Here is a 57,671-nt window from a genome sequence, read left to right as displayed (position 1 = left end):
CTTTAAAGTTTTTTAGACCGTCATTTAGGCTAGAAATAGATTCTAAGTCTAAGTGGTTGGTTGGATCATCTAGTACTAAAACGTTTGATTTGAGAAGCATAAGTTTTGACAGCATGACACGAACCTTTTCACCACCTGACAAGACGTTGACAGACTTGTTAACCTCATCACTAGAGAAAAGCATACGACCTAGAAATCCTCGAAGGAAGGTGTTGTCATCTTCTTCTTTACTTGCAAATTGACGGAGCCAGTCAAGAATAGATTCACTGTTGGAAAAATCTTTGCTATTGTCTTTTGGTAAATAAGATTGACTAGTTGTAATACCCCACTTGACAGTTCCTTCATAGTCAATATCTTCCATAATAGCTCGAATCAAAGCGGTTGTTTGAATGTCATTTTGTCCAATCAAGGCTGTCTTGTCACCCGGACGCAAGATAAAGCTGATGTTGTCAAGGATGACTTCACCGTCAATCTTGACAGAAAGGTTTTCGACTGTCAAGAGGTCATTTCCGATTTCGCGTTCGGCTTTGAAGTTAATAAATGGATATTTACGGCTTGATGGGACAATTTCTTCCAGTTCAATTTTGTCAAGCATTTTTTTACGAGAAGTTGCTTGCTTAGATTTTGAAGCATTAGCAGAGAAGCGAGCAACAAATTCTTGCAGTTGCTTGATTTTTTCTTCAGCTTTAGCATTACGATCTGCTAAGAGTTTAGCAGCTAACTCACTAGATTCTTTCCAGAAATCATAGTTACCAACATAGAGTTTGATTTTACCGAAGTCCAAATCAGCCATGTGTGTACATACTTTATTGAGGAAGTGACGGTCGTGAGATACAACGATAACGGTGTTTTCAAAATCAATCAAAAAATCTTCTAGCCAAGAGATGGATTGAATATCAAGACCGTTTGTTGGTTCGTCTAGTAATAGAACATCTGGTTTACCAAATAGAGCTTTTGCAAGGAGAACTTTCACTTTATCTCCGTTTGATAATTCGCTCATATTTTGATAGTGGAGATTTTCTGGGATATTCAAGTTCTGGAGGAGTTGAGAGGCTTCACTTTCGGCCTCCCAACCACCTAACTCAGCAAATTCAGCTTCTAATTCAGCTGCTCGGACACCGTCTTCATCAGAAAAATCAGGTTTCATGTAAATGGCATCTTTTTCTTTCATAATGTTATAAAGATGCTCATTTCCCATGATAACTACATCAATCACTCGTTCTTCTTCATAATCAAAGTGATTTTGCCGAAGGACTGAGAGACGTTCGTCTGGTCCGAGTGAAATATTTCCAGTAGTTGGTTCGATATCTCCAGCTAGGATTTTTAAAAACGTTGATTTTCCTGCACCATTAGCACCAATTAAACCATAAGTATTTCCTTTTGTAAATTTGATATTCACATCATCAAATAATTTTCGATCACTAAAGCGTAGTGATACATCTGATACTGTAAGCAATATTTTTCTCCTAATTCTGTAATTAGTTTCATTTTACTAGAAAATTTGACTTTTTTCAAATGATTCAGGGATAAAATATGACATTTTAGAATATTGATAAGTAAGAGAAATTTCAAAAATTTATAATGAATTTAGAATATTTTTAGGAGGAGAAAATGAAAATTTTATTGGTAAATGGTTATCAAAAACATGAGTTTTGTAAAGGAGAATTAAATTTTAGTTTGTATAATATTATGTTGGATAAATTACGTCACAATCATGATGTGCAATTATCGTCAGTTGAGGACTATAATGTAATAGACGAGAGAAATAAGTTTTTGTGGGCAGATTTGATTATTTTTCAATTTCCTATTTATTGGTTTAATGTACCTGGGAAGTTGAAATTATATATGGATGAAGTCTTTGAATATAGTCAATTTTATTCATTTGCAGATACTTATGGACAAGGTGGTTTAATGAAAAATAAAGAATATATCTTATCCACAACTTGGAATGCCCCAGAAGAAGTTTTTAATAATCCGGCTGCATTTTTTGATGGAAAAAATGTAGATGATGTTTTGATTTCATTCCATAAGACCATGGAATTTTGTGGTTTAAAGAAAAGAAAAACACTATCTTTTCATAATGTTGTGAAAAATCCTCAATTTAAATTTTATAAACAGACAATAGAAGATTATTTTTTAAAAGAGTTGTAAATAGTGTAAAGGGGGGCGTAGAGTGTTAGTTGTTTTTAATTTTAAAAATCAGATGTCAATCAAGCAACAATTAGAATTGTTAGAGAAGTTCAATCAACCAATGAGCAAACAACATCAATTGATTATTGCTCCTATCATACCGGATTATAATGTATATCATTTTGACATTGCAGTTCAAAATTTGTCAATTAAAGGAAGAAATGTAGGTGATTTATCGCCTCAACATTTAAAACATTACAATATAGATTATGCTTTTGTAGGTCATTTAGAAAGGCAAAAGTATTTAAATGAAACAACAAGAATGATTCGCTCAAAGATTGACAATGCTTTACAGAAAGATATTATTCCTATTATTTGTGTAGGAAATCATGAAAATCCTATTTTTGAATGCGCAACATATTTAGATGATCTAAATCTTCAGGATAAACATATTATTGTAGCTTACGAAATATTGAGTGCAACATTAAAAGGAAAAAAAGATTATTCCTTTACAGAAGTTGAAGAAAGTTTTCAAGATTTAAAAGATTATTTGGACAATTTAAGTGTAAAGTTTGGGTTTACATATCAGTTGATTTTTGGTGGTGGTGTAAACCGTGAAGATATTGAACAGATTTTAACTATTGGATTTGATGGGATTCTTATTGGAGATAGAATTGAAAGTTTGGTTGAAACCTACCAATACTTACTAAAAGATACTCTTGTATTGATGTAGAAAGACAAGGAGAAGAAAAAATGAAATCAATTTTAGTAACAGGTGGAGCTGGATATATTGGCTCTCATACTGTAAAGGCACTTTTAGATGCTGATTATTATGTGCATGTTTTGGATAATCTAGCATCAGGTGTCAGGGATGCGGTGGATGTAAGAGCACACTTTAAAGAACTGGATGTTTATGATGAGTCTGCATTAAAAGCTTATTTACAATCTCATAAAATTGATGCTGTATTGCACTGTGCAGGGGAAATCGTTGTTAGTGAAAGTATTGAAAATCCTAGTAAATATTTTGCAGCAAATGTAGCTGGTATGAATCGTGTGTTAAAAGTATTATCAGAAGTAGGAATTGATAAAATTATATTTTCTTCTACAGCTTCAGTTTATGGCAATAATTGTATGGATAAACCTGCAAATGAAGATACGCTATTAAATCCAGTAAATCCTTATGCAGAGACAAAACTGATGGGAGAACGCATGATTTATTGGATGGCCAACCGCTATAGTTGGAAATATGTCATTTTTCGTTATTTTAATGTTGCTGGTGCTGCTATGGATACTTCAAATGGTTTGAGGGTTAAAAATCCGACACATATTATCCCTAATATTAATAAAACGGCTCTTGGACAAAATGATGCTTTAAAAATTTATGGCGATGATTATGAAACGCGAGATGGCTCATGCATTCGTGATTATATTCATGTTTTAGATTTAGCGCAGGCACATGTAAAGGGATTTGATTATTTGTTTACAGATTCGTCAACTTCACAGATTTTCAATTTAGGAACAGAACAAGGTTATACTGTCAAGGAAATTTACAATACTGTAGAGCAAATTTTACAGCAAAAAATTCCTCATGAAATTGTGGCACGTCGTTCTGGTGATCCAGCAAGTGTGTTAGCAAATGCCTCTAAAGCAAAAGAATTTTTAAATTGGCAAGCAACTTATTCTTTGAAAGATATTATATTATCTGATTATAAATGGCGTGTGAAAGCTGGTAATTCAATTGTCAAATAATTTTAAGAAGTATAGAAATAGTTTCTACACATTTTTCTTGAAAATGGTATAATATTATCAAGAAAATTCAAGGAGAATGTGATGTCAAAACCTATTATTTTAACAGGAGATCGTCCAACAGGAAAATTACATATTGGTCATTATGTAGGAAGTTTGCGAAATCGTGTTTTATTACAAGATGAAGGAAAATATGAATTATTTGTATTTTTAGCTGATCAGCAAGCCTTGACAGATCATGCTAAGGATCCTAATACAATTGTAGAGTCAATTGGAAATGTAGCATTAGACTATTTAGCTGCTGGATTAGATCCTGAAAAGACAACCATTTTTATTCAAAGTCAAATTCCTGAGTTGTCAGAATTGTCAATGTATTATATGAATTTGGTGTCATTAGCGCGTTTGGAACGTAACCCAACTGTCAAGTCAGAAATTGCTCAAAAGGGATTCGGTGAAAGCATTCCAACTGGTTTTTTAGTTTATCCAATTGCACAAGCAGCAGATATTACTGCCTTTAAAGCGAATTATATTCCAGTAGGAAATGATCAAAAACCAATGATTGAACAAACTCGTGAAATTGTACGTTCTTTTAACTATACTTATAATTGTGATGTCTTAGTAGAACCTGAGGGCATTTATCCTCAAAATGAAGCAGCAGGACGTTTGCCGGGGCTTGACGGAAATGCAAAAATGTCTAAATCTTTAAATAATGGTATTTATTTATCTGATGATATGGATACTCTACAAAAGAAAGTGATGAGCATGTATACTGATCCTGACCATATCAAGATTGAAGATCCTGGTAAAATAGAAGGCAATATGGTTTTCCATTATTTAGATGTGTTTGGTCGTCCAGAAGATGCGCGAGAAATTACAGCCATGAAGGAACACTATCAACGAGGCGGACTGGGAGATGTGAAAACAAAACGCTATTTATTAGAAATTTTAGAGCGCGAGTTAGGACCGATTCGTGAACGTCGTGTTGAATTTTCGAAAGATATGGGAGCAGTCTACACTATGCTACAAAAAGGTAGCGAAAAAGCACGTCAAGTAGCTAGTCAGACTCTTTCTGATGTAAAATCTGCTATGGGAATTAATTATTTCAAATAAATTAAGAAAGACTGTCACTAAAAGTGATGGTTTTTTAGATAATAGTGATTGACAAATACAGATAGAATGGTATCATATTAACAATAAATACGAGCTGTGCTCAATCAATAAAGAAAAGAGGAATTGTGGATGTCTAACTGGGACACTAAATTTTTGAAAAAAGGTTTTACTTTTGATGATGTATTACTCATTCCTGCAGAGAGTCATGTTTTGCCAAATGATGCGAATTTACAAACAAAATTGGCTAAAAATTTGACACTCAATATTCCAATTATCACCGCAGCAATGGATACTGTTACAGAAAGTAAAATGGCCATTGCTATTGCTCGTGCTGGAGGTCTTGGTGTTATTCACAAAAATATGTCTATTGAGCAACAAGCAGATGAAGTTCGGAAAGTTAAACGATCAGAAAATGGGGTTATCATTGATCCATTCTTCTTGACTCCGACTCATACGGTATCAGATGCAGAAGAATTGATGGAACGTTATCGTATCAGTGGTGTTCCTGTTGTTGAAACGCTTGAAAATCGCAAATTAGTTGGGATTATTACAAATCGTGATATGCGATTTATTACGGATTATAATCAACCTATCTCAGCGCATATGACGAGTAAAAATCTAGTAACTGCTCCTGTTGGGACAGACCTTAAAACGGCAGAGCGGATACTTCATGAGCATCGTATTGAAAAATTGCCATTGGTTGATGACTACGGTCGTTTATCTGGTCTGATTACAATTAAAGATATTGAAAAAGTAATTGAATTTCCAAATGCAGCTAAAGATGAATATGGTCGTCTTTTGGTTGCTGGTGCAGTAGGAGTTACTTCTGATACATTTGAGCGTGCAGAAGCTTTATTTGAAGCAGGTGCAGATGCTATTGTCATTGATACAGCACATGGACATTCAGCGGGAGTACTTCGGAAGATTGCTGAGATTCGTGAACATTTTCCAGAACGAACGTTGATTGCAGGAAATATTGCTACTGCAGAAGGTGCACGTGCGTTATACGATGCTGGAGTTGATGTTGTGAAAGTCGGAATCGGTCCAGGGTCAATTTGTACCACTCGTGTCATTGCTGGAGTTGGTGTACCTCAAGTGACGGCAATTTATGATGCTGCACAAGTTGCGCGTGAATACGGGAAAACAATTATTGCAGACGGAGGTATTCAGTATTCAGGAGATATTGTGAAGGCACTGGCTGCGGGAGGAAATGCGGTCATGCTCGGTTCAATGTTTGCTGGTACAGATGAGGCGCCAGGTGAAACGGAAATTTTCCAGGGTCGTAAGTTTAAAACTTATCGCGGAATGGGTTCGATTGCAGCTATGAAGAAAGGGTCAAGCGATCGTTATTTCCAAGGTTCTGTTAATGAAGCAAATAAATTGGTACCGGAAGGAATTGAAGGTCGTGTAGCTTATAAAGGTGCAGCAGCAGATATCGTTTTCCAAATGATTGGGGGAGTTCGTTCTGGTATGGGATATTGTGGAGCAGCCAATCTCCAAGAGCTACATGACAAAGCTCAATTTATTGAAATGAGTGGAGCTGGTTTGAAAGAAAGCCACCCTCATGATGTTCAAATTACGAATGAAGCTCCAAACTATTCTGTACAATAAGATCTATTATAAAAGCTCTGCAGTAGATAATGCAGAGCTTTTATAATTAACATACTTTACAAACGTGTAAAGCGTGTTAATATCTAGTTTATACCTTGTCTTCAGTTAAATGTCCTTCATGAATTGAGAAAATTTTAATATTAGAAGGCATGTTTTGTAGATGTTCTAGAGTTGTTGTTGTCATAAATGTTTGGATATTTTGAGAAATAGTTTCAAGTAAATTAAGTTGACGACTATTGTCAAGTTCACTCATAACATCGTCAAGTAGAAGAATTGGTTTTTCTTTAGTAACAGTTTCCATGAGCTCAATTTCTGCCAGTTTGAGAGATAAAACCACGCTTCGATGTTGTCCTTGACTACCAAAATTGGCATTCATGTCATTGATATAAAAAGCAATATCATCTCGATGGGGACCAACTCCAGTATTTTTTTTAAATAAATCTCTACTACGGCTTTGCTTTAATGCAATTTGGAAAGATTCTTTTAACTTATTGGAATCTGAAAGTGGAACAGAAGAGCAGTACTTAATGGTTAAGTTTTCTAAATGACCTGAGAGTTCCAAATGTTTTTGTTGACCAAAGTGCTCTAGTTTCTTGAGAAATTCTATCCGATGCTGCATAACACGACAACCAAACTCCACTAGTTGATCATCTAAAACTGCTAAAAAAGTCTCATCTATTGTTTTTGCTGTTTTTAAATAAGTATTTCTTTGTTTTAAGACATGGTGGTAATGTGATAAATCAGATAAATAGATTGGTTTAATTTGCCCCAACTCTATATCAACAAATTTGCGTCTAAGGGCTGGAGCTCCTTTAATCAATTGTAAATCTTCTGGAGCAAACAAAACAATATTCATATTTCCAATGTAATCTGATAATTTGCTTTGTTTTAGATGATTAACCTTTGTAATTCTTCCTTTTGGTGTCAAGTCAATCTCTAAAGAAATCTTTCCAGTTTGCTTGACAAGTTGTCCAGATACTTTTAAGGTGTCTTTAGAAAAATAAATTAAATCTTTATCTGAACGAGTTCGATGACTCCGTGTCAATGCAAGAAAATAGATAGCTTCTAAAATATTTGTTTTTCCTTGAGCATTTTGACCTAGAAAAATGTTGAGTCCAGGATGAAAGTCTATTTCAGTTAGCTCGTAATTGCGAAAATGTTGAATTTGTAAGTTTTTTAACCACATATTTAAATACCTGGGAAGCGGATAGGAGCTTTTTTATTAGATTTATTGGCTTTTTGATTTGCTGTTGCTGGTTTACTTTTTTTGATACTTTTGTTCATTTCTTTTACAAGAGCGCCGACTCGTCTTTTTTCTAAAAGCTCTTTTTCGTGCTCAATTCTTTCCTCCTCATTTGGTGCAGTCAATAGTATTTCTAATTTTTGATTTGGAAGAGTGATGATATCGCTAATACGAATTTTCTTTTTGCGACGAGTTTCGAGATCTCCATTAAAATAAACTTGATTTTCTTGAAGAAAACTTTTAATAGCACCACCACTTTGAATGATTCCAACTTCTTTTAATAATGCTTGTAAAGTAATATATTCATCAAATAATTTGTATTTCATAATTCACCTCAATCTTTGTCATTATATCATAATTGGGTGAAAAGATAATATTAAAATTATTCAAACGTATCATGAAGAAAACGTTTTAAGATGAAAGAATAATACTTGAATGAGAAATTAAGCACTGTTTCGTGATATAATAGAGGTCAATAAAAAAAAGAAGATGAGGGACGATATGGAGCTGGTTTCTGGAGTAGATCTCCATTTTATAACATCCAAAAAATTTAAAACCAATCGAATAAAAATAAAATTTTCAGCTCCAATGTCTATGGATACGATAGCGGGACGCGTACTGGCTGCAAATATGCTCGAAACAGCTAACGAAATTTATCCCACGTCACAGATCTTTCGTGAGCGATTAGCAAATCTTTATGGTGCGAACTTTTCAACAAGACTATCACGAAGAGGACTCATTCATTATGTAGATTTAGATGTCTCCTTTGTTAGTGATGCATTTTTAAGTCGTAAAAATACATTAACAGGAGAGATACTTAATTTTTTAAAAGATAGCTTGTTAAAACCTTTAGTAGATGGAAGGGCTTTTAATCGAACTGTTTTTGAAGTTGAAAAGAAGAATGTACTTAACGATTTAAAAGCTGAAATTGAGGATCACTTTTATCACGCTCATCAAGAACTGAATAAATTATTTTATACAAAGCAAGACATGCAAATTCCTCATTTTGCCACATTAGATTTGGTTGAAAAAGAAACTCCAAAAAGTAGCTTTGCAGTTTTTCAAGACATGCTTCAAAATGATAAGATTGACATATTTTTTATAGGTGATTTTAATGAGATTGAAGTCTATGAACATTTAAAGATGTTTGGTTTACACCCTCGTCAACCTGAGTTACACTTGCATTATCATCAAGAATTTTCGAATGTTTTAAAAGAGGGATTGAAACAAAATGATGCTCATCAATCCATTATTGAATTAGGATATCATTTTTCAGTTCAATATGGAGATAGGAATCATATCCCTCTTGTTGTATTGAATGGACTTTTAGGTGGTTTTGCTCATTCAAAATTATTTGTTAATATTCGTGAGAAAGAAAGTTTAGCTTACACGATTTCAAGTAGTATTGATATTTTTTCGGGTATGATGCGTATTTATGCTGGAATTGATAGGAAAAATCGAACAAAAACAGTGAGTTTAATTTATCGACAAATTGCAGATTTAAAAAACGGACATTTTACTGATGAGGCGTTAAATCAGACCAAAAAAATGCTACGAAATGCGATGCTCCTTTCTTTAGATAGGCAAAATACGTTGATAGAACAAGCTTATATGGCATCTGTTTTGCAGAAAACATTTATGCCAATTGCTGTTTGGTTAAATGCTTTAGAAGCAGTCAGCCGAGAAGATATCATTGTTGCTGCAACACAACTCAGGCTACAAGCGATTTATTTTATGGAAGGAAAATAATGCAAACTTTAAAAATGGAGAGGAAGGATTATCCAGCAGTTGGAGAAGCAGTCTATCAGACTACTTTACGAAATGGTCTAAAAGTATTTCTTTTACCCAAACGAGATTTTAATGAAACTTATGGGATTATGACAGCAAATTTTGGCTCAATTGATACTTCTTTTATTCCACGTGGTTCTAATCAAGCTGTTCAATACCCTGCAGGAGTTGCACATTTTTTGGAACATAAATTATTTGAGGATGAAAATGGTCAAGATTTTTTACAACAGTTTGTTGAATTAGGCGCTGAGAGCAATGCCTTTACAAGTTTTACTAAGACCAGTTATCTTTTTTCGGCGACGGACAATGTTTTAGAAAATGTGAGATTGTTGCAAAGTTTACTAGAAAATGCTTATTTCACAGAAGAATCCGTTCAACGTGAACAGGGAATTATCCAGCAAGAAATTGATATGTACAAAGACAATCCAGATTATTGCCTGTTTTTTCACACTTTAGCAAATCTTTATCCAGACACTCCATTGGCAGAAGATATCGCAGGAAGCATTGAATCAGTTACAGAAATAACCGTTGAGGATTTGGATGAAAACTTTGAAACCTTTTATCATCCATCTAATATGAGTTTACTGCTGATTGGTAATTTTGACTTAGAAAAGACCATTGCTGTTATTCAGGAACAACATGAATCTTTGAAGGGAATTGATGAAGAAAGTTTGATTAGACGTTTTCCCCTTGCGTTAAATCCTGTTATTTCTACTGGGAGTGTTCGAATGGAAGTGGCAAGTTCTAAACTTGCAATCGGATTACGTGGGAGTCAATCGTTAGCGGGAACCGATTTATTTCGTTATAAGACTGCTTTAAAACTACTATTTGCAATGATGCTTGGTTGGACATCTAAAAGATTTCAAACGCTTTATGAGGCTGGAAAAATAGACAACTCATTATCGTTAGAAGTTGAAGTAGAAAAAGATTTTCACTTTGTGATGTTAACAATGGATACTAGTGAGCCAGTTGATCTGTCTCACCAATTTCGTTCTGCGATTCGTGATTTTGAAAAAGACCCTGATGTAACAGAAGAGCATCTTGATATTATAAAAAGTGAAATGTTTGGTGATTTTTTACATGGACTGAATTCATTAGAATATATTGCCACTCAATACGAAACCTTTTCAGAAGGGGATAATCTATTTGATTTACCAAAAATATTACAGACAATCAGTTTAGTTGATGTGATTGAAATAGGACATCATTTTATTGATTCTTGTGAAATGATTGATTTCACTATTTTTCCAAAATGATTTCATATTTTGGTGAAATTTGGTAAAATAGTGTTTAATAGAAAGAAGGCTAGTGTGTATGAGAAAGAAAACAATCGGTGAAGTCCTGAGGTTAGCTCGTATTAATCAAGGAATGAGCTTGGAAGATTTACAAAAGAAAACAGATATTCAGTTAGAGCTACTGGAAGCTATGGAAGCTGATGATTTTGATCGTCTTCCCAGTCCCTTTTATGCTCGTTCTTTTCTAAGAAAATATGCTTGGGCTGTTGATTTAGATGAGCGAATTATTCTTGATGCTTATGAAGAAGGAAGCATGATTACTTATGATGAAGTGGATGTTGATGAGGAAGAGAATTTTAGAAGTCGAAGAACAAAAAAACAACGAACTTCTTTTTTACCATTATTTTATCTGACGATTCTTGCATTAGCTATTTTATCTTTTGTTAGTTATTATGTTTGGACATACGTTCACCATAACTCATTAACAACCACTCCTTCATCAAGTTATAGTGTTGTAAACAAACAGACAACCACTTCTTCTAGTTCGACTAGTGAGGCAACTTCTAGTGAATCTTCTAGCAGTTCCAAAACAAATTTGATTGTATCAGGAAATGGTAACAACTTGACAGCAACCTTGACAGGTGCAACTGGCCCTGTCAATTTAAAACTATCTGTTAGTGATACAACTAGTTGGGTAAGTGTTACAGGTACAGACTTAGAAGGTGGTGCAACATTAAGTCCTGAGAATCAAAGTGTGTCAACTACAATCTCTCCAGGGACCGCTTCAACAATTACTCTTGGTGTGGTTCAAGGTGTGACCATTACAATTGATAATCAACAGATTGATACGTCAGGCTTGACAAGTTTGACAGGTACAATTACACTTATAATAAATAGTTAAGGAAAAGAAAATGAAAAAAGAAAATATTCCCAATGCTTTAACTCTTTTGCGGATTGCTTTAATTCCAATTTTTATTTTAGTACTATCCTTGGGCCACTCTGTTGGAATACATGTCTTTGCAGCGATTATTTTTGCAGTAGCCAGCATTACAGATTATTTGGATGGATATTTGGCTCGTAAATGGAAGGTTGTAACAAATTTTGGGAAATTTGCTGATCCGATGGCAGATAAGTTATTGGTCATGTCAGCTTTTATTATGTTGATTGAAATGAATATGGCACCTGCTTGGGTTGTTGCAGTTATCATTTGTCGGGAGTTAGCTGTGACAGGTTTGCGGCTATTGTTGGTTGAAACTGGAGGAACAGTTTTAGCAGCAGCGATGCCTGGGAAAATAAAAACATTTACGCAGATGTTTTCCATTATTTTTCTGTTATTGCACTGGACACTGCTAGGACAAGTTTTGCTATATATTGCATTGATTTTTACGATTTATTCAGGTTATGATTACTTCAAAGGAAGTGCTTATCTCTTTAAAGACACATTTAGATAATATGAAAAATATCATTGAAGTTCAGCATTTAAAGTATAAATACGATAATCATGTAGATAGTTATATCCTTAAAGATGTGACGTTTCACGTGAAACAAGGAGAGTGGCTGTCTATTGTGGGGCATAATGGCAGTGGCAAGTCTACGACGATTCGTTTAATAGATGGCTTGTTGGAAGCAGAAAGTGGCGAGATTATCATTGATGGAGATAAATTAACTTTTGAAAATATCTGGGAAAAACGGCGGCATATTGGGATGGTTTTTCAAAATCCAGATAATCAATTTGTAGGGGCGACTGTTGAGGATGATGTTGCCTTTGGTTTGGAAAATCAAGGGATGGATTACCAAACGATGTTTGACAGAGTTCAAGAAGCATTAGACATTGTTGGAATGCAAGATTTTAAAGAACGTGAACCTGCAAGGCTTTCTGGTGGACAAAAGCAGCGCGTGGCTATTGCTGGTGTGGTTGCTTTGCGTCCTGACATCATTATTTTAGATGAAGCAACTAGTATGTTGGATCCGGAAGGGCGTTTAGAGTTGATCCAGACAGTTAAAAAGATTAAAGATCGACATGGAATGACTGTTATCTCTATCACGCATGATTTGGATGAGGTAGCTCTTAGTGACCGAGTTTTGGTGATGAAGGAAGGTCAGGTGGAATCAACCAGCACACCAAGTGAGCTTTTCTCACGAGCGGATTTAGAAGATTTAGGTTTAGATGAACCTTTTACAAATCAAGTAAAAGAAACTTTGCTGAATTCAGGCTTTCAATTGCCAGAGCGCTATTTAACAGAAAAAGAATTGCAGGATTATTTATGGGAATCACTTTAGAAAATGTAAGTTATACTTATCAAGCAGGCACTCCTTTTGAGAGTCCTGCCCTTTTTGAAGTCAATTTAGAAATAAAAGATGGCTCATATACTGCTTTGGTTGGTCATACGGGTAGTGGAAAATCAACTATTTTACAATTGCTGAATGGGCTTCTAGTGCCAACTGAAGGAAGTGTCGTGATTGATGATGTCAAAATTACTTCGACATCTATAAACAAGGATGTTAAACAAGTACGTAAAAAGGTAGGCCTAGTTTTTCAGTTTGCTGAAAGTCAGATTTTTGATGAGACCGTTTTAAAAGATGTTGCTTTTGGTCCACAAAATTTTGGAGTATCAAAGGAAGACGCTGAACGTGTAGCACGTGAAAAGTTAACTCTTGTTGGAATTTCAGAAGAATTATTTGAACGTAGCCCATTTGAACTGTCTGGTGGACAAATGCGTCGAGTAGCCATAGCTGGTATTCTAGCCATGGAACCAAATATTCTTGTATTGGATGAGCCAACAGCGGGTTTAGATCCTGCTGGACGAAAAGAATTGATGAGTTTATTTAAACGATTACATGAAACAGGAATGACCATTGTTTTGGTAACGCATTTGATGGATGATGTCGCTAATTTTGCAGATACGGTCTATGTGATGGAAAAAGGAAGGTTAGTCAAAAGCGGAGAGCCTCGGCAAGTTTTTCAAGCTGTAGCATTTATGGAAAGTATTCAACTAGGAGTTCCCAAAATTACAAAATTTGCACAAGAATTAAAAAATAGAGGGCTAACTCTTCCGTATTTACCTATCACCATAAAAGAATTTAAGGAGTTACTACATGGATAGTATGATTTTAGGGCGATATGTTTCTGGAAATTCAATCATTCATCGACTAGATCCTCGCAGCAAACTTTTGTCAATGTTTCTCTTTATTTTAATTATCTTTTTGGCAAATAATATTGTAACCAATGGACTATTATTCGTCTTTACAATGTTATTAGTTGGACTTTCCAAAATTCCTTTAGGTTTTTTCCTTAAAGGATTAAGATCTATGGTCTTTTTGATTGCTTTTACCACTTTATTCCAACTATTTTTTACATCTGGTGGCACGACTTTATTTCAATTTGGCTTTATTAGAATTACTGAAGTAGGTCTGGCTCAGGCGGGTATCATTTTTAGTCGTTTTCTTTTGATTATTATTTTTTCTACCCTATTAACTTTAACAACAATGCCACTTAGTTTGGCAGACGCAGTTGAATCATTATTGCAGCCTTTAGCAGCATTAAAAGTGCCCGTTCATGAAATAGGGTTGATGTTATCAATGAGTTTACGTTTCGTTCCTACTTTGATGGATGATACGACACGGATTATGAATGCTCAAAGGGCGCGTGGGGTTGATTTTGGTGAAGGAAATATTGTTCAAAAAGTAAAATCAATTATCCCTATTTTAATTCCGTTATTTGCTTCTAGCTTTAAACGTGCAGATGCTTTGGCGACTGCTATGGAAGCGAGAGGCTATCAAGGTGGTGTAGGAAGAAGTCGTTATCGTCAATTGAGATGGAAAAAAGCAGATACTTTTTCTATTTTTATTATGTTTGCCTTAGGTTTGATGTTATCTTTTTTAAAAAGTTAAAAAACTTATATTATTGTTAGCTAAAAAACGTCTTGAAGGGCGTTTTTTGCGTATAAAATCAATATTTCTGTAATCTTTGTAATACAATTATAAGATTATAGTAATATTTTATGTGTAATATAGTATTATACGAAAAAAGGAGAAATTGATATATACATGAATACAAAATCAATGAAATGGACTTTATCAGGACTTTTTACGGCAGTTGCTTTTTTTGCAACAGGAGCTATTGCAAGTGCTGAATCTTATACTGTTAAATCAGGTGATACTTTATCAGAAATCGCTAAAGAAAAAAATACATCAGTTGAAAAAATTGTTGAGCTCAATAGAATTGAAAATCCTGACTTGATTAAAGTTGGGCAAATTTTAGAACTTGATGAAGAGAAAAATTCAGAAGTTTCAACAGAAACTACAACAGAAGAAGCTGTAACTTATGAAGATGTGACATATAACGCACCTGCTGCTTCTACTACTTATTCGCAACCAGCTACAGCAAGCACTTCTTCAAATGTTGTTCTTCCTAATGGAAATACTGCTGGTGCTACAGGATCTTATGCAGCTGCTCGTATGGCAGAATTGACAGGTGTCCCAGCATCAACTTGGGAACATATCATTGCTCGTGAGTCAAACGGACAAGTAAATGCTTATAACCCATCAGGAGCTAGTGGTCTTTTCCAAACTATGCCAGGTTGGGGTTCAACAGCAACAGTAGATGATCAGATTCAAGCAGCTTACCGTGCTTATAATGCTCAAGGTCTTTCAGCTTGGAACTATTAAGCAAAATTTTATGATAAATGAGTAAACAAAAAGACGAACCATTGAGTAAAAATGAACTGCACCCCAAAAGTTAGACAAGAAAACTCTAACTTTTGGGATGTTATTTTTATGAAATTAAGTTATGAAGACAAGGTTCAAATCTATTACTTGCGAAAAAGCGGCGCAACTCTCAAGTCATTATCAAAACAGTTTAACCTCAATCAGTCAGGGATCGAATATCTGATTCGACTAATTGATAGGCATGGAGTAGACATTGTCAAGAGAGGTAAGAAGACTTATTATTCTCCTGAACTAAAGCAAAAAATCCTTCATCAAGTTCTTCTTGAAGGGCGTTCTCAATTGTCAGTCTCTCTCGATTTTGCCCTTCCTAACAGGGGGACTCTCCCAAATTGGCTGGCACAATATAAGAAAAACGGCTATACTATTGTTGAGAAACAAAGAGGGAGACCACCAAAGATGGGACGTAAGAAAAAGAAAACTTGGGAAGAAATGACGGAACTAGAGCGACTTCAAGAAGAGAACGAGCGTCTTAGAACGGAGAATGCCTATCTAAAAAAGTTGAGGGAGTTACGCTTAAGGGACGAAGCCTTACAGCGCGAAAAGCAGAGACAATTAGAGAGATGGTCAAGGAAGGATTCCGATTAAGTTTCCTACTAGCTACCGCTAAACTCTCTCGTGCAACTTACTATTACCAGCTAAAACAGCTAGATAAACCAGACAAGGATCAAGAGTTAAAAGCTGAAATTCAATTGATTTATGATGAGCACAAGGGAAACTATGGTTATCGTCGAATTCATCTTGAACTGAAAAATCGTGGTTTTCATATCAATCACAAGAAAGTTCAGCGATTGATGCAAGTGATGGGGCTACAAGCTCGAATTCGCCGTCAACGGAAATATTCTTCTTACAAGGGGGAGATTGGTAAGAAAGCAGAGAATCTCATTCAGCGTCAGTTTGAAGGCTCTAGGCCTTACGAAAAGTGCTATACAGATGTAACCGAATTTGCCTTACCAAACGTCAATGGAAAGCTCTACCTGTCTCCTATTTTAGATGGGTATAATAGTGAAATCATTGCCTTTACCTTGTCACGTTCACCTGACTTGAACCAGGTCAGAACAATGTTAGCCAAGGCTTTTCCTGCTGGAACCTACAAGGGAACCATTCTCCACAGTGACCAAGGCTGGCAGTATCAGCACCAGTCTTATCATCAATTCTTAGAAGCGAAAGGAATTGTCCCATCTATGTCTCGCAAGGGCAATAGTCCAGACAATGGGATGATGGAGTCCTTCTTTGGCATCCTCAAATCGGAGATGTTCTACGGTTATGAGAAGAGTTATCAATCGCTTGATGAGCTGGAGAAAGCTATTGCAACTTATATTGTTTATTACAACAATAAACGGATTAAAACAAAACTAAAAGGACTTAGTCCTGTGCAGTACAGAACTAAATCCTTTCACTAATATTTTTTGTCTAACTTTTTGGGGGCAGTACAAAAATGGTTCGTCTTTTTCTATGGGTGATTGGCTTAGCAAACATAGTTGTTTGTTTTAGAATCTTTGATTGTATATGTAAATATGGTTTACAATTCATGTAAAGTATTATTTACCAAAGCTGTTAAAATTTTCTGAGGCGAATCTGAGATAAAATCTGCCCCATTGTCAGTTAATTCTTTCTTGTTTCCAAATCCCCACAGAACTCCTAAAGTAGCAATTCCGACTGATTTTCCACCAATTATATCAAATTTTGTATCCCCAACAATGATAGATTGTTCAAGATTAGCATGAGAATTATTTAAAGCACGAGTTATAACATCTGCTTTATGATAAGAATTTGGAAGAGAGCCGAAGATACCATTGAAATGTTTATCAATTTCTAGGTATTGTGCCATTTTATGGGCCATTGGTTCATTTTTACTAGTGGTAATATAGACATGGTAATCCGAATGTTCTAATTCTAACAACAGTTCTTTTATACCCTTGTAAAGTTGAGCTTCAAAAACACCGTTATTTTTATAGTATTCTCTAAAGAAAGCAATAGCTTGATTGACATTGGTCTCTGGCACTACAGAAGCGAAACTAACTTCTAAAGGTGGTCCAATGAAAGTATCCAGCTCTTTGCTATCAGGGGCTTTGATATTTAGTGAAGTGAATGCGTATTGGAAAGCATTCTTGATTCCTACAGAACTGTCAACAAGTGTTCCATCTAAGTCGAAAAAAATATATTTAAAATTTTGCATAGTCTAAATTCATGTTTACAGGGCTGTAAACTTTTTCCTTTTGCGTAGAAAGTTATTCTCCAAAAATTTCTTTGGATAATCTACGACCAGTAGGTGTAGCTGCCAATCCACCTTCAGCAGTCTCACGAAAGGCAGTCGGCATACTTGCTCCAACTTGATACATAGCGTCAACTACTTCGTCAACGGGAATTTTTGATTCAATACCTGCTAAAGCTATATCAGCGGCAATGAAAGCGTAGCTAGCTCCCATAGCATTTCGTTTGACACAGGGAACTTCTACTAGACCTGCAACGGGGTCACAGATTAATCCAAGCATATTCTTAATCACAAAACAAATTGCTTGGCTGGCTTGAAATGGGGTACCACCTGCTGCTAAAACAAGAGCTGCTGCACTCATGGCTGACGCTGATCCAACTTCTGCTTGACAGCCACCTTCAGCTCCTGAAATAGAAGCATTATTAGCGATGACTAGACCGAAAGCTCCAGCTGTTAATAAAAAGTCTAGTTGTTGTTTTTCAGTAAGATTTAATTTTTCGATAGCAGATGTAAGGACAGCGGGTAAACAACCAGCACTTCCTGCTGTTGGTGTTGCACAGACCAACCCCATTTTAGCATTGTATTCATTGACAGCAATAGCATTTTTTGCTGCCGTTAAGACAGTATAGTCCGAAAGAGCTTTTCCTGATTGAATATATTTGTGGAGTTTGGCTGCATCGCCACCTGTTAAACCACTCCGAGATTTACTTTCATCTAATCCCATAACGACAGAAGCTTTCATAACTTCTAGATTTCTAGTCATCAAGCGTAAGACTTCATCTCGTTCACGACCTGTCAGTTCGTATTCAGTAGCAATCATCAGTTCGGCAACACTACCCTGAAAGTCTAAATCTGCTTGCTCCACTAATTCTTTGATTGAATAAAACATAAACTCTCCTATTTAAAGAAATTGACATTATGAAGTTTAGGAATTTTCCTGATTTCCTCAATAGCTCCTTCACAGCTGCGACTGTCAATTTCAATGATCATAATAGCTTTTTCACCTGCTTTTTCTCTTGTGACATTCATCTGTGCGATATTGATGTTATAACGAGAAAGTGCTTCAGTAACATGAGCAATCATTCCAGGAACATCCTGATGGACGATAATAATTGTCGGGGTATTCATGCTGAGCGAAACAGAAAAACCATTTAATTCAGTCACTTGAATATTTCCACCACCAATGGAAATACCAGTAACACTAATCGCTTTTTGCTCATTTTTAATGGTGATTTTAGCTGTATTTGGGTGTGGAGCATTGCTATCTTTTTGAATCGTCCAGACAATTTTAATCCCTCTTTTATGGGCAATTTCTAGGCTATTGGGAATATCAGGGTTATCTGTATCCATTCCGAGAATCCCAGCTACAAGAGCCAAGTCCGTACCATGTCCACGATAAGTTTTCGCAAAAGAATTAAATAGTTGGAATTCAACTTCTGTTGGCTCGTCATCAAAAATTGATGAAACAATTTTTCCAATACGAACAGCACCTGCTGTATGACTACTAGATGGACCAATCATAACAGGACCAATAATATCAAAAACAGATTGAAATTTTAGTGAGTTCATCGTAACTCCTTATAAATTCATTATCTTCATTATATCAAAGTTCAGTATATTTTTCTGCCTTTTTAGCTAATAAAATGAATGTGACGTAAATTCTAAACTTCCTTTGAGGTCACTTTTCTTATAGTAACCTTAAAGCAAATAAATATAGGGTGGATTTTAGTCTCTCTTCAATTTGTTTGTAATATTTTTAATGAAAGGAAAAAACAATAGTAATAATTAAGGTATATGATAGTTCTATCACAGAAAAGGAGAATCTAAATGATTTTGAATTTAAAGAATACAAACAAAAAAACTAAAGTAGGTTTAATAAGCTTAGCAGCAACAGCGCTGTTCTTTCTTCCTACACTTGCAAACGCAGATAGTTATACAGTAAAATCTGGAGATACTCTTTCAGCTATTGCTGCATCACATAATACAACAGTTGATAAAATTGCTCAGAAAAATAAGATTAGCAATATTCATCTGATTAGTGTTGGGCAAGTATTGGAGTTAGATGACACAGCTACAAGCCCTACAACTGCGGAGTCAAGTAATTCTGCAACTACCACATCTGGTCTGAGTAATGAAGATGCAGCTGCAAAAGAATGGATTGCGCAAAAAGAATCAAGTGGCAGTTATACAGCCCAAAATGGACAATATTATGGTCGTTACCAATTGAGTTTATCATATTTAAATGGTGACTTGTCAGCAGAGAATCAAGAAAAAGTAGCAGACGCTTATGTAGCGGGTCGTTATGGTTCTTGGTCAGCTGCTAAGACTTTCTGGTTAGCAAATGGCTGGTATTGATGAATACAAAAGATGATTGAGGTTGGGACAAAATGTCTCAATCTTTTTATGATAGCAAGGCTTTAATATAGTAGTTTACGGCTAAAAGCACCATTTTCAGATTATAGATAGAGGCTGCAAAGTTGCTCACTAGATTCGCCCTTTTGTTAGAATTTCTATTGATTCATTCACTGATTTAATAGTTTATCCACTGAATTTTTGGTTTACAGTAGTGTAAAGTTAGTGCTATCTGGTTATTGAAATTTGTCCTTAAGGTTATTTCGTGTTATAATAAACCTTGCTCTAAGCGACCTTCAATCGTTGAAAGCAAAACACGACCTTCAATCGTGAAATAACGAAAAGATGGGAGAACACGATGAGTGATCATTCTAAAACACGTGTCGTTGTCGGAATGAGTGGCGGTGTGGATTCGTCAGTTACGGCTCTTTTGTTAAAGGAGCAGGGCTATGACGTGATCGGCATTTTCATGAAAAATTGGGACGACACAGACGAAAATGGGGTCTGTACAGCTACAGAGGACTATAAAGACGTAGCAGCTGTGGCCGATCAGATTGGAATTCCTTACTACTCTGTCAACTTTGAAAAAGAGTATTGGGATCGCGTTTTTGAATATTTCTTAGCTGAATATCGAGCTGGTAGAACCCCGAATCCAGATGTCATGTGCAACAAAGAAATTAAGTTTAAAGCTTTTTTGGACTATGCTATGACATTGGGAGCGGACTATGTGGCAACAGGTCACTATGCGCGTGTAAAGCGCGATGAAGACGGAATTGTTCATATGCTGCGAGGAGTGGATAATGGCAAAGATCAGACTTATTTCCTTAGTCAGTTATCACAAGAGCAGCTGCAAAAAACGATGTTTCCGTTGGGATATTTAGAAAAGTCTGAAGTTCGAGCTATTGCAGAGAAAGCAGGATTGGCTACTGCTAAGAAAAAAGATTCAACCGGCATCTGCTTTATTGGTGAGAAAAACTTTAAAGAATTTCTGGGAAATTATTTACCAGCTCAACCTGGTCACATGATGACAGTTGATGGTCGAGATATGGGTGAGCATGCTGGTTTGATGTATTATACAATTGGTCAGCGTGGTGGCCTTGGCATTGGTGGTCAGCATGGAGGAGATAATGAACCTTGGTTTGTAGTGGGTAAGGATCTTAGTCAAAATATTCTTTATGTTGGTCAAGGTTTTTATCATGACAACTTGATGTCAACGAGTCTTGACGCTAGCCAATTACATTTTACAAGAGAAATGCCAGCTGAGTTTACTATGGAATGTACAGCTAAGTTTCGTTATCGTCAGCCAGATTCTAAGGTTACAGTAACTGTAAAGGGTGACAAGGCAATTGTCAACTTTGCAGAACCTCAACGTGCTATTACACCTGGACAAGCCGTTGTATTTTATGATGAAGAAGAGTGTCTTGGTGGTGGCTTGATTGACAATGCCTATAAAGATGGTAAGCTTCAACAGTATATTTAGATTGACATTTTTTAGCAATCTGCTAAAATGGATATAGCAATAACTATGATGGTCAAAGCTCATGGATGTTGCAGGCTTTTTGTCCTGCACTTCTAGAGGTTTGACTTTTTTGGTGAAAAAATAAGGAAAGAAAAGATGACACACAATTTTACTGAAAGTTATGATATTGTCGTAATTGGTGCTGGGCATGCAGGTGTTGAGGCTTCGTTAGCAGCCAGTCGAATGGGCTGTAAAGTCCTACTTGCGACAATCAATATTGAAATGCTAGCTTTTATGCCTTGTAATCCTTCTATTGGAGGATCTGCCAAGGGAATCGTTGTACGTGAAGTGGATGCTCTAGGTGGAGAGATGGCTAAGAATATAGATAAAACTTATATTCAAATGAAGATGCTCAATACTGGGAAAGGTCCAGCAGTTCGTGCTCTTCGTGCGCAAGCAGATAAGGAACTTTATTCTAAAGAAATGCGCAAGACGGTTCAACATCAAGAGAATCTCACTTTGCGTCAAACTATTATAGATGAGATTCTAGTTGAGAACGGGAAAGTCGTTGGTGTGAAAACAGCCACGCACCAAGAGTTTGCTGCAAAGGCAGTTGTCGTAACAACCGGTACAGCTCTGCGTGGAGAAATTATTATTGGAGATTTGAAGTATTCTTCTGGTCCTAATCATAGTTTAGCTGCAATTAACTTAGCAGACAATTTACGTGACTTAGGGTTTGAAATTGGGCGTTTTAAAACAGGGACTCCTCCGCGTGTGAAAGCCTCTTCTATTAATTATGAAGAGACGGATATTCAGCCTGGAGACGAAAAAGCGAACCACTTTTCCTATACTTCTCATGATGAGGATTATCTTAAAGATCAGATTCCTTGCTGGCTAACTTATACTAATGGAAGAAGTCATGAAATTATTCAAAACAACCTTTACCGTGCACCAATGTTTTCAGGAATGGTGAAAGGTGTAGGACCACGTTACTGCCCGTCAATTGAAGACAAAATTGTTCGTTTTGCAGATAAAGAGCGCCACCAACTTTTCTTGGAGCCAGAAGGTCGAGATACGGAAGAAGTTTATATTCAGGGGTTGTCAACGAGTTTGCCAGAAGATGTTCAAAAAGACTTAGTGCATTCTATTAAGGGACTTGAAAATGCTGAATTGATGCGAACTGGCTATGCGATTGAATATGATATGATTATGCCACATCAGCTTCGCGCTACTCTAGAAACTAAGAAAATCTCAGGTTTGTTTACAGCTGGGCAAACGAATGGGACATCTGGTTATGAAGAAGCAGCGGGACAGGGCATTATCGCAGGAATCAATGCAGCTCTGAAAGTTCAAGGAAAGCCAGAACTGATTTTGAAACGCAGTGATGGTTACATTGGGGTCATGATTGATGACTTGGTCACCAAGGGAACGGTGGAGCCGTATCGTCTTTTGACAAGCCGTGCTGAATATCGTCTCATTTTACGACACGACAATGCGGATATGCGATTGACTGAAATTGGACGCAGGGTAGGATTGGTTGATGATGAGCGCTGGCTGCGTTTTGAAATTAAGAAGAATCAATATGAAACTGAAATGAAGCGCTTGAGCACTATTAAATTAAAGCCAATTAAAGAAACGAATGAAATAGTTGAAAAATTAGGCTTTAAACCATTGACAGACGCAGTTACAGCGAAAGAATTTTTGCGTCGGCCAGAAGTTTCATATCAAGATGTTGTCAAGTTTGTCGGTTCAGCAGCTGAAGATTTAGATGAAAAGATAATCGAATTGATTGAGACTGAAGTCAAATATGAAGGCTATATTTCTAAGGCGTTGGATCAGGTTGAGAAGATGAAACGAATGGAAGAAAAACGGATACCAGCAAACATTGACTGGGATGATATTGATTCAATTGCGACAGAAGCTCGTCAGAAATTCAAGAAAATAAACCCAGAAACAATTGGTCAAGCTAGTCGGATTTCAGGTGTCAATCCAGCGGATATTTCGATTTTGATGGTTTATTTGGAAGGTAAATCACGAAGTATCTCAAAAAATCAAGAAAAAGCAAAAAAATAAATGATGAAGATGCTTGTTCACATTTCTGAGCAAGTGTTTTTTTCGTCAATAATACTTGACAAAGCTGTAAACTACCAGAGAAATAAAGCTAATTTAATGGGGAAATCAGGTATTTTGTTTTGTAAAGTGAGCAAAGAGATGCAGGAAGATTTAATTTTTTCTAATGTTTGACAGTATTGTTTGGCTTGTTTTAATAAGGGAAAACTCGCTTTTTTAGAGCTTTTGTGGTAAAATGGCGGTTAAGAGGTTTGTGATGAAAAAATTTCGTTTTATTCCAATTCATTTTGTAATCATGGGCGTTATTTCCTTTGGAATTTTAGCTATTTTATTACGAGTTTTTGGTAGCAGCATTCTGATGTTATCTGCGCTTTTTTTGGTGCTTGCTCTTTTGATTTTTCTATTGATTTACCAACAAAAAAGTTATGAAATTGATGAAGTGGAACAAATCCAGTATGTGAATGATCAAGCAGAAAATAGTTTGGCATCATTGCTTGAAAGAATGCCGGTTGGTGTTGTAAAAGTTGATCAAACATCTGGAAATGTAGAATGGTTTAATCCTTACGCAGAGTTGATTCTTACCAATGAAGACGGTGAATTTGATGTGGACTTGTTGCAAAAAATTACCAAAACACCATCTGAGGGTGCTGGATCGTATGCAACAATTGGGGATACAAAATATTCGGTCTACTTAGATCATGCTTCAAGTGTGTTTTACTTTTTTGATGCTTCTAGTGAGTATGAGGCTACTTCAGAATTAGTAACGACAAGGCCAGTTATTGGTATTATTTCAGTCGATAATTATGATGATTTAGAGGATGTTGTCTCAGATTCAGATATTAGCCACATTAATAGCTTTATCGCAAATTTTGTCTCTGAATTTGCAGAAAAATATGCCATGTTTTCTCGTCGTGTGGGAATGGATCGTTTCTATATTTTTACGGATTACACGGTGCTAGATCGGTTAATGCAAAATAAGTTTGCAGTTATTGATCAGTTTAGGGAAGAAGCTAAAAAGCGGGAAATTCCTCTCACATTGAGTATGGGCTTCTCTTATGGTGATAGTAATCATGAGCAGATTGGTAAAGTGGCTCTCTTAAACTTGAATCTTGCTGAAGTTCGTGGTGGTGATCAGGCTGTTGTCAAAGAAAATGATGAGTCAAAGAATCCTGTTTACTTTGGTGGTGGCTCAGCTGCATCGGTGAAACGGACACGTACTCGCACGCGAGCTATGATGACTGCTATTTCGGATAAGATTAAAAGTGTGGACCAAGTTTTTGTAGTTGGACACAAAAATTTGGATATGGATGCGCTTGGTTCTGCTGTGGGAATGCAAGTATTTGCTAGTAATATTATTGATCAGACCTATGCTGTTTATGATCCTCATCAAATGGCTGCGGATATTGAGCGAGCAGTTCGCAGGCTGCAGGATGAAGGGGAGACCAACCTTCTTTCGGTCGCTGATTCGATGACAATGGTGACCAATCGTTCTCTGTTGATTATGGTGGATCATTCAAAAACAGCTCTGACCTTATCAAAAGAGTTTTATGATTTGTTTAACCAAATTATCGTCATTGATCACCACAGAAGAGATCAAGATTTTCCGGAAAATGCTGTTATCACTTATATCGAAAGTGGAGCAAGTAGTGCCTGTGAATTGGTAACAGAGTTGATTCAATTCCAAAATTCTAAGACAAAACGCTTGAGTAAAATGCAGGCTAGTGTGTTGATGGCTGGGATTATGCTGGATACGAAGAAGTTTTCTTCTCGTGTAACCAGTCGGACGTTTGATGTGGCGAGCTATTTACGCACGCGCGGAAGTGATAGTGTGGCTATTCAAGATATTTCAGCAACGGATTTTGATGAATATCGTGAAGTGAATGAGTTGATTTTGAATGGTAAGAAAATTTTGCCGAATGTACTCGTTGCGACAGGTGTAGAAGAAAAATGCTATGATACAGTTGTTATCAGTAAAGCAGCAGATGCTATGTTAGCTATGTCAGGGATTGAAGCTAGCTTTGTCGTTAGTAAAAATAAGCAAAACAGTGTTTCGATATCTGCTCGTAGTCGTAGTAAAATCAATGTCCAACGTATCATGGAAGAACTGGGTGGAGGCGGTCATTTCAATTTAGCAGCAGCGCAAATTCCTGACCAGACAATTGCTCAGGTGGTTCATAGCTTAAATGAAATTATTGTTCGTGAAGTACTAAAAGATAAGGAGTTAGAAGAATGAAAGTAATCTTTTTAGCAGATGTAAAAGGTAAAGGAAAAAAAGGTGAAATTAAAGAAGTGCCTACTGGCTATGCACAGAATTTTCTGATTAAGAAAAATTTTGCCAAAGAGGCGACTGCAGCAGCTATCGGCGAGCTTCGCGGAAAACAAAAATCAGAAGAAAAAGCACACGCTGAAATGCTAGCTGAAGCGCAAGCCATTAAGGAAAAGTTGGAAGCAGAAAGTACAATTGTTGAATTTACTGAAAAAGTGGGACCAGATGGACGGACTTTTGGTTCTATTACTAGTAAAAAAATTGCTGAAGAGTTGCAAAAGCAATTTGGAATTAAGATTGATAAACGATTGATTCAAGTCAAGAATCCTATTCGTTCTGTTGGCTTGATTGATGTGCCAGTGAAAATTTATCAAGATGTGACGAGTGTGATTAACTTACGTGTAAAAGAAGGCTAATGAAAAAATGATTTTTTAAGAGAGGAGGTCTTATGGCAGATATTGATGAATTGCGAGCACAACCGCAGGATATTTTAGCAGAGCAATCTGTTTTAGGTGCGATTTTTATTGATGAAAGTAAGCTAATCTTTGTTCGTGAATATATCGAGCCAACTGACTTCTTTAAATATGCTAATCGGTTAATTTTTAAAGCGATGATTGACTTGGCAGATCGAGGCGATGCCATTGATGCGACAACTGTTCGTAATATTTTAGACAGTCAGGGTGATTTGCAAAATATCGGTGGCTTGTCTTACTTGGTTGAAGTGGTCAACTCAGTACCGACTTCTGCCAATGCTGAATATTATGCTAAGATTGTAGCAGAAAAAGCTGTTTTGCGCCGGTTGATTGCGCGGCTGACAGACTCTATCAATCTAGCTTATGATGGTGCCAGTCCTGCAGATGAAATCATTGCTGGGGCTGAAAAAGCGCTGATCGATGTTAGTGAAAATTCTAGTCGAAGCGGCTTTAAAAATATTAAAGAGATTTTGAATCTTAACTTTGGTAGCTTGGAAACGCGGTCTCAGCAAACTTCTGATATTACAGGGATTGCGACAGGTTATCAAGATTTGGATCACATGACCACAGGACTGCATGAAGAAGAGTTAATCATCGTGGCAGCTCGTCCTGCGGTTGGTAAGACCGCTTTTGCTCTTAATATTGCTCAAAATATTGGAACAAAGCTAGATAAAACAGTCGCTATCTTTTCTTTAGAAATGGGGGCAGAAAGCCTAGTAGACCGAATGCTAGCAGCAGAGGGGTTAATTGAATCACATTCAATCCGTACAGGACAATTGACGGATGAAGAATGGAGCAAGTATGCAATTGCACAAGGAAATCTAGCAGAAGCTAGTATTTACATTGACGATACGCCAGGAATTCGGATTACAGAAATTCGTTCGCGTGCTCGAAAATTAGCGCAAGAAACAGGAAATCTTGGATTAATCTTGATTGACTACTTGCAGTTGATTACAGGGACTGGTCGAGAGAATCGTCAGCAAGAAGTATCTGAAATCTCTCGTCAATTAAAGATTTTGGCAAAAGAGTTGAAAGTGCCAGTCATTGCGCTGAGCCAATTGTCACGGAGTGTGGAACAGCGTCAGGACAAACGGCCTGTTTTGTCAGACATTCGTGAGTCGGGTTCTATTGAGCAGGATGCAGATATTGTTGCATTTTTATATCGAGATGACTACTATGAACGCGGCGGTGAAGAACCTGAAGGGCTTCCAAACAACAAGGTTGAAGTGATTATCGAAAAGAACCGTAGCGGTGCGCGTGGTACGGTAGAATTGATTTTCCAAAAAGAATACAATAAGTTTTCAAGTATTTCCAAGAGAGAGGAATAAACAATGAGTGATGCATTTACAGATGTTGCAAAAATGAGAAAAATTAAAGAAGAAATCAAAGCCCATGAGGGCAAAATGGTAGAAATGACTCTTGAAAATGGCCGTAAACGTCAAAAAAATAAGCAAGGGCGCTTGATTGAAGTTTATCCTTCTTTGTTTATCGTTGAATATACAAGTAATGGAGGTCAACCGGGTGAGATTGAAAATACTTATGTCGAATCTTACACTTATTCAGATATTTTAACGGAGAAAAATCTCATTCGTTATTTGGATTGAGAATAAATAGGTTTTAATGGCGAAAAACTGCTTTGATTGATGTGGCTGGAGTGAAAAATGATTAAAAATCTAGTTTTTGATTTTGGCAATGTTTTAATTGAATGGAACCCTGCTAAGATTTTAGCTGCTTTTGTAAAAGAAGAAGACCGTAAGCGCGTCGAGGCTGCTATTTTTGATTCGGGACTTTGGGCTCAGACAGATACTGGACAATTAACTTTGGAAGCAGCCATTCAGGCGGCTCAAACATTGCTAGATAGTTCTTATTCTGCTACTGTTGAAGCCATTTTTACTCATTGGTATGAGACAGTGGATGTTTATCATCAGCTACAAGAGAAAATTTTTGAATGGGCTCAGCTGGGGTATGGCATTTATATTTTGTCTACTACAAGTGAGATATTTTATGCAGTTGAAAATGCAGGTTTATTACCGATGACGAAAGTTTTGACTGGGAAAATCCTTTCTTACGAAGTAGGGTTTGCAAAGCCAGATAAAAGCATCTATCAAAAGTTACTAACTCAATATGCATTGCACGCTAATCAATGTGTATTTATAGATGATTTACAGATAAATTTAGATGCTGCTAAAAGTCTAGGATTTGAAACTATTTTAGCAACATCTGAACAGCAAAATATAATTGCGATAGAGGAATTGTTGAAGAAGAAAGGTTATTGTCATAGAAAGAAATAATCTGGTAAAAATCCGTCTTTACAGATGGGATTTTTTTTGATATAATGGCTTTTGTGTGAAATAGCAGCAGGAAAGCATGAAGCTCGTCAACAGAACATCAGCTATAAAAGTAGCCTTAGCTGTTTGGGCGAAAATGTTCTGCACGAATCAGAGCTTTCTAAGTGACTATTTCCACCGAAATAATATTATTAGGAGGACATAAATATGTCACGTTATACAGGACCATCTTGGAAACAAGCTCGTCGCCTTGGCCTTTCACTTACAGGTACAGGTAAAGAATTGGCACGTCGTAACTACGTACCAGGACAACACGGACCAAACAACCGTAGTAAATTGTCAGAATACGGTTTGCAATTGGCTGAAAAACAAAAACTTCGCTTCACTTATGGTGTAGGTGAAAAACAATTCCGTAACTTGTTCGTACAAGCAACTAAAATCAAAGGTGGAATCCTTGGTTTTAACTTCATGCTTCTTTTGGAACGTCGTTTGGATAATGTTGTTTATCGTCTTGGACTTGCAACAACTCGTCGTCAAGCTCGTCAATTCGTAAACCACGGTCATATCCTTGTTGATGGAAAACGTGTAGATATTCCTAGCTACCGTGTATCTGTTGGTCAACTGATTTCAGTTCGTGAAAAATCACTTAAAGTACCTGCAATTCTTGAAGCGGTTGAAGCAACTCTTGGACGTCCAGCATTTGTATCATTTGATGCTGAAAAATTAGAAGGTTCATTGACTCGCTTGCCAGAGCGCGACGAAATCAACCCAGAAATCAACGAAGCGCTTGTCGTTGAATACTATAATAAACAACTTTAATCGATGGATTATCAGAGGTTGGGAATCTTCCCAGCTTCTTTTTTTGTTGTAAAGATTACGAAGAAAAGCCCTAGAGAGCTTGTGGGTGCTACTAGGGCAAGGTATAAGAAATATTCTAATCCAACATTTTTAAAAGAAAATCTGCCATTTGTTCAGGGCTTTCTTTTTTTCCTCTAGCAATCCACATTTGACAAACTCCAAAAAAGGCGTTTGTCAGGTAAACATAGCTGTATTCTTTCTCCACTTGACTTAGTAGTTTACTACTAAAGCGCTCTTGTAGGTCTTCAGCCAGCATGATTTGGAATTTATGGCGTAAAAATGTTTGAATTTCTTTTGTTCCGTTTTCTGTTAACAAAACAGAAAGGAGGGATTCGCGTGTGAGAAAATCAAAAACTTCTATAATCGCGCTACGCTTGTCTTGAGCATACTTCTCAAAAATGTATTCTAACTTATGAAAAAGTTTTTGCTGATAATGCTCAATCATGTCATATTTATCTTTGTAATGCGTGTAAAAACTACTGCGACTAATGCCGGCAGTCTTGGTCAACTTGACAGTACTAATCTGGTCGAACGATTCGTGTTCCAGTAGTTCTACCATAGCGTTTTCAATAATCATTTTTGTTTTTTGACGTTTGTTACTTTCTATCATTCTACCTTCCTCTTTTGAACAATTTTATACAACATGTCTAAAAACCAAATTTTTCTCTTGTGAAAAATTTCAGAAACTGTATAATCTATTATATCAAATATTTAGACAATGTGTATAAAAATATTTCAAAAAATAAAATTTTTATACAGAGTGTCTAAGATAGAGGAGAAAAAATGTTCAACGAATGGAAAGCAATTTTTAAAAAACCACTCTTCATTATTGTCATGATTGGTGTTTCCTTGATTCCTGCTCTTTATAATGTGATCTTTTTGAGCTCCATGTGGAATCCTTATGGTAAAGTTTCAGAATTGCCAGTGGCGATTGTGAATAAAGACCAACATGCGACATTTAACAACAACACCTTATCAGTTGGTGATGATATGGTGAAAAGTCTTAAAAAGAATGATGCTTTGGATTTTCATTTTGTATCTGAAGGAAAGGCTAAGAAGGGCTTGGAGAAAGGTGATTATTATATGATTATCACGCTTCCAAGTGATTTATCTCAAAAGGCTGCTAGTATTCTGGATAATAAACCACAAAAGATGCAGATTGATTATCAAACGTCTAGCGGGCACAGCTTTATTGCCAGCAAGATGAGTGATTCGGCTATGACGCGGCTTCAACAAACTGTCGCTAACAATGTGACAAATACATACACGACGTCTCTCTTCAAGAGTATGAATAGCTTGAGGAAAGGCATGACAACAGCTGCTTCTGGTAGTGGGCAACTCGCTTCTGGCGGTCAACAATTAAAAGACGGTAGTCAAACTTTGACAGATAATTTGAATACTTTATCTAGCTCTAGCATAACGTTTGCAGACGGCGCTAATACATTGACGACAGGTTTGGGAACCTATACGCTTGGGGTGCGTCAGCTGTCAGACGGAATTGGTACGCTATCGACACGCCTTTCAGCTTATACGTCAGGTGTCGGTCAATTGGCTTCTGGGACAGATACGCTTTCAAAAGGTCTGACAGACTATACAAATGCTGTTGGTCAATTGGCTTCTGGCTCAGATACATTATCAAAAGGTCTGATAGGGTATACAAGTGCTGTTGGTCAATTGGCTGACGGTTCAGGGCAATTATCAGATGGCTTAACTACCTATACCAATAGTGTGGTAAATCTTGCAGGTGGCGCAAATCAATTAAACGGTCAATCGCAAAACTTATTAGCTGGTGTTAATCAATTGAGTGCTTCTAATGGAGAAATTCAAAAATTATCAAGCGGCGCGCATCAATTAGCTACGGGGCTGAACACGTTAATGACGACTGTTCAACAATCTGGCATGACTGCTGAACAAATCCAACAGCTACAGGATTTGCAAGCAGGTTTAACTACTGTTCAAACCGCTCTGTCAACTGGATCAGACTTGTCAGCCGCTAAAGCAAGCATGACGACTGCTTTAAGCGATATGGAAACGGCTGCGAACACACTTGCCAATAGTGCGACGACAGACAAGGCTACGATTGCAACTAACGTGGCTGCTACAGCTGCTTATCAAAAGTTAAGTGCTAGTGAGCAGGCAGAAATCAATGCTGCGATTTCGCAAACTCCAAGTCAAACTGCTACGACTGCGGCAAGTCTATTGACAAATATTCAAGCGCTCAAGACGCAAGTGACGAACTTGCCAGAGCAATCTTCTAATCAACAAAGCGTAGCTGTCATCGGACAAGCGAAAGGTGCGCTTTCAGAGCTTCAAACGAGCGCACAACAATCCCAAGCAAAAATCCTTGCAGCTTTGCAACAATCAACTGCGGGTGCTAATCAAGTAGCAGCAGGTATTGATCAATTGCAAACGAGCTTAGCAGCAGGTGCTGGTCAATTGGCAAAAGGTGTAACCGACTACACCAATGGGGTTGCGCAGATAACAGCAGGAGCTAATACCTTATCTAGTAAGAATGACCAATTGACATCTGGTATGGCGAAAATCAGTTCAGGTTCTAAGACCTTGGCTGGTAAGAATAGTCAGTTGACATCTGGTATGGCGAAAATCAGTTCAGGTTCTAAGACCTTGGCTGGCAAAAACAGTCAATTGACATCTGGCATGGCAAAAATCAATTCTGGAGCTAATCAATTGGCGGCTAATAATGGTCAAATTGACGCTGGTTTAGCAAAATTAGCAGACGGCGCTAGTCAATTAGTGAACAACTCTGCGGCTCTTGTGTCAGGGGCAGGCAAACTATCTGACGGTGCTGATCAAATTGCGAATGGTTCTACGAAGCTGGCAGACGGCAGCTCAACTATCACGTCTAATCTGGGAGCACTTGTGTCGGGTGCGGACAGCTTAACAGCCGGTTTGACAGACGCCAAAGATCAATTATCCACGGTGACAACCAATAAAGCCAACGCCAAGGCGCTTGCAAATCCATTGACAACGAAGAAAATAGATAAAGACCATGTTGGTAAAAATGGTATTGGGATGGCACCATACATGATTTCTGTGGCACTCTTTGTAGCAGCTATTTCAACCAATATCATCTTTAGCACGTTACCTTCTGGTAAGAAGCCAAAGACACGTATGGAATGGTTGAAAGCACGTATTCAAGTCAACGGCATGATTTCTCTCTTAGCAGGTTTGTTGGTGTACGGTGCGGTACATATGATTGGCTTAACCGCCAACCACGAATGGGCAACGCTTGGTATCATTCTTTTGACCAGCATGTGCTTCATGGCTGTGGTGACGGCTCTGGTAACGTGGAACACTAAGCTTGGTGCTTTCACTTCTTTGATTTTGTTATTGTTGCAACTCGCCTCTAGTGCGGGTACTTACCCACTGCCATTGACGGATAAGATTTTCCAAGATGTCAATCCTTGGTTGCCGATGAGCTATTCTGTTTCGGCTTTGCGTCAAACGATTTCGATGACGGGGCAAGTTGGCGGACAAGTTGCCTTCATGACAATCGTTCTGCTGCTCTTTGTTGGTCTTGGTTTCTTGGTTTACAATCCAAATAAAAAAGAATTAGTTTAATCAAAAAGAGGCTGGGACACTAACATAATCACCCACAGGAAAATGAAATCGGGGAAGATGATGTATAAACAGTGTTCCAGACTCGTTTATTTCTAGAATGAAATTCAACCTGCGGGGTGGATGACAACATCGTTTTTTTACGAAATATCGATGTTTGTCCCACCCTTTTTAAATCAAACCGAAATGGGCAAGGGCATGTGGAATGCCATTTTCATCATTAGAGCGCGTGATGAAAGTGGCTGCTTCTTTGACGGCTGTTTGGCTATTGCCCATTGCAATGGGATAATCTACTGTTTCAAGCATGGTCAGGTCATTGAGTCCGTCTCCGAATGCGTAAGTCGGTGCTTTATCTGCTAGCAAGGTCAGCAGGTGCTGAATCCCAGAGCCTTTGTTACAGCCGTGCGGCGTGATGTCTATCGAGTAAGGGCTGTTACGGAAAAAGTGCAGTTCAGGGATTTCTGTCTGATACTGGGTGTCTTTTTCAGGCTCCTCACTAAAAATGAGCAACATCTGACAAGGCTGGTTTTGATAAATGGTTGGCCCGACTTGGGGCAGGTCTTGATGAAAATATCGGAAATTCCGCTGAACAGTCAGACTGAGCGCCGTCACACGCATTTCTCCTTGCGAATAAAAACCGAGGTCGTGCTCATTTTCCTTTGCCAGTTGCAGGAGCTTGAGAATGCTGTTTTGTGCAATTCGTCCTTCAAACAGGAATTGCTTTTCATGGAGGATTTCCATGCCATTTAGCAAGATAGCGGAATGAATCCCAGCGTCTTCCAGAACTGTCCCCATTTCTCCGCGCCCGCGCCCCGTACAGATAATAGGCAGAAAGCCGTTGGCTCGTAGTTGGGCAATGGCTGTTTTGTTGTCTGCTGGGACTTGTCCTTGGCTATCAACCAAGGTGCCGTCAATATCAAAAAATACAAATCCGTTGTAAGTCATTTGCTTCTCTGTCTCCTTTAAGGTGCTGAAGTTCCACGTGAAACATGAGAAAAAGGGGAAGTACGATGCTGTTTGACTTCTTCTTTCAAGTTTTCGAGCAAGGTCATTTCTTCTGTCAGCTCAAGCAACTGGAGCCCCTTCTGGATAAGGGCGTCGTCTCCTTGGCAAATACCCAGGCGAACCTGAGCAAAGCCGAGCTTGTCGTATCGTTTTGTTTGCTTGGCGAGCGGTAAAATCATCTCGGTGATACGCTGGCAATCGTCAAGGCGGTTGTTGTAAAGGTAGATGGTCGAAAGGTTGGCTAAAATGGAGAATTGTGTACTGTGAATTTCTTTGTAATGCTTATACTTGTTGAGACTGGCTAAGATTTTTTCCGTTATATTTTGAATAGTTTCTAGTGGGAAGAAATAAAGAATGACACTTAGTAAATTTAGGTCACTTTCATAAAAAGTATCTCGTTTTTCTAAATCTGTCCATAACTGTTGAGCTAAAACTTGTGCTTGACTACTGATTTTATTTTTTCTAATTTCAATTAGTATGTTTGCCATACGCAAAATATTGCTAACGGGAATATCATGATGAGCTTTCAAGTAGTCCTCACACTGTTTGGTTAAATCCAATAATTGTTCTGTTTCAACGACAGACAAATAATTTTTAAATTGTAAGATGATCTTCATTCTGTGATTTGAATGATAATAATCACAAATATATTCAAATTCCCCAAAACTCATGTCAATCTGGTGGAGCAGAAATTCCATGGTTTCATAGCTGGGAACGGATTGGTTGCTTTCAAACTTGGAAAGATTGGAGCGAGAAATCCAATCTCCGCAAATCTCTTGCTGGGTGATTCCCTTTGCTTTTCGAATCGTCTTGTAAACTGTGCCAATATCCCAACGCATAGGCGACTCCTTGTGTTAAATATGAAATGTGAAAATAGTGGGCATTTTGTGAATGCCTTTTCATCATATTATATCATATAGATGAAAGGAGAAAAAGTGATGAAGAAAAATACCTTTTCTGCTTCTGCGTTCCATTAAGGACTGTGTGTTAAAACTGTTTTGAAAGTGGTTAATCCTCTTTTTCAGAAAATTTCCTATAATTTCCCATTCATGTTATACTAAATGAGATGATTTTTCTGGATTTCGTTGGCTGATGAGGTGAGGCGAGACAATTTCATTTCGTCCGCGCAGCTGACAAGGCAAACTGATTGTCGTTCACTCCGTCCGCCCGGCGGACGAGATAAACTACTTTTGATTCATGTTGTCCGCCGGGCGGACGGAGTGAACCAAAAGTAAGGGAAACTTTCCGCCGGGCGGACGAAGCAAACAAAAAGTAGTTGAGGTCATCCGCCGCGCTGACGGAAAAAGGAGAAGTCATTGAAACGGTCGCTTTAAGTGACAAGTAAAAAAGGAAAGAAGGAATTTATGAAGCAAGAAAAGCTCATTGGACTTAAAATTAGTAATCTCCGTCATGCGGAATTCACGCAGTTTATCACTCGTTTTTTAGACGATGTGGAGAAAGAAGCGCTCGACTTTAAAAATGAGGACGTCATTACCGCTCTCGTCAAGAAGATAAAAGCAGCCTTGCCTGCTTATCAAGCCTCTCTCGGTCAGATTCGAGCGAGTGAAAAGTCAGCTTCGATTAGTGCGGCTGACGAATTGCGCGACGCTGATTTGCAAGCTCTTCGCGATGCGCTGAAACCGTATCGGGCAGCCAAGCGGGAAGAGGAAAAGTCAGCTTATGCCAGCTTGAAACGCTTGTTTGACCAATACAAAGACGCTCATCAGAAGCATTACGAGGAAGAAACAGCCCTCATTGTCAGCTTACTGGACAAGCTAAAAACAGCCCCATATAAGGAGCAAGTGGGGACTTTAGCGCTTGGGAAATTCGTTGAAAATCTGACCGAAAGCCACTCGACTTTTGAACAACTTTTTGCTTCTCGCTCCCAAGAGAAATTGCAAAAAGTGAGCTATGATGTCAAGCGATTGCGCAAAGAAGTGGCGACGCCTTACCAACAGTTGGCGGACTATGTAGTGATTTTGCACCAAGTCAAAGACGATAGCTTTTATGCGACCTTCCTTTCCGTGCTCAACAACAGCCGCAAGCACTATGCGGATGTCCTTGCCCGTCGCAAGGGCAAAGAGCCTAAAGCAGAAGCAGGAAAAGTAGCAGAAATCAACTAACATTTCTCCTTCATCTTACTTGAAGTTTGTCTATCAGAGTGGTAGGATAAAGGCGAAGAGGAACGAGCAGAAAATTAGAAAGTGTGATGGGATGATAAGATTTCATTTTAATAACGAATTTTGGTTTCGGTGGCGGTTTTATCTGTTGAGTATGATAATATTCTTTTCCTCGGTCGATCCTTACGCGAAATTGGACGTGTTCAATGTGATTTATTTTGCTGTGCTGGGAATATTTCTGCTCTTGCAGATCTTTGTGCCAGAGTGTTCGCATAAGCGATCCTATCCAGTAGGCAGCTATCACTTTAACTGGGAATTTTATAATGACATTTCTTTGTATCTGATGTTTTATTTTTTACGTACTTTCTCTTCTGGTCCGAGAAGCAGCCATGATGTATGGTACTGGATTTTGCTGGTAGCAGATATTCTCGTTATTTGCACTTTTTTTATCAAAAAAGAAAAAGCAGAGAAGAGTGAAGAATAAGATTGCGCTAGCTTCTATTTTCTATTTCATTCTACAGACATCTATTAAACACCTCCAGAAAATGGGGGTGTTTTGTTTTCTTTAGCTTTCTTTTAAGGATTTGCCCGTAAACTACGTGGATAAATGATACGAAGGAGAGCAATCGCATGGCTAAAAAAACATTTAAAGATAAATTTCAACGGATAGAAACTAAGTACGTCATCTCAAAGGAAACGTTGGCAGATTTGCTACAGGAGTTTGAAGCGTATATGGCAGAAGATGAGCATGCCTATTCAACGATTGACAACCTCTACTATGATACGTCAACCTATCAGATGATTCGGGAGTCTTTGGAGAAACCTTATTTCAAGGAAAAATTGCGCGTGCGCACCTATGATGCCAGTCCTCAGGCTGATAGCCAAATCTTTTTAGAAATCAAGAAAAAAGTGTGTAATGGCAAAGGTAGCAATTCTGGTGGACGGTGATGATAGACAAAAGAGGCTGGGAGAACCCAACCTCTTTCGTTTGACCTTCGCTTAGTCGTCAAGGTGTGATAGTGTTTTAATTGCTAACCATTGTGATAGGATTAAAACTAAGAAAAATATATGAAATAATAAATCACGTATAATTGGCATATTTCTACAAATAAATAAAGAAATGAAAGGGGAACAAACAAACCAAATAGCTTGAAAAATAACAATCTTTTTTTCATGTTTAGTAACCTCACTTTTTCCTTTTTCAACCTAAATGTATCACAAAAATAAGAAAAAACAAGTCTATTTTAAAGGAAAATTTATGATATAATAAAGTTGATAACGTTAAAAAAACTAGAGCGAAACAACTCTAGTTTTTTGCATGCTCAGCCTAAAATCTCTAGAATCTCTGTCAAATTATCAATAGTCCAATCTGGTGTTTCTGCTGGATTCGTTATGTGGTTCAAGTGGCTAAATCCCTGTCGGATCCAAATGGTTTGCATTCCAAGTTGTTTAGCCGGAAGAATATCATTGTCCAAACGGTCGCCAATCATCACAGCGTGTTCAGCCAAACAGTTCGCTTGTTGGAAAGCTAACTCAAAAATAGCGAAATCGGGTTTTGCCAAGCCAACATCGGCAGAGGAAATCACCAGATCAATCCAAGAATCAATACCAAATCTTCTCAATCTTGCCTGCAAGTTCGGTAACTGGTTGGCAATAATCCCAATTTTGTAGTGTTGGTGGAGAGTTTTCAGCACATTCTTACAATCAGGATAAAGCACCTCTAAATCAGACCTCCAAGACGGACGCTTCAGACCATAATCGTTCAGAGCTTCCGCATCGCCTTTTTTATTTTCCTTAAAATAGTGGTTCATAGTTTGATAAAATGCCGCATAAGAAATATTAGTATCCGCAATAGCCTGTTCAATCCGATCTTGGTAGGCTTTTTCTTCGTTTACCAAAGTTGAGCCAACATCAAAGAATAACCAATCAATCTGTTTCATGCTGAACCTCTAATAAAGATTGATGTCTCCACTGACAGCTTGGATAGCAAGAGAATCTGTAGAAGTTGATACTTTATGACGGATTGTGTTGCCAATGATTTGGTGGCTCGGCTGGAGCTGATCAGAGATAGAAATGTCTCCGTGCACTGTTTCAAGATCATAGCTGAAATCATGGTGCAGCAGATGAAGTGAAATATCTCCGCTAGTTGTTTGAATGAAAGTCTTACCAGCAATTTCTAAAGAATGCGTGTCGAGATCCCCTGACACAAGAGACAGCTTACAATCCGTCAATTTGGCATGTGCCAGATGGATATCGCCACTGATAAGGGTAACATCGGTTTGTTGCAAATGGCAATGCCGCATAGTCAGATCGCCACTTGAAAGCTCAATCGTTCCTTTTTGTGTTTGAAGATGAGATACAGCTACATCACCAGAAGTTGCTTGAAGTGAGAATGATTGAAGAATCTTGCCATTCGGGATTTGAATGCAAATGGGATGATTATCAAAACCGTTTTTCATGACATTAATAATCCAGTCCAAACCGCTGTAATGTGTGCTGCCTTTTTCTGTAATGTGCCACTTCTCGTTTTGAACAGTAGAAATGATTTGATTGTTGCCTTTTCCATTATAGTATTTGATGTGGAAAAAATCATCAGGTGAAGGCTCAATCAGAATATCTTGCGTGGTGATATCAATATGCAATTCAGAGATTCTTGCATAGTCTTCAAAGATATAAGCATTGTCGGTATATGATTGGTGATTGTGTGCAGATGACTGGTGTTGAGGACGAGTTGACGTTTTTTCTGCTTGATTTGCTGAAAGTGAGCGAATAATCTCTTCGGCTGCGTCTTTGGAATCTCCCAACTCCTCAATGACTTGTGCTTCATTTTCAGGTCCGGCTTCTTCAAAGTATTCCGTAAAATAATCCATTGCTTCTTTATAATCTGCTTCTGGCAATGTTTTCAAGTATTTCTCTAGTGCGGCTAAATAGTCAGTTTTTGTCATGGCGAATGCCCCCTTCTATGATACCGTTGACTGTCGCTGTATATAACTTCCACTCCCTTTTAAGGGTGTTTAACTGCTTTCGTCCCTCTGGAGTAAGGGAGTAATACTTCCGTTTTCGACCTTGATATTCTTGCGAGTAAGTTGTTAAGTAACGATTCTTTTCTAACTTTTTTAAAATAGGATATAAGGTTGATTCCTTGATATTGGCAATCAATTTAATCGTTTGGCTAATCTCATAGCCATAGGAATCTTCACTTTCCAAAATCGCTAGAATGAGAAATTCAATTAGGGTAGAAGATGTTGGAAAATACATGAGCCACCTCCTATGTATAATATTTTTATATATAATTTTTCTATACATAGTATAGTGCTTTTCACTTTCAAAGTCAAGAAAATATATAAAATTTTTATATATTTTTAAAATGTAAGTCTAAAACTATTTTCTTTTCTAGTTTTTTGAGACAGCACATCTGTGATTTCCCTAGGTTTGTTGTAAATAAACCTTAATTCTAGCTTAATTCCTCAATTAAAGAATGTTTTGTATTGAAAAATAGCGTTAGAAAATGGTAAAATATATTAAGTCTTATCTAGAAGTAAGACAAAAGTGATGAATATGATGAAAAAACATAAAATAATTTTTAAATTTCTTGGACAGACGCTGCTTTATTTTGTGATATTTCTAGCGTTGCTTTATTTCTTTAATTATCTTGGTCAAGGCCAAGGTGGTTTTATCTATAATGAATTTTAGGAGCAGACTGTGACCAATTCAGTAATTAACGACATGATTGAAACGATTGAGTATTTTGCTCAGTCTCAACCAGATTTTCCAGTTTACAATGTTCTCGGAGAAGTTCATACTTATCATGATTTGAAAGTGGACTCGGATTCGCTCGCTGCAAAGATTGACAGCCTTGCGCTTCCTGAAAAGTCACCAGTGGTGGTGTTTGGTGGGCAAGAATACGACATGCTGGCAACCTTTGTAGCTTTGACGAAGTCAGGGCATGCTTATATTCCGATTGATAGTCATTCAGCTCTGGAGCGCGTGACAGCGATTGTGGAAGTGGCACAGCCTAGTCTCATCATTGCAATCAATGACTTTCCGCTGAAAGATGTGAACATACCAATTCTTGACTTGGCAGCAGTTCAAACTGCTTTTGCAGCCAAACATCCTTACGAAATTACACACCCTGTTAAAGGTGATGATAATTACTATATCATTTTCACTTCGGGAACGACTGGAAAGCCAAAGGGTGTGCAAATCTCGCACGATAATTTGCTTAGCTTTACCAACTGGATGATTACAGATAAGGAATTTGCGACTCCAGCTCGTCCGCAAATGTTGGCGCAGCCACCTTATTCTTTTGACTTATCGGTTATGTACTGGGCGCCAACCTTGGCACTTGGAGGAACACTTTTTGCAGTTCCGTCTGCTATTACGCAAGATTTCAAGCAGCTGTTTGAGACTATTTTGAACTTGCCAATCGCTATTTGGACATCAACACCGTCTTTTGCAGATATGGCGATGCTGTCTGAGGATTTCAATGCTGAAAAAATGCCAGGCATTACGCATTTCTACTTTGACGGAGAAGAATTGACGGTTAAAACAGCTCAAAAATTGCGTGCTCGTTTTCCAAATGCACGTATTATCAATGCTTACGGTCCGACAGAAGCAACTGTGGCTCTATCTGCTGTTGCTATAACGGATGATATGCTGACAAATATGAAACGCTTGCCGATTGGCTATACCAAAGCGGATTCTCCAACTTTTGTGATTGATGAAGACGGAAACAAATTGCCAAATGGTGATCAAGGAGAAATCATTGTATCTGGACCAGCTGTATCAAAAGGCTATATGAACAACCCAGAGAAAACAGCCGAAGCATTTTTTGAGTTTGAAGGGTTACCAGCCTATCATACAGGCGATGTTGGTACTATGACAGATGAAGGTTTACTGCTTTATGGCGGTCGTATGGATTTCCAAATCAAGTTCAACGGTTTTCGTATTGAATTAGAAGATGTTTCCCAAAACCTGAACAAGTCTCAATATGTGGACTCAGCTGTGGCTGTACCGCGTTACAATAAAGATCATAAAGTACAAAACCTTCTAGCCTATGTCATCCTGAAGGACGGGGTTAAGGAACAATTTGAGCGTGAGATTGATATCACCAAAGCTATCAAAGAAGATTTGCAAGATATTATGATGTCTTATATGATGCCTTCCAAATTCCTTTATCGGGATTCCTTGCCATTGACACCAAATGGTAAGATTGATATTAAAGGTTTGATTAGCGAGGTCAACAACCGATGATGGATTTCATAAGACAGCTTCCTCACTTGGAACCGTACGGGGATCCGCAGTATTTTGTTTATATCATTTTAGCCGTTTTGCCAATCTTTGTTGGTTTATTCTTCAAAAAAAGATTTCCCATTTACGAAGCTCTGGTCAGCTTTGCTTTCATCATATTTATGTTAATTGGACCTAAATTAACACAAATCTATGCTTTACTGTTTTATGTTCTTTGGCAAATGCTTTGGGTCTGGTCTTACAAAATTTATCGAAAAGCAAGAGACAACAAGTGGATATTCTACTTGCACATTGCTTTGTCTATCCTACCGCTTTTCTTTGTAAAGGTAACGCCAGCTATTTATGGTCATCAATCACTCTTGGGCTTTTTAGGAATTTCCTACTTAACTTTCCGTTCAGTAGGAATGATTATTGAGCTGCGGGATGGTGTTCTAAAAGACTTTAACTTATGGGAATTTCTACGTTTCATGCTCTTTATGCCAACTTTTTCAAGTGGGCCGATTGATCGTTTTAAGCGGTTCAATCAAGATTATGAAAATATCCCTGAGCGTGATGAACTGCTAGATATGTTGGAGCAATCCGTTCAATACATAATGCTTGGTTTCTTATACAAGTTTATTCTTGCACATATTTTAGGCTCAATGATTTTGCCTCCTCTCAAGCAATATGCAGTGCAAATGGGTGGTATCTTCAACCTGCCAACTCTAGGAGTGATGTATGTATTTGGATTGGATTTATTTTTTGACTTTGCGGGTTATTCCATGTTTGCCCTTGCCATTTCCAATCTAATGGGAATTAAAAGTCCGATTAACTTTAACAAACCATTTATCTCTCATGATTTGAAAGAGTTTTGGAATCGTTGGCATATGAGCCTGTCATTCTGGTTTCGTGATTTTGTATTTATGCGGCTAGTCACAGTACTTATCCGAAACAAAGTTTTTAAAAATCGGAATACCACTTCAAGTGTCGCTTATATCATCAATATGTTGGTCATGGGCTTTTGGCACGGAGTCACTTGGTATTATATTGCTTATGGACTTTTTCATGGTCTAGGACTCGTTATCAATGACGCTTGGGTGCGGAAGAAAAAGACCATCAATAAAGAGCGGAAAAAGAAGAATTTGCCACTATTACCAGATAACAAATGGACACAAGCAGTGGGGATGTTTATCACCTTTAATGTTGTAATGTTTTCATTCTTAATCTTCTCAGGATTTTTGAATGACTTATGGTTTAAAAAATAAAAAAGGAGTTCTCTAATGGACGTAAAAGCAGAAGTATTAGAAATTATTGATGATTTATTTATGGAAGATGTATCAGACATGATGGACGAAGATTTGTTTGATGCAGGAGTTCTGGACAGTATGGGAACGGTTGAATTGATTGTTGAATTAGAAAACCGTTTTGACATTCATGTTCCCGTCTCAGAATTTGGTCGTGATGATTGGAATACTGCTAATAAAATTATTGAAGGCGTAACGGAGCTTCGTAATGCTTAAACGATTGTGGCTCATTTTAGGCCCAGTTTTCTGCGCCCTTTTGATGGTGGTGGCTTTACTATTTTTCTACCCAACCAAGCAACAACATGATTACCAAGCTGAAAAGCGCTCAGCTGTTACTTTGACGGCGGGAAGTTTCAAGGGAAGAACGCAAAAAGTACGTGCTTTGACAGATAAGAAGCACCGCTTTGTTCCTTACTTTGGTTCAAGTGAATGGCTGCGCTTTGACAGCATGCATCCTGCGGTTTTGTCAGAAAAATATAAGCGGAATTATCGTCCATATTTTTTGGGACAACGTGGAGCGGCATCTCTCACACAATATTTTGGGATGCAACAAATGCTCCCGCAGTTAAAAAATAAGCCAGCTGTCTATGTTGTCTCTCCTCAATGGTTTACTAAAAAAGGCTACAGTCCAGCAGCATTTCAACAATATTTCAATAGTGATCAATTGACTAGTTTCTTGCGCCAGCAAGAAGGAGACATTGATGCTCAATATGCGGCGAAGCGCCTCCTGCAACTGTATCCTACGGTGGCTATGAAAGACAATGTAAAAAAAATAGCTAATCATCAGAAACTGTCAAACTTTGACAAACAGTACGTCCGTCTTATCAGCCGTTTAAATAAACGTGAGGATGCCCTTTTCAATTCTCTTTTTGCCGAACGTAATGAGAATTATGAAAAATTGGTACAGCCTCAAATTAAGCGTTTGCCAGATAAATTTTCTTATCAGGATTTGGAAGAATTTGCGACAAAAGATGCTCAAAGAAACACGACTAATAATGATTTAGGAATTGATAATAAATTTTATAAGCATCGCTTGCGGAAACGTATTAAAAAGTTTAAAGGAAAGCAAGCAAAGTTTTCTTATACCAAATCTCCCGAGTATAACGATTTACAACTTGTTTTGAAGCAATTTGCCAAGTCAAAAACGAATCCAATTTTTGTTATTCCTCCTGTCAATGCGAAGTGGATGGCCTATACTGGTTTGAGTCAAGAAAAATACCAACAAGCAGTGAAGAAAATTCGTTATCAGTTGGAAAGTCAAGGTTTTACCAATATCGCGGACTTTTCAAACGATGGTGGGAAGCCCTACTTTATGCAAGATACCATTCACATGGGCTGGCTTGGCTGGTTGGCGTTTGATAAGGCTGTCAATCCTTTTATTTCCAATCCTAAGCCTGCTCCGACTTACCAGATGAATGATCGATTCTTCAGCAAAGAATGGGCAAATTATGACGGAGCAATTGAGAATTTTAAATAAGAAAAATAAAACACGAACACAAATTAACTAGTTGGTTGCTAGTTTGCTTGTCCGTGTTTTTTTATATGGGGAACTAGAGAATTTTATGAATCTGTCAGCTTTTCTATTGTATTTTGGCAAGATAGCTGTTAATCCAAGACGTATTGCTCAATTGCTTGAGCGACACCATGATTATTATTGGTGTGGGTAACGGCTGCAACTTGCTCTTTGACTGCTTTAGGAGCATTTCCCATAGCCACTCCTAATCCGGCTAATTTCAGCATGGGGAGGTCGTTGAAATTATCACCAATTGCCATGACTTGCTGGAGAGGAATTTGGTAAAAATGAGCAATCTCTTGAAGAGCATTTTCCTTAGAAACCTGTTTAGCTGTAACTTCTAGATAATTCTCTTTGGAAAGATAAAAGGCTGTTTTAGGAAAATTTGTGTTTTGCAGAGAGTCGTGAAGATTTTGGATGGTGATCGCTTCACCTATCAGAAGAAGTTTGTGAATAGAAGCACGATCTTCTACAACAGAGACTAGAGATTGAAGGATGGGATTTTCACCGGTAATATCTGCTTCCTCCTGAACCCATTTGTCAATCTGTTCAGCAAACCAATCCTTTCCTGAATAGAGATTAATAGCTACAGCTGGAAACTTCTCTTGGACGAGCTCTAGCAAATACTGAACTTCTTTTTTATCCAAAGCGTGTTCCATTAAAACATCATAATTCTGGGAATTTCCTTTGATGACAAGAGCGCCATTGTAGCAAGCCAATGGATTGTCAATGAGACCAAGTTGCTGTGCGATTGGCTCCATGCCAAGTGGTGAACGCGCAGATGCCAACACAAAAGGGATTCCTTTTTCCTGCAAAAGAGGAAGCTGTGTTTTTAGCTGATAATCAACTTGGTGTTGGTCATTTAAAATAGTACCGTCAATATCGCTTATGACAAGGCGGATAGGTCGTTTGTTCATAAAATTTCTTCCTTATAAGCATGATATCATTGTGGGGTGATAATCAGAATGTTCATTTTCTTCTTTGTTATTATTTTAACACAAAAAAGAATTTTTGAAAGCGGTTTAGCTGTTTTCTATTAAGACAAATTTAAGCAAAACAAGGTATATTATAACTAATCCTAAAAAACTTTTTTCATCATAATCTCCTAAACAAAAAGCAGTCTTTCTGTACTGCCCCCAAAAAGTTAGACAAAAAATATTAGTGAAAGGATTTAGTTCTGTACTGCACAGGACTAAGTCCTTTTAGTTTTGTTTTAATCCGTTTATTGTTGTAATAAACAATATAAGTTGCAATAGCTTTCTCCAGCTCATCAAGCGATTGATAACTCTTCTCATAACCGTAGAACATCTCCGATTTGAGGATGCCAAAGAAGGACTCCATCATCCCATTGTCTGGACTATTGCCCTTGCGAGACATAGATGGGACAATTCCTTTCGCTTCTAAGAATTGATGATAAGACTGGTGCTGATACTGCCAGCCTTGGTCACTGTGGAGAATGGTTCCCTTGTAGGTTCCAGCAGGAAAAGCCTTGGCTAACATTGTTCTGACCTGGTTCAAGTCAGGTGAACGTGACAAGGTAAAGGCAATGATTTCACTATTATACCCATCTAAAATAGGAGACAGGTAGAGCTTTCCATTGACGTTTGGTAAGGCAAATTCGGTTACATCTGTATAGCACTTTTCGTAAGGCCTAGAGCCTTCAAACTGACGCTGAATGAGATTCTCTGCTTTCTTACCAATCTCCCCCTTGTAAGAAGAATATTTCCGTTGACGGCGAATTCGAGCTTGTAGCCCCATCACTTGCATCAATCGCTGAACTTTCTTGTGATTGATATGAAAACCACGATTTTTCAGTTCAAGATGAATTCGACGATAACCATAGTTTCCCTTGTGCTCATCATAAATCAATTGAATTTCAGCTTTTAACTCTTGATCCTTGTCTGGTTTATCTAGCTGTTTTAGCTGGTAATAGTAAGTTGCACGAGAGAGTTTAGCGGTAGCTAGTAGGAAACTTAATCGGAATCCTTCCTTGACCATCTCTCTAATTGTCTCTGCTTTTCGCGCTGTAAGGCTTCGTCCCTTAAGCGTAACTCCCTCAACTTTTTTAGATAGGCATTCTCCGTTCTAAGACGCTCGTTCTCTTCTTGAAGTCGCTCTAGTTCCGTCATTTCTTCCCAAGTTTTCTTTTTCTTACGTCCCATCTTTGGTGGTCTCCCTCTTTGTTTCTCAACAATAGTATAGCCGTTTTTCTTATATTGTGCCAGCCAATTTGGGAGAGTCCCCCTGTTAGGAAGGGCAAAATCGAGAGAGACTGACAATTGAGAACGCCCTTCAAGAAGAACTTGATGAAGGATTTTTTGCTTTAGTTCAGGAGAATAATAAGTCTTCTTACCTCTCTTGACAATGTCTACTCCATGCCTATCAATTAGTCGAATCAGATATTCGATCCCTGACTGATTGAGGTTAAACTGTTTTGATAATGACTTGAGAGTTGCGCCGCTTTTTCGCAAGTAATAGATTTGAACCTTGTCTTCATAACTTAATTTCATAAAAATAACATCCCAAAAGTTAGAGTTTTCTTGTCTAACTTTTGGGGTGCAGTTCATTTCTCGATTGCTTTTTTGTATGGAATTCATGTTATAATGAAATCATGTTATCAAAAGAATTTAAACACATCATGCAGACAGATACAGTCGCAACGGCTAAGTCCTTGTTAGGTATGCAATTGTGCTTAGACGGACAAGTGTTGGGACGAATTGTTGAGACAGAAGCCTATTTGGGAGCTAAAGATAGTGCTTGTCATAGTGCGTGTGGCAGACGAACACCGAAAAACGAGTCTATGTATTTATCTGCTGGACACTGGTATGTCTATCAAATCTACGGACATCAAATGCTGAATCTAGTCACAAGGGCTGAGAATGTCGCAGAAGCCGTCTTGATTCGAGCCTTGGAATTACCAGACGGTACATTGCTTGCCAACGGCCCAGGAAAATTAACCAAATTTGCAGGGATTAGCAAGGAATTTGATGGTCAAGGTTTGACTACTTCAAGATTGCAATTGGTAGAAAATGCTGTCCCGCTTCAAATTGGCTCGCGCTCTCGAATTGGCGTGACTTGCACAGATGAATGGCGAGCTGCGCCTCTAGGCTTTTATGTTATGGGCAATCGGCACGTTTCTAAAATTTCGAAGGTAGGTTTATTGCCAGATGCTAAGACATGGAAAATAGATAATTAAAAAAACAGAGTGGAGAAAAGAACCCAACAACTGAAAAAGGTTCACTTTCCATTCTGTTTTTGATTTTTATAAAATTTTATTAGATTTTTCTACATAGAAGAGGGCAATAATCATAATGATTGTAAGAATGAGCAAGACACATACAGCAGGTAGCCAAGAATGGAAGAAATCGGCACTATAACCAAATAGAGCTGGTCCAAAAGCAGCTAGTAAATAACCACCTGTTTGTGCTAAGCCAGATAGCTGAGCAGTTTGTTCAGGGCTACTCGTTTTTGTTGAAAAAGTAACCATAAGATATGGGAAAAGAGCACTCACAGCTGACCCAATGAGGATATTGGCAATAAGCCAATAAAAGAAATCATTCGTTTGAATTAAGAGCATGCTAATACCAAGGATACCCGCAGCAGAGATAATTGCTAACATTATCATACGATGACGAGGAGACAGCCGTGTTGTCAAGCTAGGAATGGTCATTGAAAAAGGTAGACTAATCAAGTTAAAGACAGAGGCTAAAACTCCAGCAGAAGCATTTGAAATGCCGGCTTGTGTTGCCATAGTTGGTAGCCAGGTTAGGCAAGTATAAAAAAGCAATGATTGCAAGCCACCAAAAATAATAATAGCCCAAACTTTTTTATTTTTCCAGATAGAGTTACCTTGTTGCTCTTTATTTTTGTTCACTAAGAAATGGTTATAAGATGTATTTGGTAGCCAAATCAAAAATGCTAAAAGACAAACCATTGTCAAAAAAAGGACAAGACCTTGCCATGAAGTTGCTTTTGTTATCGGCACTGCAATAGAAGAAGCAATAGCAGTCGATAACCCCATAGAAGTGACATACATCGTTGTCAATAGCCCGATCCGATACGGTTGGTTGGCTTGAATGACGCTTGGCAGTAATACGTTAAGCACCGCAATGGAAGCTCCAATGAGAATGGTTCCTATATAAAGAAGTGGTAGATTAAAAATCCGAATGAAGGATCCAATGGTAAGCAGAGCAAGGACGAGAGTAAAAAGCCGTTCGAGCCCAATTTTGCTCGCTAAACGCGCCGAAAATGAAGAGCAGAGAGCAAACATGATTAAGGGCAGACTGGTCAAAAGACCGAGGGAATTAACTGAAACATGAAGCCCGTTGGCAATGTCTGTTAAGACAGTTGGAAGCGTTGTAAAGGGCGTCCGCAAAGCGACACCCACCATGATAATTCCTGGTAATAAAAAGATAGAATGTTGTTTTTTCATAAATTCTCCTAGAAGAGTTCTTAAAAAAATTATACCATAGAGATAGCCAAAATTATAGCCCTATATTAGTGCATTAGCTCAAGATAGTAGGCTGTAATAGTGGCTTCATCGATTTTATTTCGTTGTCCCAACCACCAAGTAACTGTTTCGATAAAAGTTGTTGTGACATAGTTTTTTAAAAATGGTTCTGGTAAATTAGATTTTTGTGTCAATAGCTTTTCGCGAATGAGAGGAAAGAGATAGTGTTCTAGCTCTAATTTTAAACGATTAATAAAATAGATATTTTTAGATAATAATAAAGTGGCTATTTTATCTTGATTTTTCCTGAAATGGTAAAAAATATGAGCTGTTGCATCAAAAAGCTCACTTGCTTGGTATCGTTCGACAAATGTATGTTGGAACAAATCTTGACACATTTCTTCAAGTAGTGCTTCTTTTGTCTCAAAATGAGCATAGAAAGTCGACCGACCGACATCTGCAAGGTCAATGATTTCTTGAACTGTGAGGGACTCATAGCTTTTTTGATTCAAAAGAGTGAGAAAAGCCTGATAAATGGCTGTGCGTGATTTTTTAACTCGTCTATCCATCATTTCCGAACAAATCTCCTTAAATGTACACTATCAAACGAAGCATTAGATTTGTTTCTTGTTTCCTCCGTTAAAATAGTAGATAATATAATTGAACAAAGTGTTTTGTTTTGAATACATTATACAATAAATAAAATCAAATCTCAATGTGCGATTAGAAGGAGACAATAATGAAATCAAGCAAAAATGTCTGGATTGCATTTCTATTAAACTTTTCTTTTGCAGTTATTGAATTTATCTTTGGAGTTCTTTTTAATTCTAGTGCTGTGTTAGCAGATGCGGTGCATGATACGGGTGATGCCCTAGCGATTGGTTTATCAGCATTTTTTGAAAAAATTTCCAATAGACGAGGTGATAGAAACTATACATTAGGCTATAAACGGTATAGTTTGCTGGGAGCTATGTTGACTTCTACCATTTTAATAGTGGGTTCTATTCTCATTCTGGTTGAAAATGTACCCAAATTGTTTGCGCCTGAACGGGTAAATTACGACGGTATGCTTATCTTGGGAATTTTTGCAATTGTAATCAACTTTGCAGCCAGCAGGGTGGTTAGTCATGGACGGACGCACAATGAATCCATTCTGAGTCTGCATTTCTTAGAAGATATTTTAGGCTGGTTGGCTGTGATCTTTGTATCCTTCATTCTTCGTTTTACAAACTGGTATTTCCTTGACCCATTGCTTTCACTCATCATTTCAACCTTTATCTTGAGTAAAGCACTACCAAAGTTTTGGGAAAATGTTCAAATCTTTCTTGATCACGTACCGAGCGATGTAAATCTGAATGACCTTTATGTAGAAATTCAAACAATTGAGAATATCCAAGCAATAACTCAGTTAAATGTTTGGACAACCGATGGACTAGAAAAATTTGCGATGATTCATATTTGCATGAAACATCCCGAACAACAAGCAGAAACTCAGCAGCTCATTCGCCAACATCTCAAAATGTATGGAATTACAAAAGTCACCATTCAGACAGACGAAAGTTTAGATGAGCATGAAGAATGCTGTATTGGCGAGCAACAGTGAGGGGCAAAAAGTTTAAGACAGATGTTTTAAACTCTTTATTTGTATGTTTTCTTTTTAATGATTGTTGAAAATTCTACTTTCATAAAATGGTTGATTATTTTAGGTAATCATTGTATTATTCAATTAGATATAGTATACTTCATTTTAAAAACAGGAGGTATCTGTCATGAAAAAATCAATTAAACAAAACAAAGAAGTTATTGGAGGATAGCATGGAAACAAAAGCATGGCTATTATAGTAGATGAGTAGAAAATACTTTTGTAAGTCCTTTGTATGCATGCTATAGCACTTGTAATACAAGCAAAGAATATAGACATACTTAGTTTATTGAGTAATGGATTATACTGTGGTGTACTTAAAAGTCGATTTATAATCAACTTTTAGTTTTTATATGATAATTTGGAGGTAAATTATAGTGTTTGATAGGAACAAAACAAATCACCTGACGGGTCTGCTTCTGATATTTCTGTGTTCTATCCTTATCTTATTACCTCAATTTTTTTCAGGTAACTTAATTTTAGGTTCGGATTCCATCTTTCACTTTAACCGATTTTATGATACAGCTGAACAAATTAAGAATGTCAATTTTAACTATCATATCTCTCTATATGGTTTTCAGCAGTCTGGACGGATAGTTAATGCCCTTTATGGTCCTTTTATAGCTTATTTTCATGGCTTCTTGGTTCTAATCAGTAAGAATTGGTTTATCTATCAGGTCTTATCCAATATTGTATTATTCAATCTAGCTGGCTTGTCTATGTATGTGTTTCTTATTAAAAGTAAAATGGAGCAGAAGTACGCTGTCCTTGGCGCTTTGCTCTATATCTCTAGCTACTCTATTCAATATTGGACAATTCGGCAAGGATTTACCAGTTGGGGTGCAGCTTTAATGCCCTTAGCTTTGAGTATCTTATTTGAACTAAAGGATACGAAACAGGTACCAAAATATACCTTAGGCATTTATACAGCTTTGATGGTTCAGACACATATGCTATCTTCCGTATTATTAGTGCTGATTTACTTACCATTCTTTGCTTTAGCATTTTTTCAACATCCTAAAAAGTTGGTTTTCATAAAAAGATTACTTGTTGAAATAGGGATTTTCTTTGGATTGACTATGAATATCTGGTCTAGTTATTTTTACCTTTTAACTGGTAATCAACTCATAAGTCCTAAAATAAATACATCTATGAGCCTCAATACCATTAACCAAAATAGTTATTATTGGTTGATGAATCCAGTAACGCTGATTCCCATTTTTCTCCTTGTCTATTTCTTTTTCTTCAGAAAATGGAAAGACTTAGATAGTGGAATGAAGACATGGTTTTGGGTCATGAATGCTTTCTTGTTTTTAACAACTAGCATTTTCCCTTGGAACGATTTAATTGAGAGAAGAAATCCAGTTGCTCAACTAATCCAATATCCTTTTCGTTTTTTCGTTCCTGTAACCATTATTCTTATCTATTTAGCCCTGAAGTTTATCTCAACCAGTCTACCTTTTCAAAAAACAAGGAAGAAAATATTCTTATCTATTTTAGTAGTAAGCCTTATTCAGCCTACTGTTCTAATTGCGACGGCAGTTCTGGATTGGAATTCATCAGATAACTTTTTGCGTAATCAGTATAAAGTAGTTTTTACTGGAGATTCCGATACTATTAAAAGTTCTTTCTATGATGTAGATAAGCAAAAAGCATTAGAATTAGTTGCCAAAGGAACGCCTGACTATCTGCCCTCTTATGGACAATTGGCTGAACAATCCAGTTCTTATTACGATGCCTACCTCACCAAGGTCATCCAAAATCAAGGCTTTAAAAAGACAAGAAAAAAGAGTGGATTGACTTTAGAGTGGCAGGGGGATTCCACTTCGTTTAGAGAGTTGCCTATAATAGTTTACAAGAATACTATCATTACATTTAACGGGCAGCAGTTGAATAATGACCTCTTAAATTTAAGTGCTATCGGAACTCCCACTTTCCAGCAACTTCCAAATGCTAAAAATAGTGTCACCATTTCCTATAAAATGGAAGTGACAGAGAAGGTTATGATAATTTTCTCAGAACTAGCTTGGCTCATTATTCTTATAGTTGTTTTATTTAAGTCTATTTTTATCAATAAGGGCAAGAAATAAAGCCATAAAGAATAAATCAAAAACAGTAAATTTGTTTTAAGAGTTGCAAGATATAGACGGTTACATTGTATGCAAGCTGTGAGATATGATAGATAGGTTACACTAAAACAGTCCGCTTAGTAAGGACAAAAAAGCCTAGAAACGTTGGTTTCATAGGCTTTTTTAATCTCAATTATTTCACTTCTGTAAGGAATACTTAAAATCTATTTTAGTTGTGACAAACCTTATTAAATCAAGGTTTATAAGCTATTGATTTGGATAAAACTGTCAGAAGTTGCCAAAAAGGTTGCCATGAATTTCATGAGGTTAGCTCCGCAATTTTATTTAGATAAATATCTACCGCTTGTGTTTGATTTTTAGGGGCAAGCTCGGCATATATATCCATAGTAGTCTTGATAGACTTATGTCCCATACGAACCTGTAACTCTTTCCAATTCATACCGGCATTTAACATCATAGAAGCATGTGTATGACGGAACAAGTGAAAACCATAGTTAGGTAGATTAACTTCCTGTAATCGTCTTTTGAGTGTCGCACGTTCATTCCTATCGCACATATAGTTTCCGTAGATAGTTGGGAAAATCAACTTACTTTTTGAAAGACCGTTCTTCTTGAAATAAAGATTCATTTCATCATGGAAGTTTTGAAGTTGTTCAATAATTTGGTACGGAACAGCTATTCTTCTATTGCCTGAATCAGATTTAGGAGTATTTTTACAAACAACCTTTCCTTTTAATCCTAACTTAGGTTTCGCATTTTTCCAAACAAGAGTTTTAGTGACTAATATTTCAGAACTTTCAAAATCAAGGTCATAGATAGTCAAAGCTAATAGCTCATTGATTCTCATTCCTGAAGCAAGTAGACTGTCGCAGATAACTTTAAATCGCCGATTAGCCCTAGTATTAGGTAAAGTATCAACGAAATTTAGCCAGATAGTTAAATCTTCATCATGCAGAACCATAATGCGTTTTTGATTGCTTTTAGGTTTTGGGGGAATTTTGATAGATTGAGCAGGATTATGCTTTAATTCAAAGTGTGTTATTCCAAAATCAAAAATATCACTTAATTTATGGGCAATAGCTCCAAAATCTTTAGCACAGCCTTTTTCAGCTCTTTTTATTCCAGAATCTACAGATTCTTTTGATTTTGTTGCAAGCTCGTTAACCCAGTTTTGAATATCAGACGAAGTAACTTTATCAGGCTGATATTGCCCGAATTGGGGGAGGATATAGGTATCTAGATAGTTCCTCACTCGGTTTAGAGTGTTATCTGAGCTGACCCAAGTCTCGTAGTTGGAGAACCACAGTTCAGCTAAATCTGACAAGGTAGCAATGCTAAAAGTTTCTTTCCTTGTTGAACCACTTTCTTCAAAATCAATTTTAGCTTGAATAATTTTACGGTCTAAGGAGCGTAAGGTTTTAGCTGTTACGGTTGTTTTTACAGGTTTTCCAGTCTTTATATCTAAGCCTAGATAGATACTCTTTGCTGAATAACTAATCTCGCCATTGTCCTTTACTTTCTTGAGGACGGTTTTTCCTTTATGGATAATTTTTTCTATATTCATTGCTGCTCTCTTCAATCAATCGAAGAATTGAAAAAAGCTAAAATAGATAGTATCTCACTTTCTTTTTTGATACTCCTATTTTAGCACATTTCACTTCTAGTTGTGGCTTAAAAACTCTAAAACAGTATCAATATGATAGTAAACGGTTCTAGTACCCTCAATAGGTGGTTCTAAACGTTTAAGACCTCTATTTTCCCATGACTTCAATGTATTTGGAGATATACTCAGTAAATCTAATAACTCTTTTTGAGTATAAATAATACCAGTTCTATTCTTTTCACTATTTAAATGTTTTAGTAGGTCAATAACAGTAAGAAGCATGAGTTCAATTTGCTTTAAATCAAAATTATTGCTAGACATACTATTCTCACTTTCTTTGGTAAATATAATTGAAATATGAGATAATAGCAGTAGGGGTAAGCTACTGCTTATCTCTCGCTAATCCGCAACATCACTTTTAGGCTTCTTGGCGGAATCTTTAGGAGTGATGTTGTTTTTTTGGTAAAAAATTTGAAAGGCATCTTCAAGAAAATCTTCAAAATTAAATTTCTCAAGTTCCCTACTAAATTTATTTAACCATAACCCTACGTCTGGGTTGGGGGTGTAGTTGGTCTCATACTCTTGAATGAGCCTGATGATGAAGTGATTGCGGGCTTGAGTGCCCCAGACTTTTTCAATTTTCGTTAGAAGAGGAAAGAGTCCACTACCCTTCATTAAATATGAAATGGTTGATAAAAGGTCATTGTTACGAGAGTTCAAAGATTTAAGCTCTGGGAAGATGCCAGCCCCTTTAAGTAAATCACTAGTGAATTGCAACGGTTGACCAGTCTCTGCATCATGGAAACAATATTTATCAATCATTTTGTTGACAATGAGTTTACTCAAATCTTGAGGGTTATCAATATCAAGAAGTAAGGTTAGTATTTGATTGCTATAATTTCCTTTGTAAGAAGCTTCCATACGTACCCAAGAATTGCAATACTTAGTTAAGTGCATATAGCGACCTTGATTGTCTAATTGTTCCTGATACTTGTTATAGATACGCAGCAGAGCATTTACATTCTTTTTCTTGCTACCGATATACATCGTTTGCGCTTGACCATTTACTTCTTGAGCGCTGATGTTAGAAATATTTTTACATCCCTTATGATTAGTAATGATATATCGCTTGTTTTTCAGCCCTTGATACAGGTCATTGACAGACATTGAATAATTAAAGTAATCAACAGCAAGGTCAATACGAGAGAGGCGCAAGTCATAATAGTCAGCGTACAGCAGTTGCGCTATATTGTGAACGTCAATTACTTCACCATAATAGTCTTGATAGGAGGTTTTATAGTGAGACAAAGCTGATGCAGAAATTTTTAGGATAATCCCCATAGTGAAATTAGTTTGATGCCAAGCTATGGCAAAATAGTAGGGCATACCTTTGAAAGTAAAACCATCAGTATATCCCGCAGGTGCTTTCTTTTCTAAGGCTTGATAATCTCCAAAAATAATAGGAAGAGAAAGTTTCTCAGAAATAATCTCTGCTAGTTCAGAAGCAATCTGAGACCAATGTTGAGGATATTCACCTAATGTCTCTTCTGTAGGTTTGATGACGAATGTCACTTCATCCACACTGGTCATAATAGTTGGTTTGCGGTTAGTATCTTGTTGAAGATACTTTTCAATTTCATTTACATAGGTCATATATAATATAATCCTTTCTATCCGCCAAAAGGAAGTTAACATGGCGGTCATTGTCGGTTTAGTTAACTATTGCTTGAGTAGCGAAATTCCTATGCTTTTATTCTCCCACACTTTAAGGTGGCGGTCACCCTAAATAAAATGTTGTAGAATAACGTTGATATAACAGCGTTTTAAGGGAATTAAGCATTTTACCCTAAAGTGGAATTTACAAAGCTTTAAAAACAAGGTCAAATGGAACGGGGGTCTTTACATGTCCCCCGTATAACAGCCAGCTAAAGCTGGCGAGGCTGTAAGACCTTCTGATTCACTAAAGTGAACCAGAGTCAACAGCCTCCTCAGTATAAGTAGCTATTGAGCGCTCCAATATAGTAAGAACTTGCTGTTTTAATAATTCAATATTACGAACTTTTTTTACCTTAATTTTAACAATAGAGGAACCGTCATCAAATCGTTGTAGGTAGCCCTGCCCCTTCGGTAAGTTTGTTTGAAACTCTTGCTCCTCTTCTAATTCAAAGAGTCCCTTGGTAACGGAGGAACGCATGGCACCGAGTGCAATAATCAGAGAAAACTGATTTCTAGCAGACCCGTCCCCTAGAGCAGTAGCAAGAAGGTCTTGAGAGATAGCCAATATTTTAATATTTAAGGAGCGCCCTGTATATAAGATAACCCTAATTTTCTCTTGATATGCTTTCTTATCTTTACCAGCCATTTCAAATAATGCTGTTAGTTCCTCTACTACAAGATAGAATGGAACTCGTTCACGAGTTTTGTCAGCTTTTCTTTGCTCTAGTTCTTGGAAAGCTAAATCAATAGCAGAGAGTGCATTCAGCCCCAAAAAGATATTTGGGAGGTGTTCAGCAAAAACATAGTCTTCCTGCTTCATCTCAGAGATAACAAAACGGCTACTGGTATTGCTTTTCCAAAGATGGTAGATAAGCATGAATACTAAAATAGATTTCCCCGAACCAGAACTACCAAGAACTAAAGTATGTATTGACGTTAAATCAGGTGAACCGCCTCCTACTTTTAACAAGGGATTGCTAGAGTTCGAAATATTCTTCATCATCAAACTCCCCCTGTGGTCTTGGTTCAGTTGAACGAGCATTTTTATTAAAAGTTGCCTCTTCAATAGTTTCTAATTTGAGATTTGCAAACCACCCACCATTATCTAAGTCAATTTGGCTATAATCAACTGTGTAGGGAACTTCATGATTTGCAATAATTCCCCTCACGATATTTTCAAGTTCAAGTTGTTGTTCTGGTGAAATATCGGAACTAAGTTGTATCATTAGAAAATCCCTATTATCAGAAAGTTTGATTTTTCCTGTAACTTTCAAACGTTCCAGGGATGGTAACATATCATAAATGTTCTTTTGAATGCTCCCTATTTTAGGCAATTCCTTAGGAGGAGAATACTTACTATTTAAGTAGTTAAAGAAAAGTTGATTTAGAAACATCTTATCGAATTGATAAATTCCCCAAATTATAAGAGCGAGAAATCCTAGTAAAAAAGATAGTTGTAGTAGAATGAAAAATAGTCCTAGCATTAGTTTTCTCCTATTCTTTTTGGTTCTCGTATTTGATAGTCGAAATCGACATACGAATCATGTATTCGATAGCTAATTTCCAACACCCCTGAGAGGTTTTTGTAAACCTGATCAATTACAAATTGTGCGTTAGTTGTAGAAAGCTCAGGCTCTGTCCAAACCCTTATACGCCCGCTAAAAAAATCTGTTTCTTGAGATAGATTTTTTGGGCGACTATCTCAAAGGATAGGTCTCTTTGTTCTGTCTTGGTATGGTACCAAATTTAAATCAATTGTTTCATATAAATCATGTAGAATAGACACTATTAGTTCCTCCTATTAAACAGGGGAAGAACTTCCCCTTATTTTAAATCAATTCAATAAAAGCA

56 protein-coding genes and 1 pseudogene (2 of these 57 only partly in view) are annotated in these 57,671 nt (G+C 37.3%); 35 read left to right on the top strand and 22 right to left on the bottom strand.

Annotation, left to right across the window (positions count from 1 at the left end):
- Positions 1 to 1,456, bottom strand: the 5' portion of a protein-coding gene (locus tag EHW89_RS09305) for an ABC-F family ATP-binding cassette domain-containing protein (RefSeq protein WP_126468007.1). Its footprint begins 167 nt before the window's first position; the window shows 1,456 of its 1,623 coding nt (coding positions 1–1,456); its start codon is at positions 1,454 to 1,456; the stop codon falls past the left edge of the window.
- A 155-nt stretch (positions 1,457 to 1,611) separates the two neighbouring features.
- Between EHW89_RS09305 and EHW89_RS09300 the strand changes: the two genes are divergently transcribed.
- The 5 genes from EHW89_RS09300 to guaB all read left to right on the top strand — a co-directional run bounded on the left by EHW89_RS09300 (position 1,612) and on the right by guaB (position 6,597).
- Positions 1,612 to 2,151 carry an NAD(P)H-dependent oxidoreductase gene (locus tag EHW89_RS09300; RefSeq protein WP_022526724.1) on the top strand — a complete coding sequence of 180 codons (540 nt, stop codon included), beginning with the start codon at positions 1,612 to 1,614 and terminating at the stop codon, positions 2,149 to 2,151.
- A 22-nt stretch (positions 2,152 to 2,173) separates the two neighbouring features.
- Positions 2,174 to 2,863, top strand: a complete 690-nt coding sequence (locus tag EHW89_RS09295) for a triose-phosphate isomerase (RefSeq protein WP_126468005.1) — start codon at positions 2,174 to 2,176, stop codon at positions 2,861 to 2,863.
- A 20-nt stretch (positions 2,864 to 2,883) separates the two neighbouring features.
- On the top strand, positions 2,884 to 3,879 hold the full coding sequence (galE, locus tag EHW89_RS09290) for a UDP-glucose 4-epimerase GalE (RefSeq protein WP_126468003.1): 996 nt from the start codon (positions 2,884 to 2,886) through the stop codon (positions 3,877 to 3,879).
- Between the two features lie 81 nt (positions 3,880 to 3,960).
- The gene (trpS, locus tag EHW89_RS09285) at positions 3,961 to 4,986 is read left to right on the top strand and encodes a tryptophan--tRNA ligase (RefSeq protein ID WP_126468001.1); all 1,026 of its coding nucleotides are present in this window, start codon (positions 3,961 to 3,963) and stop codon (positions 4,984 to 4,986) included.
- Positions 4,987 to 5,115: 129 nt separating this feature from the next.
- Entirely contained in the window at positions 5,116 to 6,597 is a 1,482-nt protein-coding gene (gene guaB / locus EHW89_RS09280) for an IMP dehydrogenase (protein ID WP_126467999.1), read from the top strand.
- An 88-nt stretch (positions 6,598 to 6,685) separates the two neighbouring features.
- Here guaB and recF read toward each other — a convergent pair whose 3' ends face one another.
- On the bottom strand, positions 6,686 to 7,783 hold the full coding sequence (gene recF, locus EHW89_RS09275) for a DNA replication/repair protein RecF (protein WP_126467997.1): 1,098 nt from the start codon (positions 7,781 to 7,783) through the stop codon (positions 6,686 to 6,688).
- 2 nt (positions 7,784 to 7,785) lie between these two features.
- Positions 7,786 to 8,166, bottom strand: a complete 381-nt coding sequence (gene yaaA, locus EHW89_RS09270; RefSeq protein WP_126467995.1) for a S4 domain-containing protein YaaA — start codon at positions 8,164 to 8,166, stop codon at positions 7,786 to 7,788.
- Between the two features lie 175 nt (positions 8,167 to 8,341).
- Between yaaA and yfmF the strand changes: the two genes are divergently transcribed.
- The 9 genes from yfmF (at position 8,342) to EHW89_RS09225 (ending at position 16,991) form a co-directional block, all read left to right on the top strand.
- Positions 8,342 to 9,589 carry an EF-P 5-aminopentanol modification-associated protein YfmF gene (yfmF, locus tag EHW89_RS09265; RefSeq protein WP_126467993.1) on the top strand — a complete coding sequence of 416 codons (1,248 nt, stop codon included), beginning with the start codon at positions 8,342 to 8,344 and terminating at the stop codon, positions 9,587 to 9,589.
- The gene (yfmH, locus tag EHW89_RS09260) at positions 9,589 to 10,884 is read left to right on the top strand and encodes an EF-P 5-aminopentanol modification-associated protein YfmH (RefSeq protein ID WP_126467991.1); all 1,296 of its coding nucleotides are present in this window, start codon (positions 9,589 to 9,591) and stop codon (positions 10,882 to 10,884) included. Before yfmF ends, yfmH begins: the two co-directional genes overlap by 1 nt.
- 58 nt (positions 10,885 to 10,942) lie before the next feature.
- A complete protein-coding gene (rodZ, locus tag EHW89_RS09255) occupies positions 10,943 to 11,764 on the top strand; it encodes a cytoskeleton protein RodZ (RefSeq protein ID WP_022526733.1) in 822 nt (273 codons plus the stop codon).
- 10 nt (positions 11,765 to 11,774) lie between these two features.
- Positions 11,775 to 12,314 (top strand): CDP-diacylglycerol--glycerol-3-phosphate 3-phosphatidyltransferase, encoded by a 540-nt coding sequence (gene pgsA / locus EHW89_RS09250; protein ID WP_003026786.1) that lies wholly within the window; start codon positions 11,775 to 11,777, stop codon positions 12,312 to 12,314.
- A gap of 1 nt (position 12,315) precedes the next feature.
- Positions 12,316 to 13,143 (top strand): energy-coupling factor ABC transporter ATP-binding protein, encoded by an 828-nt coding sequence (locus EHW89_RS09245; RefSeq protein WP_162614547.1) that lies wholly within the window; start codon positions 12,316 to 12,318, stop codon positions 13,141 to 13,143.
- Entirely contained in the window at positions 13,128 to 13,967 is an 840-nt protein-coding gene (locus EHW89_RS09240) for an energy-coupling factor transporter ATPase (RefSeq protein ID WP_126467987.1), read from the top strand. Before EHW89_RS09245 ends, EHW89_RS09240 begins: the two co-directional genes overlap by 16 nt.
- Positions 13,960 to 14,754 (top strand): energy-coupling factor transporter transmembrane component T family protein, encoded by a 795-nt coding sequence (locus EHW89_RS09235; protein ID WP_126467985.1) that lies wholly within the window; start codon positions 13,960 to 13,962, stop codon positions 14,752 to 14,754. The genes EHW89_RS09240 and EHW89_RS09235 overlap by 8 nt, the downstream gene beginning before the upstream one ends.
- Before the next feature lie 156 nt (positions 14,755 to 14,910).
- Positions 14,911 to 15,531 (top strand): LysM peptidoglycan-binding domain-containing protein, encoded by a 621-nt coding sequence (locus EHW89_RS09230; RefSeq protein ID WP_003031567.1) that lies wholly within the window; start codon positions 14,911 to 14,913, stop codon positions 15,529 to 15,531.
- Between the two features lie 108 nt (positions 15,532 to 15,639).
- A protein-coding gene (locus EHW89_RS09225; protein ID WP_126466448.1) for an IS3 family transposase occupies positions 15,640 to 16,991 on the top strand; the annotation gives its coding sequence in 2 pieces (ribosomal slippage) (positions 15,640 to 16,102 and positions 16,102 to 16,991; 1,353 coding nt in all).
- Between the two features lie 119 nt (positions 16,992 to 17,110).
- On the opposite strand, the gene EHW89_RS09220 is transcribed toward EHW89_RS09225, so the two are convergent.
- From EHW89_RS09220 to sdaAB, 3 genes are read right to left on the bottom strand one after another with little or no spacing between them, the layout of a single operon-like run.
- Positions 17,111 to 17,767, bottom strand: coding sequence for an HAD hydrolase-like protein (locus EHW89_RS09220; RefSeq protein ID WP_003037147.1), 657 nt, complete (start codon positions 17,765 to 17,767; stop codon positions 17,111 to 17,113).
- Positions 17,768 to 17,819: 52 nt separating this feature from the next.
- Positions 17,820 to 18,692, bottom strand: a complete 873-nt coding sequence (gene sdaAA, locus EHW89_RS09215; RefSeq protein WP_003031553.1) for an L-serine ammonia-lyase, iron-sulfur-dependent, subunit alpha — start codon at positions 18,690 to 18,692, stop codon at positions 17,820 to 17,822.
- Positions 18,693 to 18,700: 8 nt separating this feature from the next.
- Positions 18,701 to 19,372, bottom strand: a complete 672-nt coding sequence (sdaAB, locus tag EHW89_RS09210) for an L-serine ammonia-lyase, iron-sulfur-dependent subunit beta (RefSeq protein WP_022526738.1) — start codon at positions 19,370 to 19,372, stop codon at positions 18,701 to 18,703.
- 258 nt (positions 19,373 to 19,630) lie between these two features.
- On the opposite strand from sdaAB, the gene apf reads away from it, so the two are divergent.
- The 9 genes from apf to rpsD all read left to right on the top strand — a co-directional run bounded on the left by apf (position 19,631) and on the right by rpsD (position 29,530).
- Positions 19,631 to 20,158, top strand: a complete 528-nt coding sequence (gene apf / locus EHW89_RS09205) for an aggregation-promoting factor (RefSeq protein ID WP_126467983.1) — start codon at positions 19,631 to 19,633, stop codon at positions 20,156 to 20,158.
- Positions 20,159 to 20,489: 331 nt separating this feature from the next.
- Positions 20,490 to 21,635 (top strand): tRNA 2-thiouridine(34) synthase MnmA, encoded by a 1,146-nt coding sequence (gene mnmA, locus EHW89_RS09200; RefSeq protein ID WP_264371269.1) that lies wholly within the window; start codon positions 20,490 to 20,492, stop codon positions 21,633 to 21,635.
- 135 nt (positions 21,636 to 21,770) lie between these two features.
- Complete coding sequence (gene mnmG, locus EHW89_RS09195) at positions 21,771 to 23,687, top strand: tRNA uridine-5-carboxymethylaminomethyl(34) synthesis enzyme MnmG (RefSeq protein WP_126467979.1); 1,917 nt, start codon at positions 21,771 to 21,773, stop codon at positions 23,685 to 23,687.
- A gap of 253 nt (positions 23,688 to 23,940) precedes the next feature.
- Positions 23,941 to 25,917 (top strand): DHH family phosphoesterase, encoded by a 1,977-nt coding sequence (locus EHW89_RS09190; protein WP_126467977.1) that lies wholly within the window; start codon positions 23,941 to 23,943, stop codon positions 25,915 to 25,917.
- A complete protein-coding gene (gene rplI, locus EHW89_RS09185; protein WP_022526743.1) occupies positions 25,914 to 26,366 on the top strand; it encodes a 50S ribosomal protein L9 in 453 nt (150 codons plus the stop codon). The genes EHW89_RS09190 and rplI overlap by 4 nt, the downstream gene beginning before the upstream one ends.
- Before the next feature lie 32 nt (positions 26,367 to 26,398).
- Positions 26,399 to 27,751, top strand: coding sequence for a replicative DNA helicase (gene dnaB, locus EHW89_RS09180; protein ID WP_126467975.1), 1,353 nt, complete (start codon positions 26,399 to 26,401; stop codon positions 27,749 to 27,751).
- Positions 27,752 to 27,754: 3 nt separating this feature from the next.
- Positions 27,755 to 28,027 (top strand): Veg family protein, encoded by a 273-nt coding sequence (locus EHW89_RS09175; RefSeq protein ID WP_003026751.1) that lies wholly within the window; start codon positions 27,755 to 27,757, stop codon positions 28,025 to 28,027.
- A gap of 57 nt (positions 28,028 to 28,084) precedes the next feature.
- On the top strand, positions 28,085 to 28,714 hold the full coding sequence (locus EHW89_RS09170; RefSeq protein ID WP_126467973.1) for an HAD family hydrolase: 630 nt from the start codon (positions 28,085 to 28,087) through the stop codon (positions 28,712 to 28,714).
- A 204-nt stretch (positions 28,715 to 28,918) separates the two neighbouring features.
- Positions 28,919 to 29,530 (top strand): 30S ribosomal protein S4, encoded by a 612-nt coding sequence (gene rpsD / locus EHW89_RS09165; RefSeq protein WP_126467971.1) that lies wholly within the window; start codon positions 28,919 to 28,921, stop codon positions 29,528 to 29,530.
- A gap of 115 nt (positions 29,531 to 29,645) precedes the next feature.
- Here the strand turns inward: rpsD and EHW89_RS09160 are convergent, their stop codons facing one another.
- Complete coding sequence (locus tag EHW89_RS09160; protein WP_126467969.1) at positions 29,646 to 30,179, bottom strand: TetR/AcrR family transcriptional regulator; 534 nt, start codon at positions 30,177 to 30,179, stop codon at positions 29,646 to 29,648.
- Between the two features lie 173 nt (positions 30,180 to 30,352).
- Here EHW89_RS09160 and EHW89_RS09155 point away from each other — a divergent pair, with 173 nt between their 5' ends.
- The gene (locus tag EHW89_RS09155) at positions 30,353 to 33,151 is read left to right on the top strand and encodes a YhgE/Pip domain-containing protein (protein ID WP_126467967.1); all 2,799 of its coding nucleotides are present in this window, start codon (positions 30,353 to 30,355) and stop codon (positions 33,149 to 33,151) included.
- 168 nt (positions 33,152 to 33,319) lie between these two features.
- Here the strand turns inward: EHW89_RS09155 and EHW89_RS09150 are convergent, their stop codons facing one another.
- Positions 33,320 to 34,093: a Cof-type HAD-IIB family hydrolase gene (locus tag EHW89_RS09150; RefSeq protein WP_126467965.1), complete on the bottom strand. Its 774-nt coding sequence runs from the start codon at positions 34,091 to 34,093 to the stop codon at positions 33,320 to 33,322.
- 17 nt (positions 34,094 to 34,110) lie between these two features.
- Positions 34,111 to 34,992 (bottom strand): helix-turn-helix domain-containing protein, encoded by an 882-nt coding sequence (locus EHW89_RS09145; protein ID WP_022526749.1) that lies wholly within the window; start codon positions 34,990 to 34,992, stop codon positions 34,111 to 34,113.
- Positions 34,993 to 35,517: 525 nt separating this feature from the next.
- Here EHW89_RS09145 and EHW89_RS09140 point away from each other — a divergent pair.
- The 3 genes and pseudogenes from EHW89_RS09140 to EHW89_RS09130 all read left to right on the top strand — a co-directional run.
- Positions 35,518 to 36,276 carry a DUF6261 family protein gene (locus EHW89_RS09140; RefSeq protein WP_126467963.1) on the top strand — a complete coding sequence of 253 codons (759 nt, stop codon included), beginning with the start codon at positions 35,518 to 35,520 and terminating at the stop codon, positions 36,274 to 36,276.
- A 205-nt stretch (positions 36,277 to 36,481) separates the two neighbouring features.
- Positions 36,482 to 36,757: a hypothetical protein gene (locus EHW89_RS09135; protein ID WP_226997575.1), complete on the top strand. Its 276-nt coding sequence runs from the start codon at positions 36,482 to 36,484 to the stop codon at positions 36,755 to 36,757.
- Positions 36,758 to 36,903: 146 nt separating this feature from the next.
- A pseudogene (locus EHW89_RS09130) lies at positions 36,904 to 37,185 on the top strand (VTC domain-containing protein); the annotation flags it as partial.
- Between the two features lie 410 nt (positions 37,186 to 37,595).
- Here the strand turns inward: EHW89_RS09130 and EHW89_RS09125 are convergent.
- The 3 genes from EHW89_RS09125 to EHW89_RS09115 are packed head-to-tail and all read right to left on the bottom strand — an operon-like array spanning position 37,596 to position 39,531.
- A complete protein-coding gene (locus tag EHW89_RS09125; RefSeq protein WP_126467957.1) occupies positions 37,596 to 38,213 on the bottom strand; it encodes an HAD family hydrolase in 618 nt (205 codons plus the stop codon).
- Positions 38,214 to 38,222: 9 nt separating this feature from the next.
- The gene (locus EHW89_RS09120; RefSeq protein ID WP_126467955.1) at positions 38,223 to 39,218 is read right to left on the bottom strand and encodes a DUF4097 family beta strand repeat-containing protein; all 996 of its coding nucleotides are present in this window, start codon (positions 39,216 to 39,218) and stop codon (positions 38,223 to 38,225) included.
- Positions 39,205 to 39,531 (bottom strand): PadR family transcriptional regulator, encoded by a 327-nt coding sequence (locus EHW89_RS09115; protein ID WP_126467953.1) that lies wholly within the window; start codon positions 39,529 to 39,531, stop codon positions 39,205 to 39,207. Before EHW89_RS09115 ends, EHW89_RS09120 begins: the two co-directional genes overlap by 14 nt.
- A gap of 303 nt (positions 39,532 to 39,834) precedes the next feature.
- Between EHW89_RS09115 and EHW89_RS09110 the strand changes: the two genes are divergently transcribed.
- From EHW89_RS09110 to dltD, 5 genes are read left to right on the top strand one after another with little or no spacing between them, the layout of a single operon-like run.
- Entirely contained in the window at positions 39,835 to 39,966 is a 132-nt protein-coding gene (locus tag EHW89_RS09110) for a teichoic acid D-Ala incorporation-associated protein DltX (RefSeq protein WP_021002226.1), read from the top strand.
- A 33-nt stretch (positions 39,967 to 39,999) separates the two neighbouring features.
- Positions 40,000 to 41,526 (top strand): D-alanine--poly(phosphoribitol) ligase subunit DltA, encoded by a 1,527-nt coding sequence (dltA, locus tag EHW89_RS09105; RefSeq protein WP_405194487.1) that lies wholly within the window; start codon positions 40,000 to 40,002, stop codon positions 41,524 to 41,526.
- The gene (gene dltB / locus EHW89_RS09100; RefSeq protein ID WP_126467949.1) at positions 41,523 to 42,767 is read left to right on the top strand and encodes a D-alanyl-lipoteichoic acid biosynthesis protein DltB; all 1,245 of its coding nucleotides are present in this window, start codon (positions 41,523 to 41,525) and stop codon (positions 42,765 to 42,767) included. The genes dltA and dltB overlap by 4 nt, the downstream gene beginning before the upstream one ends.
- Positions 42,768 to 42,782: 15 nt before the next feature.
- Entirely contained in the window at positions 42,783 to 43,022 is a 240-nt protein-coding gene (gene dltC / locus EHW89_RS09095; RefSeq protein WP_003026725.1) for a D-alanine--poly(phosphoribitol) ligase subunit DltC, read from the top strand.
- A complete protein-coding gene (gene dltD, locus EHW89_RS09090) occupies positions 43,015 to 44,283 on the top strand; it encodes a D-alanyl-lipoteichoic acid biosynthesis protein DltD (protein WP_126467947.1) in 1,269 nt (422 codons plus the stop codon). Before dltC ends, dltD begins: the two co-directional genes overlap by 8 nt.
- A gap of 128 nt (positions 44,284 to 44,411) precedes the next feature.
- Here the strand turns inward: dltD and EHW89_RS09085 are convergent, their stop codons facing one another.
- Together EHW89_RS09085 and EHW89_RS09080 are read right to left on the bottom strand one after the other, a co-directional pair.
- Complete coding sequence (locus tag EHW89_RS09085) at positions 44,412 to 45,236, bottom strand: Cof-type HAD-IIB family hydrolase (RefSeq protein WP_126467945.1); 825 nt, start codon at positions 45,234 to 45,236, stop codon at positions 44,412 to 44,414.
- Between the two features lie 241 nt (positions 45,237 to 45,477).
- Positions 45,478 to 46,829, bottom strand: a protein-coding gene (locus tag EHW89_RS09080; protein WP_126466448.1) for an IS3 family transposase whose coding sequence is annotated in 2 segments (ribosomal slippage) — positions 45,478 to 46,367 and positions 46,367 to 46,829 — 1,353 coding nt in all. Because the reading frame shifts where the segments join, the coding sequence is not laid out codon by codon here.
- A 101-nt stretch (positions 46,830 to 46,930) separates the two neighbouring features.
- Between EHW89_RS09080 and EHW89_RS09075 the strand changes: the two genes are divergently transcribed.
- Positions 46,931 to 47,515 carry a DNA-3-methyladenine glycosylase gene (locus EHW89_RS09075; RefSeq protein ID WP_126467944.1) on the top strand — a complete coding sequence of 195 codons (585 nt, stop codon included), beginning with the start codon at positions 46,931 to 46,933 and terminating at the stop codon, positions 47,513 to 47,515.
- A 66-nt stretch (positions 47,516 to 47,581) separates the two neighbouring features.
- Here the strand turns inward: EHW89_RS09075 and EHW89_RS09070 are convergent, their stop codons facing one another.
- Together EHW89_RS09070 and EHW89_RS09065 are read right to left on the bottom strand one after the other, a co-directional pair.
- The gene (locus EHW89_RS09070; protein ID WP_126467942.1) at positions 47,582 to 48,751 is read right to left on the bottom strand and encodes a CynX/NimT family MFS transporter; all 1,170 of its coding nucleotides are present in this window, start codon (positions 48,749 to 48,751) and stop codon (positions 47,582 to 47,584) included.
- 65 nt (positions 48,752 to 48,816) lie between these two features.
- Positions 48,817 to 49,338, bottom strand: coding sequence for a TetR/AcrR family transcriptional regulator (locus EHW89_RS09065; RefSeq protein WP_037593732.1), 522 nt, complete (start codon positions 49,336 to 49,338; stop codon positions 48,817 to 48,819).
- Between the two features lie 170 nt (positions 49,339 to 49,508).
- Here EHW89_RS09065 and EHW89_RS09060 point away from each other — a divergent pair, with 170 nt between their 5' ends.
- Positions 49,509 to 50,372 carry a cation diffusion facilitator family transporter gene (locus EHW89_RS09060; RefSeq protein ID WP_126467940.1) on the top strand — a complete coding sequence of 288 codons (864 nt, stop codon included), beginning with the start codon at positions 49,509 to 49,511 and terminating at the stop codon, positions 50,370 to 50,372.
- Positions 50,373 to 50,788: 416 nt separating this feature from the next.
- A complete protein-coding gene (locus EHW89_RS09055; RefSeq protein ID WP_226997574.1) occupies positions 50,789 to 52,501 on the top strand; it encodes a hypothetical protein in 1,713 nt (570 codons plus the stop codon).
- Positions 52,502 to 52,799: 298 nt separating this feature from the next.
- Here the strand turns inward: EHW89_RS09055 and EHW89_RS09050 are convergent, their stop codons facing one another.
- From EHW89_RS09050 to EHW89_RS09020, 6 genes are all read right to left on the bottom strand, one after another.
- Positions 52,800 to 54,065: a tyrosine-type recombinase/integrase gene (locus tag EHW89_RS09050; RefSeq protein WP_022525228.1), complete on the bottom strand. Its 1,266-nt coding sequence runs from the start codon at positions 54,063 to 54,065 to the stop codon at positions 52,800 to 52,802.
- 96 nt (positions 54,066 to 54,161) lie between these two features.
- On the bottom strand, positions 54,162 to 54,425 hold the full coding sequence (locus EHW89_RS09045) for a MerR family transcriptional regulator (protein ID WP_000097742.1): 264 nt from the start codon (positions 54,423 to 54,425) through the stop codon (positions 54,162 to 54,164).
- Positions 54,426 to 54,503: 78 nt separating this feature from the next.
- Positions 54,504 to 55,757, bottom strand: coding sequence for a replication initiation factor domain-containing protein (locus EHW89_RS09040; RefSeq protein WP_000222854.1), 1,254 nt, complete (start codon positions 55,755 to 55,757; stop codon positions 54,504 to 54,506).
- Between the two features lie 307 nt (positions 55,758 to 56,064).
- Positions 56,065 to 56,823: a type IV secretory system conjugative DNA transfer family protein gene (locus EHW89_RS09035; protein ID WP_226997573.1), complete on the bottom strand. Its 759-nt coding sequence runs from the start codon at positions 56,821 to 56,823 to the stop codon at positions 56,065 to 56,067.
- Positions 56,798 to 57,304: a hypothetical protein gene (locus EHW89_RS09030; protein WP_000901060.1), complete on the bottom strand. Its 507-nt coding sequence runs from the start codon at positions 57,302 to 57,304 to the stop codon at positions 56,798 to 56,800. The genes EHW89_RS09035 and EHW89_RS09030 overlap by 26 nt, the downstream gene beginning before the upstream one ends.
- 345 nt (positions 57,305 to 57,649) lie before the next feature.
- Positions 57,650 to 57,671: the end of a hypothetical protein gene (locus EHW89_RS09020; RefSeq protein WP_000388454.1), read on the bottom strand. The gene runs 275 nt beyond the window's last position; 22 of the gene's 297 nt are visible here — the last part of the coding sequence; its start codon lies off the right edge, out of view; the stop codon is at positions 57,650 to 57,652.

This window comes from Streptococcus periodonticum (assembly GCF_003963555.1).
Classification (GTDB): domain Bacteria; phylum Bacillota; class Bacilli; order Lactobacillales; family Streptococcaceae; genus Streptococcus; species Streptococcus anginosus.
This window is presented reverse-complemented; position numbering and strand designations above follow the sequence as displayed.

Coding starts and splice junctions, on each gene's coding strand:
- EHW89_RS09300 (WP_022526724.1), top strand. CDS start 1,612: ATGAAAATTTTATTGGTAAATGGTTATCAAAAACATGAGTTTTGTAAA.
- galE (WP_126468003.1), top strand. CDS start 2,884: ATGAAATCAATTTTAGTAACAGGTGGAGCTGGATATATTGGCTCTCAT.
- trpS (WP_126468001.1), top strand. CDS start 3,961: ATGTCAAAACCTATTATTTTAACAGGAGATCGTCCAACAGGAAAATTA.
- guaB (WP_126467999.1), top strand. CDS start 5,116: ATGTCTAACTGGGACACTAAATTTTTGAAAAAAGGTTTTACTTTTGAT.
- recF (WP_126467997.1), bottom strand. CDS start 7,783: ATGTGGTTAAAAAACTTACAAATTCAACATTTTCGCAATTACGAGCTA.
- yaaA (WP_126467995.1), bottom strand. CDS start 8,166: ATGAAATACAAATTATTTGATGAATATATTACTTTACAAGCATTATTA.
- yfmF (WP_126467993.1), top strand. CDS start 8,342: ATGGAGCTGGTTTCTGGAGTAGATCTCCATTTTATAACATCCAAAAAA.
- yfmH (WP_126467991.1), top strand. CDS start 9,589: ATGCAAACTTTAAAAATGGAGAGGAAGGATTATCCAGCAGTTGGAGAA.
- rodZ (WP_022526733.1), top strand. CDS start 10,943: ATGAGAAAGAAAACAATCGGTGAAGTCCTGAGGTTAGCTCGTATTAAT.
- pgsA (WP_003026786.1), top strand. CDS start 11,775: ATGAAAAAAGAAAATATTCCCAATGCTTTAACTCTTTTGCGGATTGCT.
- EHW89_RS09245 (WP_162614547.1), top strand. CDS start 12,316: ATGAAAAATATCATTGAAGTTCAGCATTTAAAGTATAAATACGATAAT.
- EHW89_RS09240 (WP_126467987.1), top strand. CDS start 13,128: ATGGGAATCACTTTAGAAAATGTAAGTTATACTTATCAAGCAGGCACT.
- EHW89_RS09235 (WP_126467985.1), top strand. CDS start 13,960: ATGGATAGTATGATTTTAGGGCGATATGTTTCTGGAAATTCAATCATT.
- EHW89_RS09230 (WP_003031567.1), top strand. CDS start 14,911: ATGAATACAAAATCAATGAAATGGACTTTATCAGGACTTTTTACGGCA.
- EHW89_RS09220 (WP_003037147.1), bottom strand. CDS start 17,767: ATGCAAAATTTTAAATATATTTTTTTCGACTTAGATGGAACACTTGTT.
- sdaAA (WP_003031553.1), bottom strand. CDS start 18,692: ATGTTTTATTCAATCAAAGAATTAGTGGAGCAAGCAGATTTAGACTTT.
- sdaAB (WP_022526738.1), bottom strand. CDS start 19,372: ATGAACTCACTAAAATTTCAATCTGTTTTTGATATTATTGGTCCTGTT.
- apf (WP_126467983.1), top strand. CDS start 19,631: ATGATTTTGAATTTAAAGAATACAAACAAAAAAACTAAAGTAGGTTTA.
- mnmG (WP_126467979.1), top strand. CDS start 21,771: ATGACACACAATTTTACTGAAAGTTATGATATTGTCGTAATTGGTGCT.
- EHW89_RS09190 (WP_126467977.1), top strand. CDS start 23,941: ATGAAAAAATTTCGTTTTATTCCAATTCATTTTGTAATCATGGGCGTT.
- rplI (WP_022526743.1), top strand. CDS start 25,914: ATGAAAGTAATCTTTTTAGCAGATGTAAAAGGTAAAGGAAAAAAAGGT.
- dnaB (WP_126467975.1), top strand. CDS start 26,399: ATGGCAGATATTGATGAATTGCGAGCACAACCGCAGGATATTTTAGCA.
- EHW89_RS09175 (WP_003026751.1), top strand. CDS start 27,755: ATGAGTGATGCATTTACAGATGTTGCAAAAATGAGAAAAATTAAAGAA.
- EHW89_RS09170 (WP_126467973.1), top strand. CDS start 28,085: ATGATTAAAAATCTAGTTTTTGATTTTGGCAATGTTTTAATTGAATGG.
- rpsD (WP_126467971.1), top strand. CDS start 28,919: ATGTCACGTTATACAGGACCATCTTGGAAACAAGCTCGTCGCCTTGGC.
- EHW89_RS09160 (WP_126467969.1), bottom strand. CDS start 30,179: ATGATAGAAAGTAACAAACGTCAAAAAACAAAAATGATTATTGAAAAC.
- EHW89_RS09155 (WP_126467967.1), top strand. CDS start 30,353: ATGTTCAACGAATGGAAAGCAATTTTTAAAAAACCACTCTTCATTATT.
- EHW89_RS09150 (WP_126467965.1), bottom strand. CDS start 34,093: ATGACTTACAACGGATTTGTATTTTTTGATATTGACGGCACCTTGGTT.
- EHW89_RS09145 (WP_022526749.1), bottom strand. CDS start 34,992: ATGCGTTGGGATATTGGCACAGTTTACAAGACGATTCGAAAAGCAAAG.
- EHW89_RS09140 (WP_126467963.1), top strand. CDS start 35,518: ATGAAGCAAGAAAAGCTCATTGGACTTAAAATTAGTAATCTCCGTCAT.
- EHW89_RS09125 (WP_126467957.1), bottom strand. CDS start 38,213: ATGAAACAGATTGATTGGTTATTCTTTGATGTTGGCTCAACTTTGGTA.
- EHW89_RS09120 (WP_126467955.1), bottom strand. CDS start 39,218: ATGACAAAAACTGACTATTTAGCCGCACTAGAGAAATACTTGAAAACA.
- EHW89_RS09115 (WP_126467953.1), bottom strand. CDS start 39,531: ATGTATTTTCCAACATCTTCTACCCTAATTGAATTTCTCATTCTAGCG.
- EHW89_RS09110 (WP_021002226.1), top strand. CDS start 39,835: ATGAAAAAACATAAAATAATTTTTAAATTTCTTGGACAGACGCTGCTT.
- dltA (WP_405194487.1), top strand. CDS start 40,000: ATGATTGAAACGATTGAGTATTTTGCTCAGTCTCAACCAGATTTTCCA.
- dltB (WP_126467949.1), top strand. CDS start 41,523: ATGATGGATTTCATAAGACAGCTTCCTCACTTGGAACCGTACGGGGAT.
- dltC (WP_003026725.1), top strand. CDS start 42,783: ATGGACGTAAAAGCAGAAGTATTAGAAATTATTGATGATTTATTTATG.
- dltD (WP_126467947.1), top strand. CDS start 43,015: ATGCTTAAACGATTGTGGCTCATTTTAGGCCCAGTTTTCTGCGCCCTT.
- EHW89_RS09085 (WP_126467945.1), bottom strand. CDS start 45,236: ATGAACAAACGACCTATCCGCCTTGTCATAAGCGATATTGACGGTACT.
- EHW89_RS09075 (WP_126467944.1), top strand. CDS start 46,931: ATGTTATCAAAAGAATTTAAACACATCATGCAGACAGATACAGTCGCA.
- EHW89_RS09070 (WP_126467942.1), bottom strand. CDS start 48,751: ATGAAAAAACAACATTCTATCTTTTTATTACCAGGAATTATCATGGTG.
- EHW89_RS09065 (WP_037593732.1), bottom strand. CDS start 49,338: ATGGATAGACGAGTTAAAAAATCACGCACAGCCATTTATCAGGCTTTT.
- EHW89_RS09060 (WP_126467940.1), top strand. CDS start 49,509: ATGAAATCAAGCAAAAATGTCTGGATTGCATTTCTATTAAACTTTTCT.
- EHW89_RS09050 (WP_022525228.1), bottom strand. CDS start 54,065: ATGAATATAGAAAAAATTATCCATAAAGGAAAAACCGTCCTCAAGAAA.
- EHW89_RS09045 (WP_000097742.1), bottom strand. CDS start 54,425: ATGTCTAGCAATAATTTTGATTTAAAGCAAATTGAACTCATGCTTCTT.
- EHW89_RS09040 (WP_000222854.1), bottom strand. CDS start 55,757: ATGACCTATGTAAATGAAATTGAAAAGTATCTTCAACAAGATACTAAC.
- EHW89_RS09035 (WP_226997573.1), bottom strand. CDS start 56,823: ATGATGAAGAATATTTCGAACTCTAGCAATCCCTTGTTAAAAGTAGGA.
- EHW89_RS09030 (WP_000901060.1), bottom strand. CDS start 57,304: ATGCTAGGACTATTTTTCATTCTACTACAACTATCTTTTTTACTAGGA.